Raw genomic sequence first — 57,671 nt, forward strand, 5'->3', positions numbered from 1 at the left:
CCTGAGGTCCTTGGTCGCCTTGGACTCCTTGAGGTCCTTGATCACCTTGGGCTCCTTGAACTCCTTGAGGTCCTTGAGGTCCTTGATCGCCTTGGGCTCCTTGAACTCCTTGAGGTCCTTGGTCGCCTTGGACTCCTTGAACTCCCTGTGGTCCTTGGTCGCCTTGAACTCCTTGAGGTCCTTGGTCGCCTTGGGCTCCCTGAACTCCCTGTGGTCCTTGGTCACCTTGGTCGCCTTGAACACCCTGTGGTCCTTGGTCGCCTTGGACGCCTTGAGGTCCTTGATCACCTTGGGCTCCTTGAACTCCTTGAACTCCTTGAGGTCCTTGATCGCCTTGGGCTCCTTGAACTCCTTGAGGTCCTTGGTCACCTTGCACGCCTTGAACTCCTTGAGGTCCTTGGTCGCCTTGCACGCCTTGAACACCCTGAGGTCCTTGGTCGCCTTGGACTCCTTGAGGTCCTTGATCACCTTGGGCTCCTTGAACTCCTTGAGGTCCTTGATCGCCTTGGGCTCCCTGAACACCCTGAGGTCCTTGGTCGCCTTGGGCTCCCTGAACACCCTGAGGTCCTTGGACGCCTTGATCGGTTCCTAAAAGTTCATCAGATACTAACCGATGCGCAGGTACTAATTGCCCCAATGCATCTTTACCCCAAACAGAAATTTGAGTTTCATTCACTGCTGGTCCGCTTGTGGTAAACACGAATTCAAATGCGTCTAAATTTGCAAAGAAATTCCTAGTTATAACCGCATTTGGTCCCACTACAACTAGTTGTTGTACATATACTGTTCTACTGCCGTTTAAAATAAAACCCTCGATCAAAACAGTAGAAGAATTTACAGAATCTCGGTTATCTATTTTTACTGTGACCAGTTGGGTGGGTCTGACTCCTAGAACAGGATCGTTTGCAATGGGTCCAGTAGATAATACTGCCATTTAGATATTCCCTCCTTTCTAGTAAAAGCAAGCTTTTCTTGTAAACAATGAGGTCTTTCTCAAGATCATGTTCCCTCTATTTTATTTCTAAAACATGTGATATGATTGTGGCTTTACCTCTGTGCATTTGTTGAGTTTTAAGACTCTAACTGCTCATCCGCAACAATACGCTGAGCACCAATGATTGTACCACTCCCGTTTTTTCCCCAAACAGAAATATCAGTACTTTCTTCTGCCAAACCGCTTGTGGTAAAAACGAATTCATATGCGTCGAAGTTCGCTAGATAATTTCTCGTAACAACTGCATTGGGGGCTAAAGCTATTTGTTCTAGTACATGTAATGTTCGTAAACCATTTAAAATGAATCCCTGAATTAATATTGTTGAAGAATTGACTAAGTCACGGTTTACCATTTTAACAGTGACCTGTTGGATCGGCCTGACCCCACCAACAGGACTGTTCTCAATAGGACCAGTTGTTAATATTGCCATTAAGTTAACGCCTCCTTTACTGGTTATTAACAATAACTCCATGCAATCAAGTAAAATACTAGGACGAAAATAGAAAAGGAACCTGGAGTTCCCATGTATTATATTAATAATTTGTTAGATATGATTGTTTGTTTACCCATTAAAAAACAAGATATTATTTATTCTGTCATTCGGTCCGATCGAGCCTCAAACTACTCGTTGTTCTCAAGTTTTGGAAATCTCCTAATCTCTCTCAAGGAAAGGAAATGAAAGATTTGCCCCTTCCTATATCATTCCAAACCATAAAAAAAGCACCCTAAGAGAAAGGGGTGCCCTCATCCTTGTTACAAATACCACTTGCGTCATGCTACAACACTCTTACAGATTTGTTTTTTAAATCCTCAAATCGTTCCTGCTTTTGTTTCTCATTCCATAAATAATGAAACCCCCATCGATTTGCGGTATCCCCTTCTCGCAGCTCTTGCTTCAAAGCTGAAAACCGTGAGTTAATATAGTCAAAACCCAAATATTTATAAATTACTTAAATATGTTAGCAAGCTTTGATTTCACTATTTGACTAGCATTAAATTTACTTTTTATCTTATTAGAACCATTTTTTCCAACAATCAACGCTTCTTCAAAGTGATCCTGGATCCAAAACAACCTCTCAGAAATTGCGTACCCGTTAGGTTCAACTTCAAAATAATCCTTTCCTTCCTCAAGAATAAATCTATCATTTCGGGGGTTTGTCGTAACAAGTACACATCCTGTCGATATCGCATCAACGGCAGCCGTAGTTGGAAAACCATCTAAAGCAAATCGATCCGGAACACTGCAATTTAGAAATATATGAGTTCTTTCGTACACTGACTTTAACTCTTCAGGGGAAAGTAGGCCATAGAATGTATAATTCTTATTTTTCAATAGAAGTAATTGATCTTCCCAATCACCAATTAGATTAAGATGAAAATCATCCGTAAGTCGATTAAATGCATCTGCCATAATGGGGAAACCTTTTCTAATGGCATTAAAAGCACAGAATGTTAACTGTATAGGCACTTCAACTTTCTTCTGTTTGAATGTATATAAGTCGGTATTAATCACAACGGGATAATAAATACTTCCAACAATCGATTCCATAACTTCATTGATGTTTGTAAATACGGTCGAACAATGCTGTCCTGCAATGGAAAGAAACTCTTTTTTTGTCCATGGATCCAGTCCGCCACCAGGGTACAAGGTAGCATGAAGATTAATATTTCGGTCATCTAAGAATGGCTTAATATTTAGATTAGGATTTGCTCCTGGCAAATAACTTCCATCCGGAAGAAAGCCATGCCCAAGCAAACTAAGTGTTAAATTTAAGAAAACACAATATACATCTGTAACCCCCTCAGACACTGCAACTTTCATAAAATCAGAAAAAGGATAAACTTTAGAAGGAAAATAATCATCATTAGGTTCAGTTGCAAAGAACAAAGTATCAGGCCTTTGCTCGAATATATTAAAGTTCTCCCAATATCGAAAACCACTTAGCTTCCATGGAAACTTCGTATCAATTACTGCAAGACGTCGGTTAGTATGCGATTGAATTTGCTGACTAAATATTTCCATACTTTCACCCTTTCTTAAGTTGCTGCTCCCTAAAGCTGTACACCACAGGCGTTTCCCGTATACATATGTGGCTACAATGGCCGATGTTCTAGTACAGGATAGCTGAATCATTCCTACGGTTAGAAAAGCTTCTTAAATTTGTAAGGCTTCCGCTGGTTCGCAAGCAGGTGATCCTGTGGCAGGAACGGCGGGTTCGTCAGGCTGGGAGTGTTTGGACTTCCGGCTGCCACTCTCACCATTCATCATATAATTCTTTAGCTCAATTCATCCCACCAAACTTTTGAACAATAATTTTTTGTGATGAACAACGGCAGCGAATACACGAATTCCAAGCACCGTCATATCCGCTGATTAGGTTGAGGTTTGATCGGACCGATTGACTGAATAAATGTCTAAATTTTGTGGGTAAACAAACAATCATATCTAACAAATTATTAACTCAACTTTCGCACCTAGAAAATCAGCCTAACCCCTTGAGTGAGTAAGGAAAAATCGAATAAATTTTTCCGTATTGACAAAAAACACCTTACTTGTTTGGTATCATGGAAGTGTCAAATCAACCATGCCAACAAGAAAGGTGCGTAACTTTATGTTACAACAACATTCCATGTCTGAATAGACTCGCTTTTCCAACATTTTCGCAACCCTCCAAATGGAGAAATTCTTACAAATTGTGGGGATTTCTAAGTCTTTTAGCTTACCTAGTCCCGCAGTTTTCCAAATCGTCTTCTCACTGGTTTTTGAAGGGTGGCTTTATAACATCCCTGCAGGTAAAGCAGTATGCCTCCCATCAGAATGGAGCGGACACGTTCTGAGAGTTGTACGATCCCCATAACAAAGCCTTTTCACCCTACGGCAGCTATCTAATCAACAGCTACTGTCACGCGTGGAGCTGGACCCCAACCTATTTGATTCGTAAATATAAGCTTTAAAATATAATAAGGCCATGCCAGATCAGGTTATGAGAACCTTTTTCAGCACGGCCTTATGGTTTGACCAACTAATCGTCTGTTCGCATTACTTTGGCTAGCAGCTCATACGAGCGCAGGCGCGCTTGATGGTCATATACCTGAGAGGTTGTAATCAGCTCATTGGCTCTAGTCTGGTCTATAATCCAATCTATCTTTTGCTTGACGGTGTCAGGACTGCCAATGGCTGAATACCCCAGCATATTACCACGAACCGCCTCCTTTTCCTGCTCACTCCAGAGTTTCTCCATGTCATCAACTGGTGGCTTCAGTCCTCCGCTGTGCCCGCGCAGCACATTTAGAAACTGTTGTTCTTGTGATGTAAAGAGCCTTTTCGCTTCCTCATCAGAATCTGCAACAAGCACATTAACACCGACCATCACATAGGGCTTATCCAGTGCTTTAGATGGTCGAAAATTGCGATGATACAACTCTAAAGCCTGTAGCAAATGAGCCGGGGCAAAGTGGCTGGCGAACGCGAACGGCAACCCAAGCTGACCTGCCAGCTGTGCGCTGAATCCGCTTGATCCCAGTAACCAGATGGGAATGTCCAGCCCTTCTCCAGGAACCGCTCTTACTCCCGGAACTGCTCCGCTTAGCGCTGGATTCAGGTAAGAACGCAGCTCATTCAATTGCTCGGGGAAATCTTCCCCAGTACTATGAAGCCCTCGCCGCAGTGCCCTCATCGCGGGTTGATCCGTGCCTGGAGCACGGCCAAGTCCCAGATCAATTCGTCCCGGATAGAGCGACTCTAATGTTCCAAACTGCTCCGCAATCATGAGTGGAGCATGGTTCGCCAGCATAATACCGCCTGAACCGACCCGAATCTTGTTTGTATGTGCAGCTACATGCCCGATGATCACGGACGTAGCTGCACTAGCAACTGCCTGCATGTTATGATGCTCCGTTAGCCAGTACCGATGGTACCCCCATTGTTCTGCATGCTGGGCAAGATCCACCGTGTCGCGGAAGGAATCGGCAGGAGTGCCGCCTTCAATGACAGGTGCAAGATCTAATATAGATAGTGCAACGTTCCGCGTAGTCATTATATATAAACCCCCTGTCAATATATTATTATACGTATTTCCCTCAACGCCTTAATTCTTTGACCTATCAATTGATACGTCAATTATAATAATGTGTCCCGTTATGAATTGCAAATGATTTAAATTTTTAGTTTTTATCAAAAATCAGTTTACTTTTATGATAAGCTCATCTATTATGCAAATATGTGGATAATGGTTATCCACATTAGCCTGGTTATAAATATTGAGGTGATTGCTAGTGCATATGAAAACAGGTGTCGAACAATCTGTCTACGCTCTTCTTCTACTCACGATGCTGCCGGACAAAGCTGTTTTACCTGGGGAGGCCATTAGCCAGCAGTTAGGTGCTTCACCTACTTATTTTCATAAACTGTTACGAAAATTGGTTAGCTCCGATTTGATTACTTCTGTACCTGGTGTCAAGGGCGGGTTCAAATTAAAGAAAAAACCTGAGGATATACGGGTATTTGATATTTACCTAGCGATTGAGGGACAACAAACCCTTTATTCTTCCAGTGGTATATACAACGAAATGCTTGAATTAAAGAAAGACGATCAGTGTTGTTTACTGACAAATTTGATGGAAGAAGCGGAAGCCTCCTGGAAGGCCGTTCTGAAAAGGGAAACCATCGCGTCACTATCCGCTGACTTTTTTAAAGAAGGATATGATGCCAAAATTACTTCTTTGGAGAACTGGATTCAGGAAAAAATGGTCTTGTAAAGAACACTAATTATCAGAGAGGAACATGAACATGAACGATTACTTAGTAAAAGCTCTTGCCTACAATAATCAGGTACGGGCTTATGCCGTGAGAACAACGGAAACGGTAAGTGAAGCCCAACGGCGTCATTATACCTGGCCCACAGCATCGGCTGCATTGGGACGTTCTATGACGGTCGGCGTCATGCTGGGAGCCATGCTTAAAGATGAGGATAAACTGACGATCAGAATCAACGGTGGCGGGCCTATCGGCACTATTCTTGTCGATACCAACTCCAAAGGTGAAGTTAGGGGTTATGTAAAAAATCCACAAACCCATTATGAGCTTAATCAGATAGGGAAATTAGATGTCGCCAGAGCTGTAGGAACAGATGGAGCGCTCATTGTATCCAAAGATATCGGCTTAAAACACCCGTTTGTTGGACAAATCCCTCTCATATCGGGTGAGTTGGGCGAGGATTTCACATCTTATCTCGTCCAATCCGAACAAATCCCCTCTTCTGTAGGAGCGGGAGTTATTGTTAACCCGGATAACTCTATTCAGGCGGCTGGAGGTTTCATTATTCAGCTGATGCCAGATACGCAGGAGGAAGTTATCAGTTTTATCGAGAGACGCATTGAGAGCATTCCAAGCATCTCCGCAATGGTCATGGAAGGTCTTACGCCAGAGCAGATTCTGGGTCAGATTTTGGGAGAAAGCAACCTGAACATACTGGAAACCATGCCTGTACAATTTCATTGTCCCTGCTCAGAAGAGCGTGTTACCAATGCCATTATCAGCTTAGGGAATAAGGAAATAGAAGATATGATCCATACCGATGGACAAGCTGAAGCTCATTGCCACTTTTGTAATGCACACTACCATCTCACCAAAGAAGATCTCGAAGGGATGCTGGAAACAAACATCATTTAAATATGGGTTGTTCCCAAAAAGTAGGTCTAGCTACTGGGGAACAGCTTTTTCTTTCCCAATGCTTCCGACGATTTCTTTATCCTAAATACGGTAGACTTGTTCATGATGTAAGTGATAATGTTATATTATTCCAATCACCTGAGATGAGGTGCGCTATGCTTGAAAATGATACGCATGAAATTCTGGCTTATTATGATGGCGGTGCAGAAATAGGCAGGTTAGAGCGAGGCATAGGAAAAATAGAACTGGAAAGATCAAAAGAAATCATTTCACGTTATCTCAGCGAGTCTACTCATGTTATTTACGATATCGGCGGCGGTGTAGGGGTCTATTCTTCGTGGCTGGCGGAGCTGGGATACGAAGTTCATCTATTTGATCTATCTTCCCAAGCCATTGAATTCGCTCGTCAGCAGCAACTGAATAACCCCATCATCAGTAAGCTGGAAACCGCGGATGCCAGAAATCTTCATCGTAAAGATGAAAGCGCGGACATCGTGCTATTGATGGGACCTTTATATCATTTAACGGAACAGAAGGAACGAGTAAAAGCACTACAAGAAGCGGCGCGTGTCTTAAAGAAGGGCGGAACGCTGATTACTTCAGCTATTTCCAGGTTTGGCTCGCTACTGTGGGGACTATCGGTGTACGACGAGCGCAATACCATTGTGGAGGAAGATGAGTTCATGAATATGGTTAGACAGGAGCTGACAGATGGTCAGCATGTACGACCGGCGGCCTATCCCTCTTTTATCACACGGTCCTACTTTCATACATCGGATGCCTTGCGTGCAGACTGGCAGGCGGCTGGATTGCCGAAGCCTCGTGTACTGGGCGTGGAAGGACCCGGCTGGATTGCACCCGGATTTGAAAAGAAGTGGGCGATCCCTTCCCATCGTAGCCGTTTGCTGGATATAGCACAGCAGGTTGAAGAGCAGGAATCTGTGATCGGTATGAGCCCGCATATGCTTGCAGTCGGTATCAAGCCTTGAAGCTCATCAACTCTACAACTATGGAGAGATATAGCCTATGAGAAGACGTAATCGTTACATCGTTAAGTCTGCAATCATTCTGATCGCAGCTATAATCGGAATGGTTTATATCGTAAATCTGGATACCTCTTTTAGAAAAGTCGTTTTGGATCGCATGGATACAGCCAAGATTAATACTATTCTCATTAGTAAATCGCCAGACTATACAGACCAATTGGTAAAAGACAAAAATGAAATTCAAAGTACCTCAATGCTCTTGCTGAAATGAAATTAAGAAAATCCAGTGTATTAGATAAAGGTCTTAATTCTGTATACATGCTCAGTATTTTCGTAGATCGCGAAAATGAAAGGGACTTATTTGGAATCACCCCTATATGACCAAAACTATATAGAAATATATGATGAAACCAAAACGAAAAATAAAGTTACTTCAGGGCCTTGGCAGTACAGTTGAGTAGCTTCTGTGTATAGGCTATTGTAAGTACAGGAGACTTTTTCCAGATAAACTGAACTACAGGAGGTCGTTTTTCTTGATGATCATTGAACTGGTGGCCATTATTTCTACTGCTGTCTTATCTACGTTTTTTTCCTTTCGATACCGCTTGTGGAGACAACTATAGTGAGAAGTGAACAAGAGATGCTGCATACCATTCTCCAATTTTCTCAAGAGGACGAACGGGTGCGTGCCGTGATTATGAATGGTTCACGCGCTAATCCACATGCTCCACGAGACGTTTTTCAGGATTTTGATATCGTCTTTCTCGTATCTTCCATGGACAGCTTTATTCAGGAACGTCGCTGGATCAACCATTTTGGTGAATTGATCATTATGCAGACGCCCGATGAGCATATGGAACCTACTTCGACGCCCCATGATCGCTTTGTTTTTCTCATGTTATTTACGGACGGCAATCGCATAGATCTTACACTCTACCCTGCGAATAACATCGCCAATTGGACCCGAGACAGCTTAAGTGTACTGCTGCTGGATAAAGATGGACTGGTGGAGCCTTTCCTACCGCCAAGTCTTCAAGATTATAAGACGATACCTCCAACTGCCCAAGTCTATGCGAATTCCTGCAACGAGTTCTGGTGGGTCAGTACTTATGTAGCTAAAGGATTATGGCGACAGGAGCTGCCCTATGCCAAATTTATGCTAGATCGGCCTGTAAGGGATGCGCTTCACTTGATGCTGGAATGGCATATTGGTATACGAACAGACTTCACTGCAGATCCGGGTAAACAGGGAAAATATTTCGAGAACCATCTTGAGCCTGAACTTTGGACGCTCTACATCCAAACGTTTGCGGATGCAGATTATGAACATATGTGGCAGTCTCTTTTGATCATGGGAAATTTATTTAGAGAAGTTGCCTTGGAAGTAGCGAACCATTATGGTTACGAATATCCGACTCTGGACGATCAACGTGTTACGAACTATCTCCATCGCGTAAAAGCTCTCCCAGCAGATGCTAAGGACATTTATTGATAAAAAACCAGTCGGCACTTAATTTATATGTGCTAGGCTGGTTTTATTTTTATACTCTAAGTTATTCGGTCAGAACCCGGTCACCTCTGCTCGCAGGCTGAGAGATAACCAAAAATTCAACATCCTCATTCGTTTCATTAAACATTTGATGAGGTACCATAGGAGGAACCTCACACCCTTCCTGAGATCCTAATTGGATTTGTTCACCATCCACTTCAAGTACCGCTGTACCTGATAAAATAAAGAAAAATTGGCGTGCATGATGATGATAATGTCTGACCTCATGAGTATTTCCGGGCATCCGCTCATGAATAATACTCAAATCCTTATTTTTCACTAAGCGCCAACCATCACATTGATCTCCCCATATATAATGTTCAGCATTATTTTTACTTATTTTCATATTGAACTCCTCCTTTTTGCAATTACAGTTTTATTTTAAATATGAATTCATAGAGCTACAATCTTATTTTTAAAAAAACGGCGGGACAAATGTAAAAAGCACTCCAACTTAGTCAGACTGTTTTTTATATATCCGCCTCGATAATTTCCTCCAACTTAATCCAGCTAAAATCCTCTTCCCCACGGGACAGCTTCACTTCTCGCCGACTTGTATTAATCACCGTGACCAGTCCACGCAGCTCCTCATCATCAAATGGATTGAACACTTTTAGCGTAATAGGCTTACGTTCGTTATAGGATACGATGATGGCCTGTTCAATCTGCTGCATTTCCTGATCGTCCAGTGTCGGTTTGCCGCGCCTTCCTTGCTCCTTCATCAGTCTTAAATATGCCTCCCGATGCTCAGGCAAAATCATGCGCGAGCTTTCCCATATGCCATTTCCTTCAAGCTTTTTCCCCATCGTAAGCCCCTCCTATGCTGTTCTGGTTACCGGATGCCATGCCAATACATGATCTAATCGAAAAACACGTGGCTGGCCTGTCTGTAAACAGGTGGCTCGTATCAAGCCATTCTGCACACGATGCACCTCGATACGCCGATGAGACAGTTTGCCCTTCCGATCCAAATACACGATTTCCACGATCTGCCCCACGTATTTTTCCAACATGATCCTTCACTCCTTATCAGAACGTTTGTTTGTATTATATGCGAACATGCGTTTGATTATCAATGTAAAAAAATCCCCTGAGGGATTTGACTCTCTCAAGGGAATTAAAATTCATAAGTGGATAGCTTAATATCTTCTTTATTCAAATCTTTCAGAGGATGGACAGGGCCATTCCAATAAGTGAGAATATCAAGCGGCTCATTAGTACCATGTTCTTTTAAAGAAAGAGATAATTCAAGTAATAAATGGGGAAGTTGATAAGAGCTTGTTAAAAACTGATATTCCTCTGGGCTTTCACAGTCTTCTGCTCGATAGAACACAAAGTATCCCTCGGTATGATCCCCAATGAGTACAATATAGCGAGCAAGAAACATAATTTCGCCATTGGCAAAAGGAATGGAATATGTCGAAGCAGAGATCAAATCTGTCTCTAATCCCTCAATTCGAAGGGTGAGTTCATTGTTAAGAGCATCCATTCTTTCTCTTTGTTCGCTGACGAGTTGTTCATAATTTACAGGGACAAGCCCTCCTTTCTTGATCGTAGCGATCAGTTCGTCTATAAATACTTTTTGAGACAACACTCGATTGCTCATTCTATTCATCTCCATATTCGTGAAAATAAGCATGGAATTCCTGCTTCTACATGTTCAATAATTATGTATTAAAAATCTTGATTCATTAACTATCAAGCAATTTTGTGACTGCATTCACGACCCTTTCCATCTCAAATGGCTTAACAATAAAGTCTTTTGCACCTGCCTGAAATGCTTTTATAATCGCTTCCTGCTGCCCCAAAGCAGAACACATCAAAATGTTGGCTTGGGGATCAAGTTCTATGATCTTTTTAACAGCCTCAAGCCCGTCCATCTTAGGCATATTAATATCCATGGTGATTAAATCGGGACGAAAGTGTGCGTATTTCAAAACAGCATCATACCCGTTTTCTGCTTCCGCAATAACAGCGTGACCTAAATCCAAAAGAATATCTTTAAGTACAGAACGCATAAACAAAGAATCATCCACTACTATAACTGCTGCCAAATTAATCTCTCCAATCCGTTGTCAAATGATATGCACGCCCAAACTTCAATATCGGTGAAAAAACTGGTAAAATTAATAGAAAGAATCTGTAAAAATAAAAACGCTACCAATGAATTATAAAAGAAATTTGAAACTAGCTACTACAGAATTAGTTTTCAAAAAAACGTTTCACAATGACGTAAATCATTTCTGAAAAGCAAATTACAAAGGACTATATATCTACTGTATCTTGAGCACTAGCCATAAAAGCACAATCTTCTTGGATAGTTATAAAAAAACTGACGTCGGTATCATTCCGACGTCAGTTTATAAACTTATTCGTTTAGCATTTCTTATTCATTCAGAGCTTTTTTCAAAGCCTCCAGATTGTTTTTCATCACACCAAGGTAATCCAGGTTCTTCTGTTTGTCTTCATCCGTCAATCCTTCGAGCGGATTCAGTACATCGGTTTTTGAACCGATTTCAGTAGCTACGGTCTCAGCGACCTTCGGATCAACAAGAGTTTCGAAGAAAATCGTTTTAACATTATTTTCTTTAGCGAATTTGATAATACCCGCCAGCTTGTCCGGTGTAGGCTCTTGCTCTGGAGATAATCCGGCAATGGGTACTTGGGTCAGACCATATTGCTTAGCTAAATAACCAAAAGCAGCATGCTGCGTAATAAAGTCTTTACGTTTTACATCTTTCAGACCTGTTTTGAACTCGGTATCCAGCTCTTTCAGCTTGGCGATATAAGCATCAGCGTTTTTCTCATAATCAGCTTTGTTTGCTGGATCGGCTGCTACAAGCCCTGCTTCAATGGACTCCACTTCTTTTTGGGCCAAGACTGGATTAAGCCATACATGAGGGTCCATCACATGATCGTGATCATGGCCTTCCTCTGCATGTGCTTCTTCTCCTTCTTCCTCCTCAGCGGTGCCTTCCATCAGGTTTAACCCTTTGCTCGCTTCAACTACAACACGCTTATCGTTGGACGCGCTACTCAAAGCCTGTTCTGCCCAGCCTTCGACGATACCGTTATAAACAAACACGTCAGCATCCTTTACCTGTGCCATATCTTTGGCGCTCGGTTCCCAGTCATGCGGCTCGGCACCAGCTGGAATCAACGCGGTTACGTTAGCATGGTCTCCAGCAACTTGCTTGGTAAATTCATACATTGGATAAAAAGTGGTGACCACATTCAGCTTGTCTGCTGTTTGTGCCGCATTCGGCTCGGTTTGGGAAGCGTTTGTAGCTGTATTATCAGATTTGGCTCCGCAGCCAGACAAAATAAGTGCTAGTCCCGCAGACAATACAAATGATTTTTTGAACCATGTATTCATATTCATTACTCCTTTATCCATTAGATTTTTTAGTTATTCTCACTGTAATTACACTCACTGACCTGCCGCATTCTGCCGTCGCGAAGCCTGTTGCTTGCCCAGCTTGCGGACCAGCTTTTGTATACCAGCTCCTACAATCAGGAATAATAACAGCACCATGGCAATTGTCCCCCCTGGGGGTGTACTAAGTTCATACGATGCCGTTAAACCCATAAATACGCCGATCAATGCAGTGACCATAGATATCCAGATGGCTGCCACGAAGCTCGGTGCAATTCGAATCGCCAGCGCTGCAGGGAGCACGATGAGTGAGGAGACAAGCAGCACACCGACAATCGGCATTGCAGCAGCTACAATCATCCCTGTTAAAATACTAAATGCAAATGAGATGGACTTGACAGGAAGACCGTTGGTCTTCGCCGTTTCTTCATCAAAAGTAATCTGATACAAAGGGCGCCGAAACACGAAAAAGAAAATACCTCCGATGACAGCCACAACGATCATCAACATCAGCTCTGTCTGATTGACAGCTACTACCGAACCAAATAAATAAGCGGAAAATCCTTTGTTGATGCTCTGATTCAGATTCATTAAAATAACGGCCGTCGAGAGGCCACCTACCATAATAATAGCCACAGATATCTCACTATATGTTTTATAAGACCTGCGGACGTACTCAACGATAATCGCGCCGATTACGGCAACAATAAATCCGGTTATCGTCGGGTTAATACCTAAATAGGCACCTGCTGCCACCCCTGCCAGCGATACATGTGATAGCATGTCCGCCATGAGAGCCTGACGCCGTAGCATCAGGTATACTCCAAGCACCGAGGCCAGCAGTGCAATTACCCCACCGGCACAAAATGCCCGCTGCATGAAGTCGTAGTGCAGCATTTCCATCCGCCATCTTCCTTCCTCTCAAGCTCAATAATTCGATCCAGATAATGTTGCACTTCCGATAGTCCATGGGTCACCATGACCACGGTTCTTCCATATTCCTTAACCTGTTGATTCATCAGATCGTAGAAGTGGTAGCGGCTTTCCTGATCCATTCCGGTCGTAGGCTCATCCAAAATGAGCAAATCCGATTCCTGAGCGAGCGCTCTTGCCACACAAATACGCTGCTTCTGTCCACCGGACAATTCGCCGATTTTACGGTGACGCAAATCCCACATGCCTACCTGACGTAGCGCCTGCTCCGTCAGATCATGATCCTCAGACCGCATACGGCGTAACCAAGAGCCATGAGTATATCTTCCTGAACGGACAAATTCCAAAATCGTACTTGGAAATCCGCCATTGAAGGCGGCAATTTGTTGGGATACAAATCCAACAACGAGCTTTTTGCCTTCACCTGTACGATTAGACATGAATACCTTGCCCTTCCAAGGCTGAAGCAAGCCGAGCAACAGTTTGAGCATGGTTGACTTGGAAGCACCATTCGGTCCGGTAATGGCTACAAATTCTCCCGAAAAAATTTCAACATTGGCATCCACCAAGTTAGGAACATCTCCGTAGCCAAATGTGACCTGTTCCAATGAGGCCAATAACATGACGCAAATCTCCTTTTCCTTTAAAAAGCCTGGAGCCATCTGAGCTATCATCCTTTGCGCAGATTCTCCAGGTCGTTTATGATCATTAAACCATCTATCGTAATTATTACGATTTGGTAATAAAAAAATAGGCGTTTGATAAACGTAACCTTTACGCATTAGCAAGTTTAACAGTTTAGGCAAGGTTCGTCAATGTTTTGGCAACTCTTTTGTTTGTTTACTTCACTTTGTCCGGGTACAAGCCTGCAGCCAAGGTTTTCAACGCGATCGGAGCGCGCACGCCTTCAGCCGCTGCGGATAATGGCAGGACTATAAACCGTTTGTTTTTGATCGCTTCCACACCAGCCAGCGCAGGCTTGTTCAGAAGCAGTTTCTCTTTATCCGCCAGTGAAGTATCTCCATAGTCGAGAATGACAATGACGTCAGGATTACGGTTCACAACCTCTTCCCAGCTTACCTCAGTAAAACTTTTGTCGATATCATCAAAAATATTTTTCGCCTTCACACTTTCAATCAAAGACGTTAGATAATTGTTGGCAACCGTAAAGGGCTTGTCTTCTCCGCTGTCATAAACAAACACCTTGGGTGCCTGTTCAACAACACCAATTTGAGTCTGAATGGACTGCACTTGTTCACGCATTTCATTTACCAGCTTTTCTGCACGCTCCTCAACCCTAAAAATACGCCCAATATTTAGTATATCCTGATATACATCTTCTAATGTGGGGCCCGACTTATTTGAGGACTCCTGTATATAGGTCAGCACCCCTTGTTTGGCTAGCTCCTCACGGGAACCCAGATTTTTATCATTAAAGGCACTCTTCCAGCCCGCATAGGCAAAATCCGGTGCAGCGGCCATAAACACCTCTTTGGACGGATATTGTTCGGCCAGTACCGGGATTTTGTCATATTGAGCCTTATATTTTGGCAAAATCTGATCATCCAAATACGCAGTTCCTACCATAGAGGATTCCAGTCCAAGAGCCAGCATAACCTCAGTCGCGTGCTGGTTCAGTGTAACCGCGCGTTTAGGCGCCTCGGGAAATGCCATTTTAACGCCCATGTTCTCAAGCTCTACCGACGTCTCCTTGGTTGCTGATTGGGATGCGGCAGGTTGCTGCCCGTTTGCGGATGGATCGCTTGTTTGGGCCGTGTTTCCTGCTGCACAGGCTGATAACAACAGCATCATTGCCAAAGCGAGCATAACCAGCGGTAACGCGGGCCTGCTATATCTTTTCATATGTACCGTCTCCTCTTTTATTTGTAGTTAATCTTACCTCATCGTATCGCCTTTTCTGTTAACATTATGGATGGCCTCCTCTCCTGAGAGAATCCGGTAAGAAGGTAATATTCGGCTTTCCGGTTTTTGGATGAATGCAGATTTCTGTCTCGACCCCGAATACACTCCACAGCAGGTCTGGCTGAAGCACATCCTCTGTTATGCCGGAGGCTACCACTTTGCCTTCTTTTAATACATACATTCGATCACAATAAAATGCCGCTAAATTCAAATCATGCAGTGCAGCTAGCGTAGTTATCCGAAGTGTTTTGACCAAATCCAGAATTTGCAGCTGATACCGGATGTCCAGATGATTCGTCGGCTCATCCAAAACAAGAAATTTCGCCTGCCCGGCCAAAGCTCTGGCGATCAATACCCGTTGCTTTTCGCCGCCAGACAAGGTGGCAAAGCCCTGATCTGCCTGAGCATTCATGCCTACCCGCTCCAGCGCCTGCTCGACCAGTTCATGATCGACGACAGTATCTGCTTCCAACAGTTTCTTATGCGGATGGCGACCCATCAGGACGATGTCTCGTACTGAGAAATCAAACGTTTGCGGCGAATCCTGACTCACCACTGCCATTTGTCGGGCCGTCTCTTTATACTTCATCCGCAGCATATCCTGGCCATCCAACGTAACTACACCACTGTCAGGCTTTAGCACACGATACATATTTTTGAGCAACGTTGATTTCCCGCTGCCATTCGGACCGATCAATCCGACTAGCTCCCCTGCTTTTACCTGGAGACAGATGCCGTCGATCAGCCGTTTGTCGTGAATACTGAAGGTCACGCATTCGACTTCTATATTCATTTTTCGCCTCCAAACGAGTAGGAACTACGACGCAGCAACCACACAAAAAAAGGTCCTCCGCACACAGCCGTCACAATACCAATCGGTAGCTCCTGTGGAGCCAGCACAAGCCGGGCACATACATCAGCCCACACGACAAAAATAGCTCCCGCCAACAGGCTGACGGGCAGTACACGCCGATGATCTGATCCCACTACCAGCCTAACGATGTGCGGAATCATTAGTCCGACAAAGCCAATCGAGCCACTAACGGATACGACTGCCCCGGTTAAAAGAGACGCCACCACAACCAGTAATACGCGGAACGCCTGTACGTTCACACCAAGCGTTACTGCGGTCTCTTCACCCGTTAGCAAAGCATTCAGCGACCGGTATCGGGTCAGAAGCACAGCCGTTCCAACGACTACAATAAGGCTTGGAATGAAAAGCGTGTCCCATTGAGCACCTGCCAGACTTCCCATCATCCAATACATCGCGTCACGAATGCCTTTTTCATTCGGGGCCGTCGTCACGATAAAGCTAGTCACAGCCGACAGCATCATAGACACCGCCACCCCTGCCAGCAATAAGCGGGTCGTCGATATGCTCCCAGCTACACGGGCTAACGCGAACACCATAAGCATTGCAGCTAACGATCCTATAAAAGCAGATAAAGGCAGCGCAAGTCGTCCTAAAAACCCGAAAGCTCCGAACACAATTACCAATGTGGCTGTCACCGAAGCCCCAGACGAGACACCTAAAATATAGGGATCCGCTAACGAATTACGAATTAATGCCTGTATAGTCGCCCCTGTAACAGCTAGTCCTGCTCCTACGATGACACCTAACAACACGCGTGGAAAGCGGATTTCCCAAACGATATATTGCTCAGGCTTGGTCCATGTCACGGGTATCCACTGGTCCAGCCAGGGAAGATGGGACAGTGCAATTCGCCATATCGTCCCCGGTGCGACAGCTACAGGGCCCAGCATGACCGCGAGTGTGACCGAAAGCAACAGCCCAGCAGTCAGCAGCAGAATTGTTGTAAATCCCCAAGTAGGCTTGCCCGCTAGGTGTGCACGAGAATGATGTTGTGATGGATTAGGTCTTGATGGATTAAGGTGACTCGTTCTCGAAGTCATGAATTACTCAATGGCTTTTCGGCCGCTTCCAGCTTTCTCAATTGTTCCTCGATCTCGGAAGCAGAGAAATTCTCACCCATGACAACCGCTACATCGTTCACTGGCTTTTGCGGGCGGATCGGAATGATTTCCAGCTCCCGATAGGCAAATTGAAACATCATCTGACCCTCTGATTCCAGAAACCGCACAATTCCTTTGGCCCGATAAATTTCAGCTGGCAAACTGCGGAACAACTGTTCAAACTCGTAGCGTGGCACAGGTTGTCCAAAAAAATGCGTGTGAACAACTACATGGTCGTAGGAATGATAATGCTCCCCATGTTCGTGTTCGTGGTCATGGTCATGAGACTGATGATCTGTATGGTCATCATGGTCATACGTGTGCAGATGATTTTCCAAATGAGGATGTTCACTCTCAATATCAACTGCGGATTCCTTATGTCGCGAAACATCCATACGCTCCTCTCCTTGAGTGGAGAAAAAAATTCCAGCGTCCACGTCACTTCGTTGCGTGCTCACAGTCAAAACATATGGATTTAACTCTTTTACGAGGGCCTGTACTTTCTGTAACTCGCCCGCAGCCAATAAATCGGTCTTGTTAATAATCAGTTTGGAAGCGCATCGAAGCTGATCCTGCATCAAACGAAGCGATTTGCTTCTCTCGTTCCCCGAGGCAAAATCCAAAAATTGACGCGCGTCTATGACCGTGATAACGGATTGTAATATCATAGTAGAATAAATTGAGGCGTCTGTCACTGCATCTACAATCTCCATCGGGTTAGCCACTCCGGTACATTCTACAATAATCACGTCCGGCTTATATTCCTCAGCAAGATTCATGAGCTCGACGCCCAAGTCCCCGCGAATGGTACAGCATATACAGCCACTGAGCATTTCCTTCATGGGTGCTTGTCCATTCACCAAACTACCGTCCAGATTAACATCACCCAACTCATTCATCAAAATGGCTGGCTTGAGACCCTTTTCCTTGTAGTAAGCCAGCGCATGCTGAAGAAGAGTGGTTTTACCGCTACCCAAAAAACCGGATAAAACAACAATCGGTATCATATAACCCCTCCTTGTCTTTGCAACATTTAATATGGATCGTACCTTAAAAATTTCCTTCTTGCAATCATTTATCGGATTTTAATCGTAATAATTACTATTAATGAGTATAAATATATATGAGCATGCTCAGATTTGTCAATATAGGGAGGTGATTCACACACAATCCGGCGGGCATGATTGTCCCCTTACAGGCATAGGCTGTAGATAAGAACCCTTATTCCCAAGGAGACGTGGAATGAAAAACAGTACGCTGTTGAAGATGCTGCCTTTTATGATTCCGTTTGCCTTTCTCATCCCTGTGCTTGTCACGCTATCTCCCCAGTGGCTTCGTTTGTTAGATGTGGGGCAGCTGCAGCCATTAAAAACGGTATTTATGGGTATTTTTCTGGAAGCTGTTCCGTTTCTCCTTATCGGTGTGCTCGTCTCATCCCTTTTGCAGTGGCTTGTACCGGAGACATGGATTCGCAAAATAGCGCCTGCACATCCTGTACCGGGTGTCCTGCTGGCCTCCTTACTAGGTATACTGTTTCCCATCTGTGAATGCGGCATGATCCCTGTCGTTCGCCAATTAATGCTCAAGGGAATGCCTGCCTATATGGGTATCACTTTTATTTTAAGCGGGCCCATTATCAATCCCGTGGTACTGGCTGCGACGATGATGGCTTTCCCTTCCCATCCCGAGGTCACTGCCGTTCGAACGGGTTTGGCTTTTACCGTTTCCGCGATCATCGGACTGATCGTGTATGCCTTTGTGCGAGTACATCCGCTCAAACGGTCGTTACTCTCTTTTAACCAGCAAAAGCAGAACAATCAGACTCATCGGCATAATCGCACATGGCGGGGATTTTTTGTACATGCTGGGGACGAGTTTTTGGACATGAGTAAATATCTCATTATCGGCGCATTATTGACAGCCTGCATCCAAACCTTCATCCCACGTAATGAGATGCTTTCGTTAAGTGAAGGAACGGTCGGATCGTACGCCTTTATGATGGGTTTTGCCTACATACTGTCGCTGTGTTCCACCTCTGATGCCTTTGTAGCCACTGCTTTTTCACATACCTTTACACTGGGTCCACTGGCGGCCTTTCTTGTACTTGGTCCGATGCTAGATTTCAAAGGCACGCTCATGCTACTAAGCACCTTCCGCACCAAATTTGTCGCCATCCTGGCCTTGCTCATTGTTTCACTTGTTCTAGTGGGTTCTATAGCTGCTGAATGGTTATTGGGGAGGTGAATACAAACGTGAATTCAACCTTTAGCATCCGCTGGCAATATGGCATTCGCTCCTTGCTCATGATCGGATTGGCTGTATACATCATCTCATTAAGCCGCACGAATGCACTTCATTACTACCTAGCTCCCCATATGCAAAAGCTACTCCTACTCTGTCCTGTACCCCTCTTGTTCATCGCATTGGCGATGGCATGGCACGGAATCGTTGGGGGGCGGGACGGTGAGGATGTATGTGATTGTGAGCACCCGTTGCCGCAAAGCTGGTTCAAAAAAACACTCGTATATGGAATGCTGCTCATTCCGCTCCTATTCGGTTCTTTGCTGCCCAATCAGGCACTTGGTAGTGATATGGCCGCCAAAAAAGGCATGTCCTTCACGTATCCCAACCCGGACATCCGACGGAAAACAGATACACAGACCACGAAAGCATCCACCTCCTCCCTTTTATCAACTGCATCTTCTGTCCCCACTTCGCCCCCTCCAGAGGGGAAATGGAGTCAGGAAACGCTGGATAAGCTGTTCGTTCCGCCTGATAAGTACAATGTGGAATTCGCCGAACTGGCGAAACGCCTGTATCAGCAACCTATCATACAGATCAAGCCAGAGATTTTTTCCGAAACTATTGGAGCCATTGAATTATATAAACAAGCTTTTGAAGGAAAAAAAGTACAGGTGACTGGCTTTGTGTATAAAGACGACAATCTGCCGGGTAAAGGGCTTTTTGCAGTAGGAAGATTCCTCGTCATGTGCTGTACTGCCGATGCCATGCCCTTCGGGATCATCGTCCAATCCCAGAAAGCCCCGTCCTTTGACAAGGATACCTGGGTGACCATTGAAGGAACACTGCATACCGCACAAAAGGGAAACGCTCCCGTACTTGAAATTCGATCCGAAAAAATAACCGCTGTCGAGCAGCCAGAATCCCCTTATGTCTATACCCAAGCAGACTCGGTAGCTACCTTTGATCGCTTGAACACAACACACTAACCCCGCCAAGGAGGAAAAATGATGAACAAAGTTCCTGTTATTTTAATCAGTGGTTTTCTTGGAAGCGGCAAAACAACACTGCTTTTGCGCCTGTTAGCCCATACCCGCCAAATTCCCCTTCGTGCTGTTGTTTTAATGAACGAAATGGGTGAATATAATGTAGACAGCGCTATAATTTCAGAGGAAATGCCTGACGTAACAGTAGAAGGATTGCTAGAAGGCTGCATTTGTTGCAGCAAAAGAAATGAACTGGCAGGGGCTTTGCATACCCTGCTCAGCCAGGAGCCAGATCTGATCTTCATGGAGACCACCGGGGTAGCCAACCCCGAACAAGTACTGGAGGAGCTTCGCTCCCCTCTACTGGCAGATCAGCTTTATCTGGTTCACAGCATCAGTGTTGTGGATGCTGAGCTGTTCCATGAATACAATAGCCGTTTTACGGCTGATAAAGAACTGGTTCGCACCCTGCACGGACAACTGCGCACCGCAAACTTCATTGTGGTGAACAAGACGGATGCAGCAAGCAGCCGTGAAGTGACGAGGGTCGTCAAAAGCATCCGCAAGCTCAACGATACGGCCAAGCTGCAAACTACTGAATATAGCCGGGTTGACCTTGAACCACTGCTAGAGCCTGTTCTGGCCTCCACATCCGTTGCCGCGAAACCTGTACAGACACCTCAACCAGCACCTGCACAGGTCCAGCCCACTGATGCAGATGCACTGTCTGTCCCCATTCCCGTCAAAAGTTCCGGACGACCCAGTATTACCTCTATAAGTACGCCGTTCAAAGTTATTTCTGCACACAGTCATAGCCACAGCCACGATCCCAACCAGACCCACTCGTTTTCCCATTTGGAGAGCTTAACGCTGCATCAATATTCTCCTCAGCCACTCGAAAAACAACGATTGGAGCGCTTTCTGACAGGGCTAGGCTCCTCTCTGCTTCGAGCGAAAGGTTATTGCGTGCTTCCTCAGGAAGGGACAATGCTTTTGCAATTTTCAGGAAATCACTTGGAGTGGCAGCCTACTGCACTTCCCGTGAGTCAGGGATATGTCACGCTCATTGGGGAGCAGCTCGACAAAGCATCCATTACCGACCAATGGGAACAGTGCTTCATTTCGCTATAAATAACAGGTCTAAATTAAGACAAAAAAACCTCCTGCAGATGCAGGAGGTTTTTTAAAAAGCGATGTTCACGGATTATAAGCATAATCCATGAACACAACGCTCGACTGTTCTTACTTAAGGTTATATTTTTTGTTAAAGCGATCCACACGGCCACCGATATCCACGTTTCTTTGTTTACCAGTGAAGAACGGGTGGGAAGCGGAGCTAGTATCTACACGGATAACTGGGTATGTGTTACCATCTTCCCATTCCATCGTTTCTTGCGAATATTTAGTGGAAGCACTCAGGAAAGTAAATCCACAGCTAGGGTCCAAAAAGATAACTTTGTTCAATGTTGGATGAATATCTTTTTTCATTAGTTTCACCTAATCTTTCATGTAGTTTTAGTTTCAACCTCAAACGTACTGGCGCAATACTCCATCAGTTGGCAAAAGGAACGGTTATGTCCCAGAAAAAAAGACGACAGACCTTAACGGTTGGCGCTCAAGCTCGTAAACGACAAGCAAACGATGCCGCATATATCGCATCGCCCATTGCACGAACGCTCCGGATCTTTCGTCAGCCTTCATCGTTATATAAGCATATAGTGAATGGTCCTCCGGCTCGTCCCAAATGCTGACACCAGCACAGGAGAAGTCGGTAGCCACGTGCTTTCGATTCAAAAGGCAAAGCGTGCCATGTAGCTTAGCATCTATCATACAGCCGTGAAAAAAAGCCGTTCTCTTAGATGCAAGCTTTAACTTTAGACGCTCTGTCCACTGGACTAATTCAAGTTTTCGCCGGTTCCATAACGCAGGCTTTTGCAAACTTAACAGGCTTCGCTCAGGAAGCAGGATAATTCAGGTTGCTATACAGCAGGCCTCAAATTATCTAGTTTCACGATGGATCGTGTACTTTTTCAGACGCGGAGAGTATTTTTTCATTTCAAGACGGTCCGGATGATTTCTTTTGTTCTTAGTTGTTGTATAGTTGCGGTCACCGGATTCGGTGCATGCCAAGGTAACAATTACGCGCATTTCTCTTCCTCCTTAATTGGAATACATGGTATACAATTACAATAGTAATTTTTACGATTAGTTTTATTCTATAATTCATGCTCCGCTTTGTCAACCTTAGAGTCACGGTTTATCGCTTCTTCTACCGTGTTCCAGCGATTACGGTACTGTGCAAGCTTCGGATGAAGTTGTAGTGGTTCGCTCGAAAGCACCAATCTGACATTTCTAATCCATTCTCCAAACGATGCATAGGAAGCGCACAAATTTGCCATTTCAGGACTCATGTACAAAAAAAGTGGGGTCGTATACTTTTCCGCCAAAAAACGAATAGCTGCTTCAATCGGCGTATACTTTTTACGCTTACCTTCCCAGCTCTCAATGACAACAGCACTCAAAGCCTGCTCCCGCTGCCACTCTCCCAGCTCGTCCACCCGCTTGTAATACGAACGTACCGGCTGCTTCCACATTCTTCTGACGGTTTCTTCATGCAGCGGATACAGCACCAGCTTTGTAAAAGATAATGCAGCCCCCGTTTCGGCAAAAAGCTCCAGCTCTCTGGCTGTAATCTGCTCGAACGTATCATAGTAGACCATGGTCCCTTTATGCGTCTCGATCGGAGGCTCATAACCATAGGGTACATATTGAAGGTTTCTTGTCATGCCGGACACTCCGTCCTTCCATAGATGAACTTTTCCTTCTATATTATACCCTTGTTTTGGCATGAGGTTACATCAAATGTTTATCCTTGTTCAACAGCAGGCGTATTACCGCGTGGACCCCTTCGGAATTGCAACGCATAAAGTCCCATCGTCACAAGCGCAATCAGTGCAAGCACCGTAAAAATATTGCTAAAGTTGAACACCTGCACATTAGATACGACAGGATTCAGATGAAAGGACGACGAACTATCTAGCGTTTTGCCCAAGATACTTGTCGTAATCGCTCCGGCAATGAAATTCAGCAGAGATAGCAGCCCCATTCCAACACCAATCTGGTCTTTCGACAAGGTACGAGAAATCGTGTTGGACATGGCAATTTGCATGAAGGTCTGACCTACGTTTCCGAAAATAAGCAAAAACAAAATCAGATACGGAGACGCACCCACAAACGTAGACAAGCTGATAAAACAAATAAACAAAAGCGATACAGCTGTATAGACGAGAAACGAATTTCCTTTGCTATCCGCCAAACGCCCCCCTCTTTTACCCAATAGAGCCGAAGCAATAGCAGCCGGAAACATAACCAGTCCAATTATTGCGGGCGTAAGCTGATTGAGACTGTTCAGAAACTGCGGTGCCAAGTACGGCAATCCAAAGCTAATCCCCGTCCCTAAAAAAGCGATAAGGAGCCCGTATGAATATTGTTTGTTACGGAACAGCTTCGGCTGGATGAATGGGTCATGTGCAGTGTTAATGCGCCATATAAACAGTGCAAACAGCACCATACCGACCAGAAAAAACATCATATTGGTTTGCGAAATCGAAAGTAATAAGAAGGCTACTGTTCCACCCAGCAATAATCCACCAAGAAAATCGAACTTCTGATCCTCTCCACGCTGATCGTCCAAATATTTACGAAAGAACGGCAATGCGATCAGTGGCAGCATGGAAATGACGAACAAAAAACGCCAGCTTGCAAAGCCTGTGATCAAACCGGAAATAATCGGAGCCAGTGCAGTACCTAACGCCAAGCCGATTGCTGTGACGCCCAAAGCACGTCCTCTTTTTTCAGCCGAGAAATAACGGACTGGGACGATCATAGCAGTGGCCGGAATAACAGCAGCCCCTGCAGCCTGAAGCAAACGAGCTACAATGAGCATCCAAAATTGATTGGCCAACAGTCCAATAAGCGAACCCAGTGCAAAAAAGATAATCCCAAACGTCAGCAAATCCTTAAGACGATATTTATCTGCCAATTTGCCGTAGGTCACCGAGCCAACCGCATACACGATCATATAGCCAGTCAGCAACCAACTTACATCGGAAGCACTAATATGAAACTCCTCTCGAATCACAGGCATAACGACATTAAACATAAAAGCGTTCATCACTGAAAAAACAAGTGTGAAAGCTAGCACACGCATAAGCTTATCCGCATTCGGATAAGTTTGTTCATTTATCATTTGGTTGTCTCCCTCTCCTGTAAACCTCTTATCTAAGATCGTAATTCACTGCTTTTGAATACCCCTATCCGGGTAAAATCTCTATATATTCGCTCATGCACGGACGACCGCAGGGTGGTAGTCGCGGAGAATTTTTTTAAGCAGACTACGCAGCGTCTCCGATTCTCCGACAGATAATGTTTGACCTACCGAGCTTTTAATTGCCTCAATAGTACGTTCAGCTACCTTGTGAATCTTCAAGCCTTCCTCAGTCAAATAGATTTGCTTCATGCGTGCATCTTCCGGGTGACTTTTGCGTACTGCCCAGTTTTTCTTAACGATCCCGTTAACCAGGCTAGTAACGCTTGATTTATCAATAAGCAATAGCTTTTCCAAATCCGTATTGGTGACTCCAGGCGACATCGCCAGTATATAGAGCGTCTGCGATTGTGGGGAGGTGAGCCCCAAAGGGCGCAGTGCTATTTCAATTTCGCGCCGGACGGTAGTGAAAATCCATTTAATTAAATACATCGTGCTCTCTTCCTCCCAAGGAAGACAAACGGGATACACCTCGCTTCCCATCTCACTACGAACCTCCATATCTATCTATTTTTAATAGTTTGAATTCCAACTAATTTTAATCAGCTGTCTACTTAGTGTCAATACTTTCGTAACATGATGCTTTATTAGATAGGGTTAATTTTGAATTACAAATTCATCCTTTATGGAAATATAGGCACAATAAAAGACGAGTCCTTTGAAGGAAACCCGTCTTTTACTTCATTCATCATTCATTTCTGTTTTATAGTTGCTTAGTCCGCAGTTTTCACTTGAACTAGCGGATATTCTTCTCCATCAACGGTAACCGTGCTAGCATCATTCAGTTCCAACCGCTGCCAAAGGGTCAATAGCGTACGATAAGGATACTTCTTCAGATCATACTCCGATGGTGTGTCAGTGTCTGTGTCTGTATTTGCTCCATTGCCACTACCCTCAGTAGTAATCTCCGAAGTCAAGCCTCCGTCCGTGTTGCCAGTCACTGCTCCAGATTGATCACCACTTTTTCCATTGGATGTACCCCCACGAGCTGTGGAACCATTGTCCGTGGATTGTCCATCTGCTGTCGTGCTTTTTGTAGTGGCGCTCCCAGTGTTTACATCACCGGATGGATCATTGTTCGCCTTACTGGCTGCTTCCTTGTCGTTCTGTTCAGCAAGTGTAAAATTTTCGTATAAGTGCTCCTGCTGATCCGCACCGACAATGACGAGCTTCTTCGGCTTAAATTCTGCCTGCTCTGTCGATGTCTGAAACGCAAACAACAGCTTGACCATTTTCGTAGTGGACTTGGTATTAGGCACATGTGTCACTATCGCCGTAGGCTCCTTTTTTACGGGCACTGTAGGCTCTACAGGCTGTTGTTGTACAGGCTTCGGAGTGGCAACAGGCGCAGGTGTGTCAGCAGATCCGATCACCCCGGTTGCTTTCAGGCCGCCTAGCGTACCTGCAATGACAATCAGCACGATCCCGGAAATCACCCCACCTTTACGGAAACGACGAAGCGTTTTGACCAGAGGCGTGTCCGTCTCACGCTTTGCTGCCAAATAGAAATTTTTAAAGGCAGGCTTCGCAGGTTCAAAATATTGACGCCACAGCGTTTTTTTATGCAGTCCCTCTCGTCCTTCCTTTTGGAAGAATAGAAGTAGCGCACGTCTGTAGGATGGTTCAAAACCGCCGCGTGGAGTAGCAAACTCAGGGTGTTCCTCCGACCATCGGATAAAGCGGTACATCGTATCGTTATCCTTTGCCCATTTGCGAATCGAACTGACCAGGCGAGCGAAATCCAATATTCCCTCTCCCGGCCCGTCAGAACGATAAAAGGCAGGCAACAGACGGGCAAAATGGCCTTCCGCAAGCTGCTGGGGCAGCCAGCTGTAAGCCCAATCCTGTACCTTTTCTACTTCGCCGGGCTCCAGACCGTCCAGCACCGACGGTTCCGGGTCCTCCGTGTTAAACCAATCATAAGCCGCAACTAATCGCACAGCTTGTCCCTTGAGAGGAGCAGGCAGCTTTCCAACCCACTGCACCAAATCGGGCCGTGTAAAAAATGGAATCTGTACGACCTGATCGGGTGATATTTCTTTTAGCTCTACTTCGGTAAGTAAATACCGATCCGATGCTTCCTGCAAGCGCTCTGTCAATCCAGATTGCTCCAGCGGGGACAGTTTACCTACGGCAGAGCTGCTGTCCCATTGACGCAAGCGTTGGTGAATGGCAGCCACAGCCTCTACTGGTTTTCTTTCCGCACGCAGTCGGCCCATCAGTGCAGATTCTGCCAAAAGCTGAAAATCGGCATTCGCCGACACTTCGATATACCTACTGCCCCATTCGTGCACAACAGCCAGCAGCCCCTTGGCATCCGGTGTTCTTTTCATCTGACTGTCCATGTAGGGAATGAACAGCATTTTTGTCAGTGCCGGATTACCCAACACTTTCGTAAAATATGCCTTGCCTAATGATGGATTCTCTTCAATTGTATGATAAATATACGTGACTGCTTCCGTATTTCTGGCAGTATAAGCATTGTTTAGCGAACGGATTAAATATTCCACCAACCGATTTTCGCTGCTGCGTGCATGAACTTTATAATATTCCTTGAAACTATCTACCAGGCCTACATCCGGAATATATCCATCCTTCACCCGATCAAATTCATGATCAAAGAACGACAGAAACAGATCATTCAGCCTCATTTTACGTGGCAGCGCATCGGGTGGCGATAAATAATCAGTCAGGCTTCGTAACACAGTGATTCGTTGTTCGTTGTATAATGCCCGCTCTCCCTGCTCAATTCTGTACAACGTAATTAGCTCATGATAGCTGGATGGCGTCAAATCACGCCCGGCCTCCATACCTGTCAGCATTTGCTCGGCAAATTTGAAGAAATCGTCCGGCGTCTCACCATTCAACAACGTACGGACGATCCAGTCAAAATACGGCTGTCTCACCTGCTCTGCATCCACATTAAGTATTCGACTATGATTAGACAGGTCAAATACAAAGTCCTTTTCTACATTCCGATCACCGGGACGCAGACTAAAAGGCTCAACAAACATCAAGTGAATACCTTTTCTGCTGTTCGGTTCCTGTGCATATGTAAGAAATCCGAGTCTGTTCCGAAATGCATAAGGCAGTGCCGCATACAACACACCCAGCAGCTGCTTGGCTGAAGATCCGACCGCTTCTACAGGAACATTCAGCGCTACGTATACCTTTTTGCGACCCGCTGCGGACATCATGACTGCGTATAAAAGCTGTTTGAACACTTCTTCGCTCAGCTGCAATTGAGCCAGCACTGTAGACGGGTCAACAGCCGGAAATACACTTCCACCTGGTAGGCGCTCCAATTCCGGCAAATCCGTTCCCTGCTCAATATCATAAGTATCAACAAAGGAGGTGTTCAGCCACTGCTTATAGTCAGACGGAGATTCACCATGTCCGGCTGGAATCACATAGTTGTGCGTGAAAAGGGCGCTTCGTAGCCCAGTAAAATCCGCAGCCTTATAAATACTGCGGCCAAGTACTACATCCCCGGACTCCGTCCGTACCAGATGTATGGCTTCCGGATAGACACTTTCCTGTTTCTCGCCGCGCGCCGTCAAAGCAGCAGGCGCATCATATACACATAAGGGATGCAGCACCTTTTTAATAAAAGAAGCATCCAATCCTTTGGAATTAGCCACTGTATCGAAGCCTTCCGTAGAACGGAAAATACCACGCCGTTCCCGTGTGTACATCTGCTGTTGTATCAAATGAGAGGTAGCATAACTCACTGTGATTCTCTCCCCTCAATGTACTTCAACTTATAAAGCAGCCAAATAAATGGCTCATCCACACGGATCGGACTAACCAACCCTTGCAGCTTTTGCTCAACCGGATTGCTACCCAGCGCGGAAACCGCGAAATAGGCCGTATCCGTAAAATATACATCCATCGTGCCCTTGAACGGTTTATCCACCTTTTCGATGAAGCGCCGAACTTCGCCATCAATGTTCGCAAACTCATCCAAATCCATATATTTGCGATGCTCCATCGGATTAAAAATATTGCTGTTCGTCTTAATGTATGTGCCTTCTTCATCTGCCAACGCAGTAAGCATATCACTTTTGGTCAGGACGACAGCGGTCGGAATGTCCGTTTTCCCTTTTTCCTGATAGGCGATAAAATCACCGAACATCGTAAGTACAACGTCACGCGGTTCATCATATTGTGAGACCCACTCACCCGGCTTATCGCCAAGGTTAATCTTAATGCGCTCCCGAATAGAGCGGATTTGTAGTGGATCGACCATAAAGAGAATACCTGCAGAATTCTTAATATGCTGTCCATGCAGTCCCAGATAGTCCTGATCTACCATTCCCTCACCGGCGACATCAAAAAACACTAGCGTCAGTGGCGGCTTTTCCTCATCCTTAAATACGAACTGGAAGATAAAAGGCTCCTGCATCTTTTCTTTTTGTGTCGATGTAAGCAGATCGCCTCTTTCAAATAAGGGTTCCTCATACATAGTGCGGAACTTTCGGCTGATCTCTGCATTGAGTGGCATGCAAGCCGCGTCAAAATGATCGGCCGTAACATGTTGCAGCGTGTGAATCAGGGAGGTCATATAAACAGATTTCCCTGCCTGCGAAGCTCCAATAATCGAAATGATATTGCTAGGCACCTTACCCGCAGTCACGGGCAACTCGTTATGGCAGTGCGGGCACAGTCGGTGACGCGTCAGCTCGCCATAACGGTCGGTCAGTCCTGTCAGTACATGATCAGAATACAATCGATGTTCCTCAGGAACATCAAGGGGATGTAAAATCGCCTCCATATCATGCACACTGTCCAAGCCAAAACGCTCCCGATATTTGTTCAACAGCTCATCTTCACCCAAAGCGTAGTCCTCGTCATCTTCACGGTGATGAGAAGCACGGAATACTACTTCCTCCGGGGAGAATTTACTAAAGCAATAAGGGCACACAATATCATAAAATAACGGCCTTGGCGCTGCCTGTGGCTTTCTTCTGAATAAATTGCTAAGAAAACTCATCGGTTGCGGCCTCCTTTCATTCAGGAACTAATTCATATACCGTGCCATATTTCTGGCCGTCCGTAAAAAACAGCCGCACATATTCATCTCCCCCCACTTCAACAGCGGGTAAAACATTCCGTCCCGCAACAAAAGGTGCTGTGAACGGATACAAGGTTCCATCGTCCCGATCTGCGGGATAGCCCCCACGCTTCTTCACGTAGCAAAGCGCCTCCTGCGGGACAGGAACTTCGGCTGTCACCTGAATTTGGACGGTTTTGCGGCTGCGAAACCAGCCTTTTTTATGGTGAACCGCATATCTGATTTTAGCCCTTCCGGTGCTCAACTCCAGTTGGTTGGCTCCGTCTTGCTGACGGATCACGTAAGTGTCTCCATCCTCCCGAACAGCCGGATACACGGTATACCGCACGCGTCCAATGCCTTCAATTCGGTCACGATAGCTGCCAGCAGCCTTATACTCCTCGCGTGTAAAAAGTTTTAGGCTTGAAAAAGGCGGTAAAACTTCACCTTCATTTTGCCCATTCACACCTGCATCGGCTGATTGTTTCGCAATATATACCACGGCTGCGCCCTCAGGCCACTGCCAGCGTAACACAACCCGGTTGTCATCAATTTTGTGGCTCAGCTCCGAAATAATAGGATCACCGGGCTGTGCTTCCCTATACTGCATAAGTTCCAGCCTCCCGTTCTAAAATCCACTGCTGCGTCGATTGAGCGTCGGGGCTTCCGCTGCCCCTCTCCGGCGTCCTGACGACTCACCCTGACTTCCTCCACCGGAAGATCGGCGAGTATTTTCCGCAATCGGCAGAACAAGCGAAAAGATAGCAATAAGGGCTGCCAGTACGAGCGCTGCCAACAAACGAATCATCAAGTCTCCTATAGGCGATCCAGATAATCCTTTTTCCAAAATAAAGCCAGCGAGCAAGCCTGCCGGGACTCCACCAATGGCGAAGTTCCGTGCAAGAAAACGGTTATCGAACATCAGCCCAAGAGCTAATCCCAATAGAGCGCCGATAATGACCAGAGCCGTTACACGATAAATGGCAAAATACAGACTGTCGGCATATTCACCTGTCCGCTCCGTTACTAGTGTGCGATCACCGATTTTGTTATATATTTTACCGAACGCCTGAGTAAGTCCTTGGGCATTGGCTACATTAGAATAAGTTCCGCCTGTCAGGTTAGCAATATTTTGCAATAAGGCTATACCATCCGACTCTGCCAGTTTCAGCCCAATTGTATTGACCGGAATCTGGCGCGCGATATAAGGAGCCAATGCTGTCTGGGTATCCAACTCGCTAAAGCCATCAGAGAGCATAATAACGAGAGAACCTTTTTCTGCATTGCCTTGGGTTTCAATCTCCTTGATCGTCTCGTCCAAAGCAAGTCTGATCTCCGTACCGCCTGACATTATAGTCTGCATACTATCGATTTTGGAATAAACCGCTTGCTTCTCTGCATCTGTGCGAATGGGAGTAAACGGCTGAACCAACTGTGCAGTAGAATCAAATGAAACAATGGCTACCCGCTTGTCTCCATCCATTTGACCAATCAGACTCTTGGCAGCCGTTAGGCGTTCATTATCAGGATCTGTTTGTTGCATACTTCCGGAATTATCAATCACAAGTACGAGGTCCTGTACGCTCTTGCGCCCTTCAGGGTTAACCTGATAGCCCAACTCCAATAGCAGACCTGCCACGAACAACATCACCAACGTAGCAGGCACCAGTAACTTCCAGGATAACCCGGAGTAGCGCTGCCGCCATGAATGTCCATTTAACTGTGGCGAAATCAGTTCGCCAATCAGACAGCCTAGGCCAATGCACAGGGCCATGATGCCAAAATACAGCCCGATCACGATGATATGCGGCCAATGCCCTATCAATTTGTGAAGAATAAGCTCTCCCAAGATGAAGCCTACTACAGCGCCCAGCAAGCCGAACAGTAATAGGAGAACGTTAAATTTACGCTGCTTCATAAGAATCGTTGCTTCCTTCCATCATTAAAGTAGGATGAATATGTGGCTACCGCAATTCCGGCAACCGGTCCACGTCGATTCCGTGAAACACGAAACCATTCGCAGTATATGTCTCATAATACGTTTTGCCGTTGCGGTAAACCATCAGATCCTCCAGATGGAAGCCGCCCATCAAATGCAGTTTTTCCACCCCGCTACTGCGGCGCTCATGCACAAAACCCAGTTTGTAAATACGCGAAGTAATGTCCACATCCATCGCATAAGGAAGAAATTCGCCTTCGTAGTCACCAAAGAAGTACTTTTCTTCATACCGATGCTCATGGGTATAGTCGAGCAAACGTACGTTAATTCCGCCATGTTCCTCTAACGTTTGATACAGTTTTCTAAACAGCTCATCCTTCGGAACGACCAGCCGATTTTCATATGCAGCAGCTACATTCGCACGCCGCAATAATTCTTCTTCGAAGGTCTGATTAAACGGCTGTGAACTGAGAATCAAGGTACGACAGGTCTGCGTAAGTCGATCCACCAATGCGGACAGACCCCCGTCCAGCAATCCGGATACAGGCCCCATATGCCGGGTATCAAAGAATATAGATTTTCCCCGCTTGCTTTCCAGCTCACGCATGACATCCTCTGTCACACGCTCGTAATACTCGAACAGGTTTTGACCTGTGTAACTGTCGGCCTGCCGAATACTGTCCGTTGCAGCTTGATGCAGTTCACGCTCCAGGCTGGCAAGCTGTACTGTAATATGCTTCGCTTGTGCATGCCATTTCTCTAGTGCCAGTTCATAGCGGCGAAGTAACTCCAAATCCGCTTGAATCCGCAGCATGTGCAGCTTGTGCCCGTAAACTGTCTCGGTCAGGTAACGGATCAAGCTGCGCACATTATGCTTATCCATGAGTGGTAGTCGTTGAAAAGGCTGGTCCTCCACCCGCCCGTTATACAGGGTATCCAGTTCAGCGGCACTAATCTGCAAGTCATTGGACGTATCACGAATCAGCCCCCGAACAGCCGTAAGCACATTCCCTGTTTTATTTTCATCCGTCCAGTCTGTCAGCTCGAAAAATCCGATTTCAGGATATTCCTTGGCAGCTGCATTCACAGCCAACTGCAGACCTGATTCCGCCTGAAAATCTCCCAACCGTTTGTGCACAATCCGTTCACAATTATCACGGAAAAAGGCTTCGCAGCCCTGACCAAACAAGGCCTCCTCCGCCTCACGTAATGTCATTCGCTTCAACGAGCCGTAGCTGGCTCCGCTGGTCATCAGTGCACTCATGTCCGTGATCGCTTCATTACCAGGAACTAGATCATTTCGCGTGCGACCGCGCTCAGCAGCATCTAAACCAAAATAATTCAGCTTATCGCGTATGTCCCACTCCTGCTCTGTTCTCATACGCTCTAACAGCTTCACATAAAAGTGATACAGCACCGTAAGTGCGATTGACTGGTTAGGGCGGTTGACTCGGGAAAATCCAGCCGACACATAACCCTGCCGCCCGGATTCCGTCATGATGTTGTTTTTAAACGATGTATTGTTGTATCCCCCATCCTGTGACCGATAGGAATCTCCTGCCTGATAACGGTTTTTAAGAAGCTGAATGTGGCAAATGATGTCACAGCTTTCTCGCAGACTATTCGGCACCGTTACGCCGCGTTCGTTCTTGTCGGACAGCACATAGACGAGATCGAACAACGGCGATGGAGCATGGGATACCGGAATGGTCAATTTGTCCTCGGTCATATGAAGCGGTGCCGTAAACGTATACTCCGGACTCTGGATATAGTCCAGCTCTCGCATGAAAGCAACGGACGTTGCACTACTGTAGCCAAATTGGGCAGTCTGATCGCTTTCATTCACCAACACATACAGATCCATTTGTACCGATTTAAAAGACTGTGCAAAAATATACTCCGCCAACAGCGTAACTTCAGGGATTAATACGTTCATGGGGTCATCCGCTGTCGTCAAGATCGACAAATGGACACGCTCGAACGAAGAATACAACCGACCGTAATCTGCCAGATGTCCACTAGCCCGGCGCAACGCGGTGTTAAGCTCAATTAGCTGCGATTCATGTGTATAAAAGGCTTGGTGTAAGTCACGGCGTATCGTTTGGTGGCCACTTTCCTCCGGTACCGCTATCGTATGAACAATAGCATCCACCGAACGATCTACAGCCGCATGTTCTTCCTGCGAGCGAATCTGAATATATGTTACTCCCGTGCTGTTATCCCACTTGGTTCGGTTGATATCTGCAATGGTGTTCATCACCGGGTTCATACGATCCCCGATAAAAAGAAACACAGACGGGAAATGGATGCTACTGCGTCCATCCCCGCTTCCGATTAATTGGTCCTCTGCGGCTGCATAGTCAGCCGCATAACGTAACAGCTGCTCTCTCATACTTTATTTCAACTTTCTGCGGATGTCGTTTAATTTTCCAGCCATTTGAGCATAGAATGCATAAAGTTCCGCTCCGTTAGCCAGCTCCACCTTTTCATATTCCAATTGATTGCGGGCCTCTGTGTAAGTTGCAGCCAGTTCATCCAGCTTTGCCAGCAATGGTGTAATATCCTCAGATGAAGTCAATACAACATCACGGCGATCCGCCTTGCGCATTAGAGCTGCAAATTTCTTTTCCTCTAAACCACGGAAGTTTGTAAACACTTCAAACTCCACATAATTGCGGCTCTTCATGACGTTCGCAAACGGCTCCCAAGCCTCTTCCTCTTCGTCACGATCATAGACGTACAAAGCACCTTTTTTCGTAATCGTGTCTGTATAGAGTGCCTGAATGAACTGATCCAGCCATTTTTCTTCATCCTGATATTTACCCAGCAAAGCTTCCAGTTCAGCGGCTTTTGCTTCAATTTGTGTATACTTCACCAGTTCTTCACGAACCACCTGTGTTAACTCTGGTGAACGGATCAGGTTTTCCTTCGCCATCTCTTCATTGATGCTGCCAAAGATGTCCTTGCTTCCGGCCTGCTCCAGCCCTTCAGCCAGCAGACGTTTCAACTCAGACCATGCTCTTTTCACCTCACCCAAATTCGGCTTGGATTCCTGCAAACGCATATCGTAGCCTGCCAGCATCGCATTCAGATCTAGCGCATGTGAACGGATTACAGTGAAGCGGCTGCTCGTATTCTGATCGACATCCTTTTCTCGAATCACGCCAAGTGACTTGGCACGGTCAAAATCATTACGAATGCGTGCATTGTATGCTTGCACACGCGAATTGACGTAAGTTTCGCCCCATGACTTTTCAGGAATCGGCGACGGCAGATTAGTCCAGTTGTTCTGGCCTGTTTGCACCAGATGGCGGCCAATACCTTCGCGGTCAAGAATCGTTTTTTCATAGCTTTCTTCATACACTTTGAGCGGCGTATATACAAACAGAGGAACACCATTACGCGTATTGAGCCAGAAAATCCGGTTACGAACTTCACTTTCTTTAATAGTAAAGTGTGATTTTCCAATTGCATTATTTTGATAATTGCGAACGCCTTTTAGGATATTAGGCGACTGTACAGGTACCGAAACGAATCCCCAAGACGGGAAGTACAAGTTGCCAGAGCTATTGCTCAGATGGAACACAGGTACAGCTTCCTCATCCAGTTTGCTCGCAATGTAGCGCTCCACAAATTTTTCAATGGCTTCATCTTGCCCGTATTTCATGACGAGGAAATCCTCCATGGAACGGGTAATGAGATCACCGAACTTATCAGTCAAGAAATTGGAGATTGAGCTGATGATGTCCATATCCTGATCCTTCACCCATTGATCTGAATTTTCGAGTAATTCTTGGGCAAAATCACGAATCAAATCGTCACCGTTGCGGTTATCCAGCAGCTTGGTCACAACTTCAGAAATATCCGGTACACTTACCAGATTCCAATAGTACGTTTTGTTACCTTTGTGATCGGACTGTTCCTCGCCGTTAATCAGCAGATCACCATTCTTCTCGAATATTGCGCTCAATGCGTTCAAAATTTCAGTAAATACATTATAAATGCGGTTATTTTCCTTATTCAACAGGTCATACAGGTCTTCATAAAATTCAATGAGCTGCTCTGTACGTTCCACATCAGCACGCAGCCAATATTCATTAATTTTCGCTTCAATGTACGCATTTTTCTTTTTATCCTTGGATACAAACGCGCTCTTGGCATCGCCCAACTTTTCGTTCGCCTGCTCACGCGCCCATTCAATGTCCGTCGGAATACGGTGCAGTGATTCACGCAACGTCTCCACATATGAAAGCAGCATTTTCAGCAAGCTAAATCCTTTTTCAGTATAAATCATGCGGGATACATAAAACGGTCCTTGCTCAGGATGCAGAAACATCCGGCGAATTTGATCCGTAAACTGTCCTGTAATTTCACCAGGAAGCTGCTTCTTCGCTTTGATATACTCTTCGCGGGCACGCGTCAGGAACGTTTGCTCCAGCTCGGTGTCCATATTGACAACTTGCATTTTAACGACATTGCTATAACTTAACCGTTCACTGTTTTCAAAGCCCGGAAGCGGCTCAGGTACACGGGATTCAAAGTTTTTGATCATGCTATCCAGATCCACTCCCAGCTTGCGGGCAAACTTCTCTACATCCTCTTGATTTGGCGATTGCTCGAACATTTTGGACATTTTGCCAAACATTCGATAAGCCAGATACGTCGTCATTTCCTCCATTGGCAGCACCGCCGAGGAAGCCCCGATAATATTGTAATCGTAGTTTGCTGGATACGCCTTATTCATTTGTGCGATGTTGGTACGGATATTGCTGATATAGTCATGAATGGCAAATTCTTCGCCGGATTGTTTTTCCTCACTCGCCATAAAGTTGGTGATGTTTTCGGCGGTGACATTCATACAGTAATCATAAGCATTTTCCAACAGCTTGCCTTCCGTATTCGTGGCCGAAATGAGATGGCACAGATTAAACGGCGGAAGCGGCGAGTTCACGGTCAAAATATTTCCGTACTGCTGCTTAAAGCGTTCACCACGGCTGTCTACATTCATCCAGTAGTCCAGCTCTTTCAGTGCAGCATAGCCGTTCTTTTTAATATATTCACGTGTATGCTCACTCAGGCTTTTGTTCGCCAAATTGATATCCGGTGTAAACAGATACCCTAATGTATTTACACGGTCTACACCTGCAGAGCCATAATCGCGCTCAATAATTCCTCGGACGATATATGAGATATCGAGGAAAGTACCGCTTCCTGTACCGCCGGACAAACCGGACAGCAGGAACACCATAAGCTTCTTATTGGTGCCCTCAGACAAGGTTTTGATTTTTTTGTCAATGCTTTGAACGACCTGATTAATTTTGGTGAACAGCAGTAATCGTCCTGCCTGACGTACCCCTGCCGCCCCGTTCATACCATCGGTAATGCTCAGCTCTGGAGACAGCCAATCGGTAATGTACGGCTCTAGAATGCTACGGTTTTGCAGCAATCCGCCGATTTCCGCATTGGACAGCAATACAAACTCATTGATGGGGTCCAAACCAATCCCCTTGTATTTTTTGTTGCGGTCTTGTTCATTCGTTTCAAAAGCGAGAAATTCCACATTGTCCGGTTTATCGCTCTTTTTCTTGGAGATCGGATCTGCTGGAAGCTTGAATCTGCGGTTAATTTGATATTTCAAGCGGAGAAGGGCATCAATTCCCGTACCTCCGAGTCCGATAATTAAAATAGGATTATCAATAGTATCCACTCTGATCTTATCGCTTACGATCCCCCCGCCGAGTGATACGTCTAATTGTTGGATATGCTCTCTAACTACTGGTTTCATAGATATGACCTCCTAAGGGTTCGTTTAGCTGTTTACTGAAATAAATTCCAGCAAAATGGTTTTGTCCACACTGGCTAACGGGATAGTCAGACGATCACCGTTTTTGAGTTCAAGACCGTTGCCTGTGTCTACAGCCCGCCCGGATTTTTCAATCGTAATCTCGGAGGTACTGCGCACAATGATACGATCCTGATTGGCTGGTGTGAACACAACCTTGTCGGTTCCAGCAAATTCCGGTGCCAGTTGCAGCAACTGGTGCAGATTAAATTTGCCCCGGAAGGTGTTCAGCTTCTTGTACTGCGGATACGTTTTTTCGCCAGTGTTCTCATCCCGGATTTCCAGTACGATTTGACCGACAAAGCCACGGTTGGCCTTTTTCATAGCCTTCCAGATGAAATATGCGGCAACCAGCAGAACGAGCAGTCCCAGCCCTAAAAGAATGAGTGGCATTAGCTTGGACTTTTCAGCAGGTGTTGTTGGCTGAGTCGTGCCCGTATTTGTACCGCTCGTCGCCCCTGCTTTAGCACTAATGGTTACAGGCTGTGTTTCACGGTAGAAGCTCTTCTCCTCTGCTCTAACGGTTAGTTCGTAGTCATGCTCATCTGGAATCGTATAGGAACCGGTAAAAGAATCCCCTGCGTTGGTTAACGGCACCTCATTCGTTGTACCGGAATCCAGATCCTTGACCTTCAGAACAGCATTCATATTCGCATACAATTCCTGATCCTGAAGATGCTGGCTATTGCTCGTCAGGTAGGAACGAATTTGAACTGCATCGCCTTTTTTGTATGATTTGGCGGGCGGTGCGTCCATTTTCAGCTCCAGATCATAGTTAAATACCAGATTAATATCAATCTGATCCTGCTGGACTCCCTTGACTTGGAGCTTCCAGTCACCAGCCGCAGGCTTGAGCAGTTTAATCAGTGAGTAGCTTTTGGACTTGGACAGCAGCACATCGCTCGAAGGAATCGGCTTGCTGTTGCCCGACGGGTCTATCAGTCTCGCATCCACCGGTTTCGAGGACATGATCGAAATGTTAGCCTCCAGCACACTATCGTTCGGTACGGTTACCGTTACGTCCTGATAGTCGCCGTTTGCCGTAATGGACTGCAAAGGCACCACTTTCAACTTCAAATTGCTGGCGAAAATTTCACTCAGAATGTTCGGCAGGTCATCCGCTGAGCTTGTAATAAAGGACTTGCCGCCCGTTTGCTGCGCTATGTCGGCAAGCTTGTTTTTATTCAGCTTCCCATCTGCATTCAAGCCGATGGTGTAGATCGGAACGCCGCTATTTTTAGCCTCGGCTACAGCCTGTGCCATATCCTGATCGGATTGGCTTTCGGTTCTACCTGTCGTCTTATTAAAATCGTTGTTACCGTCGGCCAGCATGACGAGCATAGGCGCATGTCCAGCTGTTTTACCATCTTGCAAAATGCGGATTGCTTCCTTGACACCCACGGAGGTGTCAGTATACGCCCCCCGGTTCAGTCCGTCAATAAACGTCTTCAGTTCCTGCTTATCCGCTTCGGATGTAATATTAAGCAAGGCTTTCTCACGCTGTACGACATCCGTATACGCTACAATCCCGACCTTGTCATTTTGCGTCGACAGCATATCAATGAACATTTTCATGGCTTCATTGCCAATTTTCCCAGGATCACTGGTGTTCATTGAATTACTTACATCGACGACCAGCACCGCATCCACCTTAGAAGCAGAGGGTGAAGCGGCATTCGCCATCTGTGGCTGCCATGCCAAAATCGAGGTCATGATCATTGTACATATGATTCCGATGACCAAAAACCATTTTCTGTCTCTACTAAACATCGCTTGTACCCCTTTGCCGGTTAATTCTCATTCTAAATTACAGTTGTACTCCCCTACTATTAAATTATAATGAGTTTTACATGAGCGCCAGCTGAAAATACTGCCCGAATGGTCTGAATCCAACCCAAAAGCCTGTTATACCGCGAGATTTTACCAATATCCTGCAGTAATGATATAATTATACCCCAACAAGGGCAATCGGGCACCAGCCTTCTCCTTTATACGACAAAAATAACAATAGCGAAACCCGCCCATGTAAAATATTGAACTAAAAATCCAAGTAGAAAGAGGAAATACACTATGATCTCATACGGATGTCTGGCGATTATGTTTCTTTTTGTCGCCATCAAATCACTAATTTACTATATACATAAAAAACGCGCCCCGTCGATTACACAAATCGACACCGAGCTTCTAGCGCTGCTGAACCGGAGAAGTGAGCACAATGAATAGTTCCAAACAAGCTGTACAATTTCGCCCATTTACCCGCACAGAGTACGCCTTCCAAAAGCTAAGAGTCTGCAAGCGTTGTGGACAATTTACCGCCCTTTGGGAAGAAGAGTGCACATCATGTGGTCGGGATACACTAGTTCCTGTAGAGCAATATGCCAGACTCAGAGCCAAACGTTATTTTCGTAAAGACCTTGCCGTTAGTGTCATATTGCTGGCTGCTACTGTCTTTTTCGGCCACTCGCCGCAACAAATGCTTCTGTGCGGTATCGTCGGTGCGCTTCTTCTGCTGCCCTTGGTGCTTCTACAGCGGGGTATTTATCCTTATGAACAGCGTAGGCAGCTTATACGTCTGTTCAGAGGTCGTATAGGGCAGATCCAGGAAGGACTAAACGTTAATCATAAAAACGCGGTTGCCCTGCGGCAGCTCAGTGAGCGTGTCTCCTATGAAATGCTGCGTGAGATGGCTGTACTCCTTCACAATGATCGGATAAGGCTCCAGCAGGTCGCTCTGCTGCAATCTTTTGTTCTCCGCAAAGACATGGAATTAACGCTTGATCCTCTCCTGATCAAGAGCTTTGAGCCGCTTATGGTCAGATATATCGGAGAGATTGCCAGACTCAATCGTGAGCTGATCAAGGACCGGACATTCCGATACGTAGTCTTTTATGAGCGCCGCATTCTGGAATTGGCAGGGGGCGAAGATATTCTCGTCCGCGTAGCCAGTGCAGCTGTCCGTAAAAAGCGCTACGTAGTCACCCATGCCGCTTTCATTTCCAGATATGTGCGCAAACTGCCAAAGGAACGAGTTCAGCGTTTATATCATATCATTCAAGAGAATCCGTTAGAACCCTTTGGAGATTTGGCCGATGAAGTAAAGATCATGTACCTGATGGAGCAATATAAAAGCTAAGCTGCCATAATGCCCTTCTTTATATGACGTCATCCCGATCACAAATCACTGCAATGAACCAGCAAAAAACCGTCAGGATCGCCAATGTGCCTCCAGACGGTTTTTTAAATTATGGATTATTATAACATTGTTACTTTTTATTGGCTATTGGCCTTGCAGTTTTTGCTGCGTATGTCTAATAGAAGTAAAGTTAAAAGCACGCACTCCCTGGCTATCATACACAATAATCTCTTTATTCAAATACGGGTGTAGACCATTAAAGTATCCGGGCATAATCAGTCTGCGCATAAATAGGTTTTTACCCAGCATACGGGGAGAATTGGTCGCTACGACAAGCATTTGCTGGGTTGCAGACCATGGGCTAGGTTGAATATATGACAGACAATACTCGCCTGCCGTAAAATCGCCGCCCAATGTATAACCTTCCTCCGTACATGTAATTTGCAGATCGGCTTGGTGCTTGTGAAGCAGCTCATGTCTGGACAAGCCCGAAGTGACACAAATCACGTTGCTATCAGCCAGTGCTTCCTCCGTAATATCAGTGGAAGACACCACCGGATAATGAACACCGATATACGGATTCCAAGTCGCTGTTCGTGGACTAGCCAAGGCGTTCGCCGTCCGTCTCACCGCCTGTTCTTCCTCCGGTGTAGCGTAGCTGGACGGAAGGACAATGTGAAGACGATCCATATAAACATCAAGCACACCCATACCATGGCTCAAAACGTTTCTTCCCACGCTTTTCGAATCCACAATTTTCTTTTTGGCATCCGATTCTTTTGTAAAGCATCCACTGCTTTCTTCCTCCCGTTCGGCAATCAAACGGTATTCAGGGGAGGGACGTTTATGTGACTGTGTCTTAACAAAGCGAAAGCGACTGTATTCCCGCAAATCCAACACGAAAATACGGGCTCCGATACGAACTTGAGCCAATTCCAAGGGCATGACCTCTTGAGAAAGATGAATGATAAATTCTTCGGCGTGAACTGCCTCGATATCCAACTCACCTGTGGCACTCATTTCACCGTACAACTCGGCATATTCCTCATTTACATCCATTCGCGTCAGTTCCAGCCAGTAAGCCCGGTTATGTCTGCCCCGTTCCGTCCGGTAGGCAATACGCTGAGGTACGACATCTCTTTTCCATTGCATAAGCCAGCCCAGTACACCGTCCAGAAGTCTCAGCTCATGCGTGTCCCAGTGATTAGAATGACGTTCTACGACACCTTTAAAATGATCAGATGGAAGCGCTGTTACAGGGGCTGTAAATGCTTGTGCAAATAAGTAATCCTGATCTCCACATACATTCAATATTGGCATATTCAACAGATTTATCAGATGCTTGGGATGTGGCGCTCCAGAGATAACCGCAATAGCCGCAAAACGAGAAGGATAAGCCTGTGCCATCGCCCAAGCAGCGTATGCACCGTTCGAATAACCCGTCAGATAGACCCGATCTTCGTCCACTCGATACGCTTGCAGTATGACATCCAGCCCCTCCAAAAAAGCAGCTTCTCCAATATAACTGCCCAACGTTACACCACGGCACGAAAAAGTAACGAATATAGCTTCCTCTTCCCAGCCTCGCCCAAAACCTCGATTCTGAAAATCCGGCAAACCCAGCTCATATCGCTTGCCTGGCATCAGAACGATCAGAGGATACTGTCGGTCAGCCGAATAGCTTCTGGGAAGCTGAATGGTATAGCGTTGCAAACTATTGTCCAAACGGGAGACAAAAAATCCTTCCCCAATTCCGTCATTACACAAAAAGATGTGTTCTTCTTGAAGTAAGGATGGGGAATGTGACTGCTCGGTATGTCCATTTGTGAAGATCTGTTTTAATAGCTTGATATATTCACGCACAATCCGGTAATCCCAGATTTCAAAAGGATCTTCCGGCAAATCCGTTAACCTTTTTAATTCTTCAAGCAGGCCCTCTATTTGTATTTTCTGCGCAGAATGAAGAATATCTATAGCGCGGGCTTGAATGTATTGGTCATACTCTTTCTGCAAGCCCTCCACGACGACTGACAAAGGCCGCACAAGTACCGAATACACAAAATGATGCTCCACAGCCTCATGATCCCGATATGTAACAGTGAAGTGCAGCATTCCCGTATTCCTGGCCTTTTCCTCATCCCAGTCATAGCTTTGCTCCTGCTCCCAATGTGCTGGAAAGCGATCCAGCTTCATGCCCTCATCATCCGTTACCTCGACCCATAACGTTTGATCTAAGGGAAGATCTATCCGATCCTTACGCAGTAAATAAAATAAGATCGGGCTGTCTTCGCCCTCCCTGCCAGCACTTTCTTCAACCTCTAGCCATGCCATATGAAAACGTATATTACGCTCTACAAATTCTCGATGCAGTTCTGTCACATCTGATTCGTCGCATACCTGATTTCCACTGATACGAATAGAGCGGGCCTCCTCGGGAATGAACGCAGCAATGATAACTACCGTGTGATCGCCTTCCTCCAGATACAAGCGAAAAGGACCGGATTCCGCATATACAAGTGTGCCATCTATCCATATTTGTCCCGTTCCTTCAAAGGGTCTGAAAATCACTTCCTGTGCAGCCATACAACGAAGATTTGAAACCAGCAAAAGCCTTTCTTGTTCGGCCAAAGGCGGAAAAACACCTAGATTCAGTTCCCCAGTCCGAGGGTCCAGCTCGGTCAATAATCGGCACGCTGCCTTTCCTCCGGCTGAAAGCTCTACTCCTTCTTCACCACAAGCCTTTTCCAAATTCCAATCCTCATGGGCAAAATAACTTGACCATTCCCTGCCCACACCGCAATTTTCCGGAAGCTCGACTGGACCGACTGCATAAGCAGACGCCAGACGTACCGGATGATCCGACAGCACAGTAGTTGCTTTTTCCAGATGTGTGAACCTCATAACATTCCCCCTCCAGGTTTTTGTTTCCTCAGAGACGTAGTCGCGGTTATATTCCGTTTAACATTCAATTGAACTATATAAAACTATTCGTTATTACCTCTACGTACTCCTCTGTGCTTTTCAAAAAAGAAGCTATTCTCACAACAAAAAAAGAGGCAGCTTCTGCCACCTCTCTTGAACATTACACTTATTTTCTTACAATGCTGCCTGCAAGTCTTCAATCAAATCTTCCAGATCTTCAATCCCAACCGAAATCCTCACCAAACCTTCGGTAATGCCTAACTCTGCACGACGTTCTACCGGAATAGAGGCGTGCGTCATACGTGCAGGAACGCTAATCAAACTTTCAACCGCTCCCAAGCTTTCAGCCAGTGTAAAATATTTCACCTTTTTCAGAAGTGCAACCGCGTTAGCGTCGCTACCTACATCAAAGGAAATGATGCCGCCAAAGCCTTGAGCCTGGATTTTGGACAGTTCGTGCTGCGCATGGCTTTCCAGTCCAGGATAATACACTTTTCTAACCTTCGGATGTTTTTCCAAAAAGGCTGCAATTTCCTTCGCATTTTGCTCAATCGCTTCCATACGCAGACCCAATGTTTTAATACCGCGGATCAATAACCAAGAATCCTGCGGGCCGAGAATAGCACCAATGGCGTTTTGCAGAAAATGGAGTTGTTCTCCCAGCTCGTCGCTGTTCACAACAGCCAGACCAGCTACAACATCGCTGTGGCCGCCCAAATATTTGGTAGCAGAGTGAATGACAATATCAGCCCCGAGTGTAATTGGCGTCTGCCAATAAGGGGTAGCAAATGTGTTGTCGACGATCAGTAAAAGATCATGTTTTTTTACAAGCTCCGAAACAGCGCGGATATCAGTAACTTTCAAAAGCGGGTTCGTTGGCGTTTCGACATACAATGCCTTCGTATTCGGACGAATTGCTTTGGAGATAGCTTCCAGGTCAGTCGTATCCACAAATGTGGACTCAATTCCGATACGGCTGAGCACTTTGCTTACAATGCGATAGGTGCCTCCGTATACATCATCGGTCAGCAAAATATGATCCCCTGCATTAAACAGTGAAAATACCGCATGAATTGCAGCCATACCCGAACCGAAAGCAAAACCACGCTTTCCTTCCTCCAGATCCTTGATCAGCTCCTCCAAAGCAAACCGGGTCGGATTGCCTGTACGCGAATACTCGTATCCCTTATGGACGCCAATTTCCTCTTGCTCATAAGTGCTTACCTGATAAATAGGAACGTTAACCGCGCCTGTATGGGGATCGGTAGGAAGCCCGCCGTGAATCAGTTTTGTTTTGCGTTTCATTTTATATCCCGCCTTCATATATTTTTTTACTCAGATAACGTTCGCTGCTATCCGGGAAAATGGTAACAATATGTGCACCATCCGGTGCATTTTCTGCTTCCAGTAAAGCGGCATGTAAAGCAGACCCTGAAGAACTGCCAACGAGAAGACCCTCACGTGCAGCCAGTTCCTTGACACGGCCAAAAGCATCGACATCACTAATGGTGTGGATGGCATTAAAATATCCTTTATCCACAAATTCAGGAATTAATTCCATGCCAATTCCTTCCGTTTTATGTGGACCTGACTCGCCGCCATTCAAAATGGACCCTTCCGGCTCCACGATGACTGTTTTAAGGGCTGCATTTTGTTCCTTAAGATAACGCGAGGTTCCCATAAACGTTCCCCCCGAGCCTGCACCTGCCACAAATACGTCCACTTTGCCGTCCAGATCGTTCCATATTTCAGGTCCCATTGTCGTATAGTATGCCTCGGGATTATCCGGATTACTGAATTGCCGCGGCAAGTATGCATCTTTTATTTCAGCAGCCAATTCTTTTGTTTTTTCGATAGCTCCTTTCATCCCCTTACTCGTCGGGGTATGAACGATGCGTGCTCCCAATGCCTTCATCAGGTCCTGTTTCTCTTGGCTGAACTTCTCAGGCACAGCAAAAATAACCGAGATATTATAATGAAGTGCTGCCATCGCAAGACCAATACCTGCGTTGCCTGCTGTTGCTTCAATTAATGTCCCACCTGGCTTCAGCTGACCTGTTTTTAATGCTTTTTCAATAAGAGCCTTACCCACCCGATCCTTTACGCTGCCGCCGGGATTCATAAACTCCAGCTTCGCAAACAGGCGAATTCCTCTCGGTAGAGAATAGCTGTTCAGCTCCACTAATGGCGTACGTCCGATGAGTTCAAGGGTATTTTGATATACATTCATAATTTCAAGCTCCTTTTAATGGCGAATCCAAAATAAACCAATGGTCAAAAATTAACGCCTACTGTCGGAGAAGTTCGCTATCATCTCCAAGAAAACATAGTAATGCGGTAAGTATTGATGCAATAAGATTTTATGTGTATTTGAAGCTTTTGTCAAATGGACCAGTCACAATACCCACACCCCCTGCCTGCTTGCTCGATAGGATAGAGAAGATGTCACAAAATATTCCCCGTGCAACATAAGGAGGAGTTCATATATGGGAAAGCAATTTCTAAAGGTAGCTGCCGTATATTTTGCCCTCAGTGTGCTGCTTAGTGCCATTATTGGCGTGTCGGGTGATTACAGTCTGTCCAACATTCAGTCTCATATCCATTTATTGGGTTGGACAACGCTTGGAATCATAGGTCTGATCTATGTGGCCTTTCCCGCACTTTCAGTTACTATTCTGGCACATACCCATTTTTGGATGCATAATATCGGTCTGCCCGTGTTGATATTGGCGCTTACAGGTCAAAATTACAAGGTTCCAGAGACTAAAGTTTGGATCGTCACAGGGTGGGTGTTACTCGCAGGGGGGACTATGCTGTTTATGGTGAATGTGTGGGACAGACTGCGCTAGAGCAGATAAGTTCTCTTCATTTGACCATAAAAAAAAGGAGCCTGATCATGTCAGGCCTCCTTGATATCTTCATCATATGTTAGCTATATACCAGCTGTACTAGCTAAGTGTCTTACTGTTACTTCACTATTTCATCCTGTACATGTTCTTTACAGAAGTTCTCAACAGCTTGCAGCTCATCCTCTTCAAGTTCAAGATCAATGTAATGATTCGTTACTTTTTCAATTAATTCATACTTCAGCAGTCCTGTCTTTTCTTCGTCTACTAAATAAAGACAACGGATATACAGTCCGTTTTCAGTGTATAGCTCGTCGTCCTCCTCTACCTCTACATCAATGATAAATTCATAACGCTGTCCAGTCAAAATACCAAAAGCATCTTTAATCTGATCTACGGTGTACGCTGTAAAGTTCAACATGTTTTTATTCCCTCCGGGTTTCCTTCAATTACGGTGCATTCTACGCCTGCAGGCAGTAGTTGTTCAACTTGTATACGTACTTCTTGACGACTCAAATCCTGGCCCATGATGGATATCCAGCCCCGATCATTGCGCGAACGAATTAAACGCCCTATGCCTTGTCTGAGTCTAAGTGCCATGTGAGGCATATCTATCTGAATAAACGGATCTGCTGCATCCTTGCGCAGAGCCGTAAAAACCGGATCATTCGGAGGAAATGGCAGTGACCAGATAATAACGTGCGACAGAGAAGGTCCAGGAATATCCAATCCTTCCCATAATGTGACAGCGCACAACACACTTTCCTCATCATTCTGAAAAGCTGAGATCAGATGGCTGATTTCAGCCGAACCTTCGTACAGAAAACGATAGGCAGACGCCTCCGGGTAAGCAACGAGACCCGTCTGGAATGCAGCCAATTCCTCCTGTGAAGGAAACAGGATAAGCGCTCTTCCCTGCGATTTCTCCAGCAGTGCCAGCGCTCTCTGGATTGGATCATCCCCCGCTTGCAACGGGTACAGTGCAGCTTGCATCTGATCGCTGTAGTCATAAGGTGAAGCAACAGAGAACGTTAGCGGATTTTCAATACCGAGACTCTGCGCCATATAGTCAAAAGAGCTTTCTACGGAAAGCGTAGCTGAAGAGAATACGATCGGTATATGCTGCGCAAATACTCGCTCTTTGAGAATCTCTTTTACCATCTTCGGCATAACCACAAGCGTTAATCCATCCTGATCCTCCATCACCCACGAAATGAGAAGTTCAGGACGCTTAAACAAAGCCAACGCGGTTTGAATCATTTCCAAATGTTCTTCCACAATTTTGACTTGATACTCATCCAAAGAGAATAGTCCGCTTTCAAATACAAGCTCTTCCTCGATCATGCCGATCAGTTCTCCAAAGCGGTTTACCTCTCGAGTCAGTGACTCATTCAGGATGAACTCCTTGCGATTAGAACCCTGGACAGGCTGACTGTTCTTATCTAGTGCAGCGAACAAAGCCTCACTTTGGGAGATTGCATCTTCAATCGTCATTGCCAGAGATTCTCGCACTTCTCCCTCCAGCAGTCGGGTAATTATAGACTCAAACTGAGCGTGCTTAAGCTTGTAAGTAAGCGCATTTTGTGCCGCTGTCTCCAGTAAATGCCCTTCGTCAAAAACAACAGAGCTGTGCTCCGGCAGCAACGGCAACTGACCCTCGCGCTTTCTCGCTTCGTAGGTCCATACATGCTCCATATAAAAATCATGAGAGCAGATGACCAGATCTGCCGCTTTGCGATAATGATCACGAGACAACGTCTGACCACAACGATGCCGCTGATGGCAAACGAGACAGTCTTGAAATACATCCCATCCGAGTCTGCTCCATTGTCCATCTGTTAGCTCAGGATATTCCTTTCGGTTCCCGTAAGGAGTGAAGGACTGTAACGTATCTGGAAAATGAACAAAATCCGGTAGATCCTGATAGATATCACGGAAAACATCTGCGTCCTCATCCAGTCCGCTTCGCACCTCATCCAGCTTATTCAGGCAAATATACTGATCTGGCGACTTCCCCAATCTGGCATCAATCGTCAGACTCAAATGCTGTGCCAGCTTGGCGATATCCCCTTCCGGCTTTACCAATTGTTCAATTAACGATTCATCTGCACAGGCGATAATCGCCGGTTTTCTCATGTATCGGGCATATGCAATAGCGTACAGCAGGTATACCAGCGTTTTACCAGTACCCACACCTGCTTCTGCAAAAATGGTCTTTTTTTCCTTATAGGCACGTTCTAGCTGGAATGCCATATAAATTTGTTCATCCCGAACCTCAAAGCCGACTTCAGGCAAAACTTCATAAAATACATCCGCAATCCAGTCACTTGCCTGCTCAATAAACGGCTTGGACGGATCAAAGGCAAAAGGGTAAGTAGTCAATCGGGCTGTGCCTCCAATTCGTTCATAATGTGCATCCTTTCATTATAACGCAAAACAAGCTAAAAAGAACATGAAAACTGTAAGAGCAGCTTATATTTTTTTTATGTCGGTATAAGATTCCCTTTAAAATAAAGGGGCATACTTTCGTCTCGGTGAGATGCTACGTTATATTAATATTTCATAAAGAAAGCTACATAGACATCTACGATGGAAATTTTTTGAGAAATGTCTGTTTCTTCCGTAATAGTAAATGAAGAAAATTATCATGACAAAATAAAAGAAACCAGCTAATGTATTACAAGCATTAGCTGGTTTCTTGTTGATTGATGAATATGCATTAAGCAGAAGCTCGTTCTCCTTAACTCATGTTTAAGATTCGCCAATTAGATCCAATTTTCCCCACGCTTATTAATACATGGTTTTGTTCTTCTCCATCTATATAAAGCTTAACTTCAAGCACCCTTATTTCTTGTATATTCATAGTCTGCTCTATAACATTTTTGTTCTTTTCACTATGACTCGATATTATTTGAGGCTTAGAGTACGTGCTACTCACCTTCATTTCCTTGATTTTCTTTAGGTCCCTAGCAGCATTCGCTTCTCCCATAACGATACGTTTGCCCACCATATCCGGATTTGAGTTTAGGAACAGTAACATATAAAATTTCTCCCAATACTGTTCATATTCGATAAAGCTTTTTAAAAAGTTATGGCTTTCAAAGGAAGGAATGGGAGCACCTGCTTGAAGCTCATAGGTATGGAGCAAATTGAAATGATTATCTACTGTATTCGCACGATACTTTTCCACAATAGGAAAACATTTTAACGCACTGTCGAAGTTATGATCATTTACAGCTTCAAAAAAGGCTTCTACCACCAATTCGGGCGTGGAAAATTGCGCCTCAGTGGGTTGTGGCAGATCTGCCTGCAAGTTCTCCAAATAAGTGCTTCCAGGCTGCTCTTTTCTAGCATCTTCAGAGCTGATCTCTCCAGAATGTCCTTTATTCGTACAACCCGCAACCACTACGAACAGCAGCAGGACTACAACTGAACAAAATATCCATTTTCGTTGTCGCATGAATTCATGTTCCCCCATTATTTTGAAAATCAAAGACTACTAAGCTTTCCTTAATAATCGGTGATCTCCTCCGTACTTACAGAAAAGACGATTGCTGATTGTATCGCTGCAACTCTTTTTTATGTACAACAAAGGTATTGGTACAAAGATCGTGGACTCCCTGTTTCTTCGCAGTAAAAGCGACCACAATATATATAAGACGTAAAATCACAAAAGAAACGGCTTTAATCCAATAACGTCCTGAGGCATGCAAGAATCCAAGACGCTTTCCTTCCTTGTCTACAACAATTAAAGAGAACACAAGCTTACCCGGTGTTGCTCTTACCTTCGATGATTCCCATAACACACAGTAAAGCCATGGTACTACGAGCCATAAGATCAGCGGCCAAACCATAAGCAGCACTTGTATGAAACCCGTCTCCTTTATACCCAGAAGATCTGGGATAATGTTAATTGCTCCCCCTACTAAAAGGACTATGCCAGTAAGGATGATCAAATCAATCAAAAACGCGGCTGTTCTTATCCAGAATCCTCCGTACATCCGTCTTTCAGTATCACTTGTTCCTGTCATGATATGTATAACTCCTTTTGAAACGATATTTAAAATCCAGTTTATTCCTTTACACAAGATGATATCATACGGTTACCTACCTATATTGTCAATTTACGAATAAATACTCTTAAACAAGTAAAAGGACCTATTTCCATGCATTAAAATGAAAATTTTTAGGAATTAAGATCTTATATACAATGATTTTTCTTTGATTGGGTACAAAATAAGCGCAGCTACAATCTCTTCCCCCTCTATAAGTAGTACTTTGGCATCGAATTAAATAAAGTCTTTTTTTGTGCATAAAAAAACAGCGTATATGTAAATGAGATTACATACACGCTGCCTCACTATTACTCTGTGGATTTGACAAGCAACAGCTCAGCTCGAATGAGCTTGTTCCGGATCATCTTACTCACTATATTTTTTTGCATTCAACACTAAACAAACCTTCTTCACCACGCAGCTTTGCCAATGCCTCGACAAAGAAATAATCGCCATAGATAATGGGAACGTTGATGTATTTTTGCTCAGGATAATGTACAGTCCCATTCATCAGCAATCCCTCATGCTCCTCGCCCCACGCCGTACACGTATGATGCAAGCCCTTGAGTATAGATTCTGCAGCTTCTGTAAAATGCTCCGCACGTGTCGAATATTTTGCCAGCTCTAGCAAACCACTGGCTGCAATCGCCGCAGCCGATGAATCCCATGCCCCTCGGTGCTCTTCTTCTGCTCTAAAATCCCACACAGGCAGGCAAGCATCGCCCAGTTGGGACAGGAAAAAATCAGCCGTGTTCTCGGCCACCTTCAAATAACGCGAATCGCGCGTGTACCCATACGAAAGCGTAAAACCATACAATGCCCAAGCCGTGCCACGTGCCCAGGCAGAACCGGGAGCAAATCCCTGTCCACCATGCTCGGCGACCTTTTTTCCAATCTCCGGATCGAATTCGACCACATGTGCGATAGAACCGTCCGAGCGGACAAATTCACGTGCTACGGTATCTGCATGCTGCATAGCGAGAGCGGCAAAACGCGGATCTCCGCTTTCCTCCGAAGCCCAATAAAGCAAGGGTAGATTCATCATACTATCTATAATCGCAATGCCCCGTGTATCCATGTCCTTCGAGGGGAAGTTCCATGCGCGAATAAAACGGCCATTCACGTTAAAACGGGCAGCCAGCAGATTGGCAGCCAACACCCCGCGTCTTCTGGACTCTAAATCTCCGGTCAGCCGATGGGCGGCTACACCGCTGAGCAGCCAAATAAAGCCAAGATCATGGTCTACAGCTTCGCTATTATAGAGTATTTTTTCCAAACGACCCTCGCACCGCTGTGCAATCCCGGCAGCCACACTGTCAGGACGCGCCCGATTGGTCAGCCACAGTAGCCCCGGATAAAAGCCTGCTGTCCACCACGCTTCTTCACGATTATCATAACGTCCACCCTCAGCAACATGTGGAAAAGCGTCCCCCAGTCTTGCCGCTAAGGCAAGGGTCTTATCCAAAGCCAGCTCCCACGATTGTTCCAGCCACGCTTCTGCTTTCGTCATTTCTTTTCCCTCTCCTTTTTCCACATGTTAAACCATATTCATGGCTCCAGCTCTAACTATTCAGGTAACCGAATGATAAAGGAAATGCGGTTGCCTTCATATTCCAGACGCGCTCCCTTAAGTAAACCATTCCGACAGGCTACTGAAGCTAATTCTTCCGGCCATACCACGTTCGTTCCATCCGTCGTCGGGATGACTTCAAGGCTTGCACCTGCGTATTCTACTCGAATGCTTTCCGTTTCTTTCCCGGCTGACATGACATGATGAATAACGCTGCGCTCTCGACCGTCATACGCCATTAAGGGAATAAGTGCCCCTACATTCTGAATATTACCTTGAAGCTCATATGTCACTTCAATTTTGCCGGGTACCTGCCGATAATGCGTTCGGATTTCCCTCACTCCCGGGAAGGGGCCTTCCCACAGGAGTGTAAAATTCGTTGCTCCGTCAAACACTGAGCTTTGTTCCATCTGTACGGTTCCTCCACCATCCTGCGGGTCAATCCCTCCATCCCGATCGAACTCCAACGTACCGGGAATACCTTCCGACAAACTGTGCCACTTTCCGTCCTCCGTTTGCCAGGCCGGGGTATAGCTCAGCGGGAAAATATCTCCCTCCGCGAAGCCTGTAAAGCCGCGGTCTGCATGACCTGCTGAGGACGGACCGATCAGCGACGGCAGCGCAGACTGCTGAATACGCACGATGCCCGGAACATTATACGGGTCGTTGACCGATGTTTGCACAAGCATTTGCTGCCCCTCTACGGCTGCAATGACAGTCTGGAACCAGCCATCCGTTGCCAACACCCGGCTGCCGATTTCCGCCGGGACGAAGGTTGGAGAAATGCGATCCATCTCCTCCCCATATAGAAGGGTGTGGGCCAGCACAGCCGCCGTCCACAGACTGTAGCAGGTATGATTCGAGTACACCTCAAAGCCATGCCGTGCCTCGGACGAATAATGGTTGCGGACGATGTGCAGCTTGCCGTCATCGGTCTGCCAACGGCTAATCGCTTGCCAGCATAAATCTGCTGCCCGTCGGAACGCACCTGCAAGCCCATGCTCTCCTGCCGTAATAGCCTGCTGAGCATGTGTTGTAAAGACAAAGGCAGCAGCCGCTTCGTTCCACTGATGCTGCGCGCTTCTTCCACGCGGCGGAATTTCCCCGTGCGGGGATAGCGCCAGTAATGTGCTGAGCGCCCCCCTGCGAAGGTGGTCACGCAGTTCGAGTGCGCAGCTGCCATCATATCCATTCTCCAGCATCACGCCCAAATGAAAACGTGTAACAATATCGTAGGCAAATGGGCTATTGGGCCGATCCAGCGGTCCATCCTGATACAGGCCCAAACCGGTAAAACGAGGCAAATGGTAGCTTCGGATATACTTCTCCATCCATTCCGAATCGGCTGCAATTCCTTCCGCTGCACGCAAAAACTCGCCGGAAATCATAATTGCATTCCAGTTGATCATCCGGTTCGGGTTTTTCATTTTGCTCATCGTAAAAATGTAGGTCTGCTCCGGCTGAATTCTGCTCAGTTGTTGCTTCCATGCCGTGGCTTGTTCTGGCAGCAAATTTTTAAGGAGCCGATACGCTCCCATCATCATAATTGGAAAAAAGTCTGGGTGGTGATCGGGCGCTTTTTCCTCCACTACACAAGCTATGCTATGCGTCAAGGCCGCAGCAGCAGATTCCAGTAAATCATGCCGGCCTTCTTTGACCAATACCGCCGCAGCGAACGCATAGGACGGGGTGGAGTAGTACCGTTCACTTTCAGAATGGAGGTCAATGATAGCTCCAGATTCATCCTGATGCAGGGCATATGCGCGAACCAGCTTTTCCAGCACGGCCAGCTTATGTTGGTGAGTCCATCCGTCATTCACTTGGTTCGGTGCGCTTTCCACCTGTTCTATAAATCTCTCCAGTTCCGTCTGCCAAGGGTACGCGCTGCCTGTCTGCAGCTTATTCATCCTGTCTGCCTCCCATTCAAAATGAAAATTAATGTATGGTAAAAAACAGATTGCAATCTACGCTTGCAGAACCGTTCCAGTGATTGGAGCCCAGCTGCAGCGATGTTTTATAAAACACAAAGGGAACTCCGTCATGATCTATGTGCTTCACAGCCTCCACCCCCGCCCGCAGCACGCTGGCATCATAATCTAGCCTGACGACCGCGCTCGTTCCCTTCCATTCCACGAAGTTTGCTCCCAGATTAGGCTGAATGCGGCTGATGAAAAGCTCCTCCACATCCCATGACTTCATGCTAACGCCAGACGTTTCAAACTCAAAATGATCTGTGACGGTAAGCCTTGCTCCCTTGCTTCCCTCCAGCACAGTCCATGTGGAGGAGCGGGTGAAGACTGCCAATTCTTCTACGGGATAAGCAGATGTCAAATCAAGCTTAAGTCTTGTGCCTGGCTGTACCTCCTCCTGCTCATCCAAAGCAATATCCAGTACAACCGCCTTTGCCTTTGCGCCCGATTGCTGCATAGTCCCATTGATGACAGGCACGGAGTGACCTCCGGAGGAGATATTGATAATCGACTCTCTTCCCGGTGAAAAATAGGCCTTCGTGTATAAGCCTGCTCCCAGATCACACAATAGATTTTCGCCACCACCATGAAGGATGAAGTGTCCAAGATCGTTATGATTGTGCGGTTCATTGTTATGCCCAGCCTTCGCTGAAAATGCAAGCATGATACCTGATTCACCCTTTTGGCTTCCATATCCACTATGGCTGGAACTGCGGCTGCGGCACATCAGCCAACCAAGTTGCGGCAAATAATTGGCAACGGTCTCACCGCTCCCAAATGCCAAAGGATTCGTCCAGACCAGATTACGCAATACATGAGCCCAGCGGCGACAGGGGTCTTCCAACAGACCAGGTACGCGGAAAGGGAGTGTAGATGGTCGTTCTTGCAATGAATTCAAATGAGAGATGAGTCCGGAAGGCAAACGTTCCGTTTCACTACTGTCCGAATAATTAGCAAAAATGCCATCCGACAGATGAACCCGCTCTGCAAAGGCTGCGATTTGCCTAATCTTTTCCGAGTTCAGAATATCCACTGCTCCTTCGGTAAACTCACGCAGCATATCGGCAAAATAAATGAAATAACCAAAGCCGTACACCCAGTATCCTACGCCTTCGGGGCATCCCCCGTCCTCACTGTAGCCTGCCAAAAAACAATCCAGTGCGCCCAGCATGCTCTCGATGGCTACCGCTCTGGAAAAGTCATCTTCTACCAGCAGCAATGCTGCAATTCCACAACCCGAAGCACATACTGCCGACCAGTTATGATCTGCGGTTTCCCATCCAAAATGACGAGGCTGCCAAAAAACGGGTTCCAGTACACGACGTTCGATCTCTTCGTGCACCTGAGCGACCACATGGCTAGCCAGTTGTTCTCCTAGCAGCAATAAAATTTCAACCAGCATTTGTGCTGTTTCGGACGTGAATAAATCCACCTGCTGCCAAGGCGGTGTTACTGTGTCCTCTTCATTGACATGTGCAGGAAGCGCCCAGGTGTACTCGCTGCATATGTCCAGCAGACCGCTTTCCACCGCTTTTATCTTTCGAGGCTCCGGCTTGACAACCGCTTCCAGCACTATAGCAACCAGTCGTCCACGCCGTCCAAAGTACACATCCTCATACGGTTTGCGCTCCCCTGTATTAGCAAATTCCCGAAACAGAGACAACGGCAGTTCAGGCCATGATGTTTCCCGATTATCTTTACAGGCACGCTCAATATCCTTCCAAAACTCGGCGTATATCGGCTCAGAGACAGTCGTCCGCAGCCTTTTTGTCCAATTACTCCTTAACCGTTGCCTTGCTGAATCCTGCATACTACCAGCCAGCGCCTTAACGAGCCGCGAAGCAGGCCAAGCCTCCCTCAGAAGACTCATTTGCCTTTCCTCCCCATGAGAAGCATTCGTTTCACCCTCTTTTTTGTTAACGCTTTCATTGTATCTAACAATCATCCTAAATTCAAAGGGGTAGAAAAACAATACCGCAAAACACAAAAGAACCTCCACGCCACGTTGCTGTAGTCATGGAAGTTCTTGTTCTACTCTTTTGCCAGACTGAGTCCAGATTGGCCTGGATTTATCGTTTCTAGACCTTTGGCTTTTCTGGTTTCCAGTTTTTAATTCCGTCATCCTCCAGAATACCCAGTGCTGCATCTGAGATATTAGGATCACGTAGCAAAGCGTCCTCGACTCTAAATTTAATATCGTCAGCATCTGCCAGCGTCATGCCCGGTGTAAGCTCAATCAACCCTTCCACGTGATAGTAGCGTCCTTCCTGCAAAATACGCATTTGATAAATATCCGTAACATGTGTGTCTGCTAGAATAATGGAAGCCACACGTTCTTCGATATCAGGAGGAGCAGATACACCGATCAAACCTACCATGTTGTCGTAACCGACCCGGAAAGCAACACCGACCATCAGACAACCGATGAGAATACTTGAAATACCGTCCAACAGTTTAAAATCGGTCAGCGATGTGACCACCACTGCTAGCAGGGCGAGTACTCCCCCCGTTGTTGCTACCAAATCTTCATAAAATACCAGACGGGTTGGCGGTGCAGCACGCCCCACGTGGCGGAACGCAGTGGTGAAAATGCTTAGCCCCTTCGCTTCTACTCTGGATTCATGCAGCACTTCTTTCATCGCTTTGCTCCATACAAATCCGTCCACCACTAGTGACAAAATCAGCACTACTACATTAATCCAAAATCCATGTGTAGATTCAGCCGGATGCTGAAGCAAATGAATGCCTTCCAATGCGGTTTCATAGGCCATGATCGTTACGACAATAACAGCAACCATACAGAACAGGTTAATCACCCGTCCAAAGCCGGTAGGAAAGCGTTTTGTCGGTTTTTTCTCTGCTAGTACACTGCCCGCGAACACAAACATTTGATTCACTGCATCCGCAATGGAATGCATCATCGTAGCAAACATAGAACCACTACCTGTCAAGGCAAAAGCAATCCCCTTAATCAAGGCAATGCCAGTATTACCTAACGCCGCCGAGCCCGAAGATTTGTTTCCTTTTTTGACCATACTCCAAAAGGAGTCCTCTTTCTGTTTCACTTCCATCTTGTAGCTCCTCCTGAGGTATACATAATCTGTTATATCATCGTTTGTTATGTATTATTTTTAACCCGTCCATATTCTACCTAACCAGCTGAGGAGAATCAATACAAACGATAATATTTTCCATGGAAAAGGAATGCCCCATGTCACCCTACGACATGAAGCATTCCCGTTACAGCCTTCTATCAGACATACCCTCAAGTTAACAACACAGATAATCTACATGCGCTGGCGATCAACATAAGTGCCTGTTTACCAGCTTGATTTCGTAATGCCTGGAATTTGGCCTTGATGTGCCAACTCGCGGAACGC

51 protein-coding genes and 1 pseudogene (1 of these 52 running past the window's edge) are annotated in these 57,671 nt (G+C 45.9%); 11 read left to right on the forward strand and 41 right to left on the reverse strand.

Annotated elements, in window-relative coordinates; all coding sequences use genetic code 11:
* From G9G53_RS26425 to G9G53_RS09795, 4 genes and pseudogenes are all read right to left on the reverse strand, one after another.
* Positions 1 to 558 (reverse strand): annotated as a pseudogene (locus G9G53_RS26425) (hypothetical protein); the annotation flags it as partial.
* Between the two features lie 513 nt (positions 559 to 1,071).
* On the reverse strand, positions 1,072 to 1,425 hold the full coding sequence (locus tag G9G53_RS09785; protein WP_029519178.1) for a hypothetical protein: 354 nt from the start codon (positions 1,423 to 1,425) through the stop codon (positions 1,072 to 1,074).
* Positions 1,426 to 1,941: 516 nt separating this feature from the next.
* Positions 1,942 to 3,018, reverse strand: a complete 1,077-nt coding sequence (locus tag G9G53_RS09790; protein WP_165147204.1) for a glycosyltransferase family 4 protein — start codon at positions 3,016 to 3,018, stop codon at positions 1,942 to 1,944.
* A 1,000-nt stretch (positions 3,019 to 4,018) separates the two neighbouring features.
* Complete coding sequence (locus G9G53_RS09795) at positions 4,019 to 5,032, reverse strand: LLM class flavin-dependent oxidoreductase (RefSeq protein WP_029519174.1); 1,014 nt, start codon at positions 5,030 to 5,032, stop codon at positions 4,019 to 4,021.
* 244 nt (positions 5,033 to 5,276) lie between these two features.
* Here G9G53_RS09795 and G9G53_RS09800 point away from each other — a divergent pair, with 244 nt between their 5' ends.
* The 5 genes from G9G53_RS09800 (at position 5,277) to G9G53_RS09820 (ending at position 9,144) form a co-directional block, all read left to right on the forward strand.
* Positions 5,277 to 5,753: an Rrf2 family transcriptional regulator gene (locus tag G9G53_RS09800; RefSeq protein ID WP_080658677.1), complete on the forward strand. Its 477-nt coding sequence runs from the start codon at positions 5,277 to 5,279 to the stop codon at positions 5,751 to 5,753.
* 31 nt (positions 5,754 to 5,784) lie between these two features.
* Positions 5,785 to 6,666 carry an Hsp33 family molecular chaperone HslO gene (hslO, locus tag G9G53_RS09805; RefSeq protein ID WP_165147207.1) on the forward strand — a complete coding sequence of 294 codons (882 nt, stop codon included), beginning with the start codon at positions 5,785 to 5,787 and terminating at the stop codon, positions 6,664 to 6,666.
* Positions 6,667 to 6,821: 155 nt separating this feature from the next.
* Positions 6,822 to 7,655 carry a class I SAM-dependent methyltransferase gene (locus tag G9G53_RS09810; RefSeq protein WP_165147210.1) on the forward strand — a complete coding sequence of 278 codons (834 nt, stop codon included), beginning with the start codon at positions 6,822 to 6,824 and terminating at the stop codon, positions 7,653 to 7,655.
* A gap of 37 nt (positions 7,656 to 7,692) precedes the next feature.
* Positions 7,693 to 7,923: a hypothetical protein gene (locus G9G53_RS09815; protein WP_029519170.1), complete on the forward strand. Its 231-nt coding sequence runs from the start codon at positions 7,693 to 7,695 to the stop codon at positions 7,921 to 7,923.
* 351 nt (positions 7,924 to 8,274) lie between these two features.
* Entirely contained in the window at positions 8,275 to 9,144 is an 870-nt protein-coding gene (locus G9G53_RS09820; RefSeq protein WP_165147213.1) for an aminoglycoside 6-adenylyltransferase, read from the forward strand.
* A gap of 61 nt (positions 9,145 to 9,205) precedes the next feature.
* Here G9G53_RS09820 and G9G53_RS09825 read toward each other — a convergent pair whose 3' ends face one another.
* The 12 genes from G9G53_RS09825 to G9G53_RS09880 all read right to left on the reverse strand — a co-directional run bounded on the left by G9G53_RS09825 (position 9,206) and on the right by G9G53_RS09880 (position 18,414).
* Complete coding sequence (locus G9G53_RS09825; RefSeq protein WP_069010190.1) at positions 9,206 to 9,547, reverse strand: cupin domain-containing protein; 342 nt, start codon at positions 9,545 to 9,547, stop codon at positions 9,206 to 9,208.
* A 124-nt stretch (positions 9,548 to 9,671) separates the two neighbouring features.
* On the reverse strand, positions 9,672 to 10,007 hold the full coding sequence (locus G9G53_RS09830; RefSeq protein ID WP_029519167.1) for a YolD-like family protein: 336 nt from the start codon (positions 10,005 to 10,007) through the stop codon (positions 9,672 to 9,674).
* Positions 10,008 to 10,019: 12 nt separating this feature from the next.
* The gene (locus G9G53_RS09835; RefSeq protein WP_013310131.1) at positions 10,020 to 10,214 is read right to left on the reverse strand and encodes a hypothetical protein; all 195 of its coding nucleotides are present in this window, start codon (positions 10,212 to 10,214) and stop codon (positions 10,020 to 10,022) included.
* Positions 10,215 to 10,318: 104 nt separating this feature from the next.
* Complete coding sequence (locus G9G53_RS09840; RefSeq protein ID WP_029519166.1) at positions 10,319 to 10,807, reverse strand: hypothetical protein; 489 nt, start codon at positions 10,805 to 10,807, stop codon at positions 10,319 to 10,321.
* Positions 10,808 to 10,892: 85 nt separating this feature from the next.
* Positions 10,893 to 11,255, reverse strand: coding sequence for a response regulator (locus G9G53_RS09845; RefSeq protein WP_029519165.1), 363 nt, complete (start codon positions 11,253 to 11,255; stop codon positions 10,893 to 10,895).
* Positions 11,256 to 11,587: 332 nt separating this feature from the next.
* Positions 11,588 to 12,577, reverse strand: coding sequence for a metal ABC transporter substrate-binding protein (locus G9G53_RS09850; protein WP_029519164.1), 990 nt, complete (start codon positions 12,575 to 12,577; stop codon positions 11,588 to 11,590).
* Positions 12,578 to 12,631: 54 nt separating this feature from the next.
* Positions 12,632 to 13,480 (reverse strand): metal ABC transporter permease, encoded by an 849-nt coding sequence (locus G9G53_RS09855; RefSeq protein ID WP_165147216.1) that lies wholly within the window; start codon positions 13,478 to 13,480, stop codon positions 12,632 to 12,634.
* The gene (locus G9G53_RS09860; RefSeq protein ID WP_039273487.1) at positions 13,426 to 14,133 is read right to left on the reverse strand and encodes a metal ABC transporter ATP-binding protein; all 708 of its coding nucleotides are present in this window, start codon (positions 14,131 to 14,133) and stop codon (positions 13,426 to 13,428) included. The genes G9G53_RS09855 and G9G53_RS09860 overlap by 55 nt, the downstream gene beginning before the upstream one ends.
* A gap of 217 nt (positions 14,134 to 14,350) precedes the next feature.
* Positions 14,351 to 15,373 (reverse strand): ABC transporter substrate-binding protein, encoded by a 1,023-nt coding sequence (locus tag G9G53_RS09865; protein ID WP_165147219.1) that lies wholly within the window; start codon positions 15,371 to 15,373, stop codon positions 14,351 to 14,353.
* Positions 15,374 to 15,437: 64 nt separating this feature from the next.
* Positions 15,438 to 16,226, reverse strand: coding sequence for an ABC transporter ATP-binding protein (locus G9G53_RS09870; protein ID WP_165147222.1), 789 nt, complete (start codon positions 16,224 to 16,226; stop codon positions 15,438 to 15,440).
* Positions 16,223 to 17,347: a FecCD family ABC transporter permease gene (locus tag G9G53_RS09875; RefSeq protein WP_165147225.1), complete on the reverse strand. Its 1,125-nt coding sequence runs from the start codon at positions 17,345 to 17,347 to the stop codon at positions 16,223 to 16,225. Before G9G53_RS09875 ends, G9G53_RS09870 begins: the two co-directional genes overlap by 4 nt.
* The gene (locus G9G53_RS09880; RefSeq protein WP_029519158.1) at positions 17,344 to 18,414 is read right to left on the reverse strand and encodes a CobW family GTP-binding protein; all 1,071 of its coding nucleotides are present in this window, start codon (positions 18,412 to 18,414) and stop codon (positions 17,344 to 17,346) included. Before G9G53_RS09880 ends, G9G53_RS09875 begins: the two co-directional genes overlap by 4 nt.
* Before the next feature lie 235 nt (positions 18,415 to 18,649).
* On the opposite strand from G9G53_RS09880, the gene G9G53_RS09885 reads away from it, so the two are divergent.
* From G9G53_RS09885 to G9G53_RS09895, 3 genes are read left to right on the forward strand one after another with little or no spacing between them, the layout of a single operon-like run.
* Positions 18,650 to 19,651: a permease gene (locus G9G53_RS09885; RefSeq protein WP_029519157.1), complete on the forward strand. Its 1,002-nt coding sequence runs from the start codon at positions 18,650 to 18,652 to the stop codon at positions 19,649 to 19,651.
* Positions 19,652 to 19,659: 8 nt separating this feature from the next.
* Positions 19,660 to 20,637 (forward strand): TIGR03943 family putative permease subunit, encoded by a 978-nt coding sequence (locus G9G53_RS09890; RefSeq protein ID WP_029519156.1) that lies wholly within the window; start codon positions 19,660 to 19,662, stop codon positions 20,635 to 20,637.
* 18 nt (positions 20,638 to 20,655) lie between these two features.
* Entirely contained in the window at positions 20,656 to 21,765 is a 1,110-nt protein-coding gene (locus G9G53_RS09895; protein WP_165147228.1) for a CobW family GTP-binding protein, read from the forward strand.
* Positions 21,766 to 21,876: 111 nt separating this feature from the next.
* Here the strand turns inward: G9G53_RS09895 and G9G53_RS09900 are convergent, their stop codons facing one another.
* The 13 genes from G9G53_RS09900 to G9G53_RS09960 all read right to left on the reverse strand — a co-directional run bounded on the left by G9G53_RS09900 (position 21,877) and on the right by G9G53_RS09960 (position 39,565).
* A complete protein-coding gene (locus tag G9G53_RS09900; RefSeq protein WP_013310118.1) occupies positions 21,877 to 22,122 on the reverse strand; it encodes a type B 50S ribosomal protein L31 in 246 nt (81 codons plus the stop codon).
* An 84-nt stretch (positions 22,123 to 22,206) separates the two neighbouring features.
* Complete coding sequence (locus G9G53_RS26430) at positions 22,207 to 22,428, reverse strand: hypothetical protein (RefSeq protein WP_238437774.1); 222 nt, start codon at positions 22,426 to 22,428, stop codon at positions 22,207 to 22,209.
* 204 nt (positions 22,429 to 22,632) lie between these two features.
* Positions 22,633 to 22,782: a 50S ribosomal protein L33 gene (gene rpmG / locus G9G53_RS09910; RefSeq protein ID WP_013310116.1), complete on the reverse strand. Its 150-nt coding sequence runs from the start codon at positions 22,780 to 22,782 to the stop codon at positions 22,633 to 22,635.
* 68 nt (positions 22,783 to 22,850) lie between these two features.
* Positions 22,851 to 23,420: a hypothetical protein gene (locus G9G53_RS09915; RefSeq protein WP_029519154.1), complete on the reverse strand. Its 570-nt coding sequence runs from the start codon at positions 23,418 to 23,420 to the stop codon at positions 22,851 to 22,853.
* 80 nt (positions 23,421 to 23,500) lie between these two features.
* Positions 23,501 to 24,883: an MFS transporter gene (locus tag G9G53_RS09920; RefSeq protein WP_069010194.1), complete on the reverse strand. Its 1,383-nt coding sequence runs from the start codon at positions 24,881 to 24,883 to the stop codon at positions 23,501 to 23,503.
* Between the two features lie 93 nt (positions 24,884 to 24,976).
* Positions 24,977 to 25,444 (reverse strand): MarR family winged helix-turn-helix transcriptional regulator, encoded by a 468-nt coding sequence (locus G9G53_RS09925; RefSeq protein WP_165147231.1) that lies wholly within the window; start codon positions 25,442 to 25,444, stop codon positions 24,977 to 24,979.
* A gap of 230 nt (positions 25,445 to 25,674) precedes the next feature.
* Positions 25,675 to 28,692 carry a GAP1-N2 domain-containing protein gene (locus G9G53_RS09930; RefSeq protein ID WP_165147234.1) on the reverse strand — a complete coding sequence of 1,006 codons (3,018 nt, stop codon included), beginning with the start codon at positions 28,690 to 28,692 and terminating at the stop codon, positions 25,675 to 25,677.
* Complete coding sequence (locus tag G9G53_RS09935) at positions 28,689 to 29,954, reverse strand: TRAFAC clade GTPase domain-containing protein (protein WP_029519150.1); 1,266 nt, start codon at positions 29,952 to 29,954, stop codon at positions 28,689 to 28,691. The genes G9G53_RS09930 and G9G53_RS09935 overlap by 4 nt, the downstream gene beginning before the upstream one ends.
* A gap of 16 nt (positions 29,955 to 29,970) precedes the next feature.
* Positions 29,971 to 30,624, reverse strand: coding sequence for a hypothetical protein (locus tag G9G53_RS09940; RefSeq protein ID WP_029519149.1), 654 nt, complete (start codon positions 30,622 to 30,624; stop codon positions 29,971 to 29,973).
* Between the two features lie 18 nt (positions 30,625 to 30,642).
* Positions 30,643 to 31,932, reverse strand: a complete 1,290-nt coding sequence (locus G9G53_RS09945; RefSeq protein WP_165147237.1) for a vWA domain-containing protein — start codon at positions 31,930 to 31,932, stop codon at positions 30,643 to 30,645.
* Between the two features lie 46 nt (positions 31,933 to 31,978).
* The gene (locus G9G53_RS09950) at positions 31,979 to 34,345 is read right to left on the reverse strand and encodes a transcription initiation factor TFIID (RefSeq protein WP_069010197.1); all 2,367 of its coding nucleotides are present in this window, start codon (positions 34,343 to 34,345) and stop codon (positions 31,979 to 31,981) included.
* 3 nt (positions 34,346 to 34,348) lie between these two features.
* Positions 34,349 to 37,738, reverse strand: a complete 3,390-nt coding sequence (locus G9G53_RS09955) for a tubulin-like doman-containing protein (protein ID WP_165147240.1) — start codon at positions 37,736 to 37,738, stop codon at positions 34,349 to 34,351.
* A 24-nt stretch (positions 37,739 to 37,762) separates the two neighbouring features.
* The gene (locus G9G53_RS09960; RefSeq protein ID WP_165147243.1) at positions 37,763 to 39,565 is read right to left on the reverse strand and encodes a vWA domain-containing protein; all 1,803 of its coding nucleotides are present in this window, start codon (positions 39,563 to 39,565) and stop codon (positions 37,763 to 37,765) included.
* A 300-nt stretch (positions 39,566 to 39,865) separates the two neighbouring features.
* Here G9G53_RS09960 and G9G53_RS09965 point away from each other — a divergent pair, with 300 nt between their 5' ends.
* Together G9G53_RS09965 and G9G53_RS09970 are read left to right on the forward strand one after the other, a co-directional pair.
* Positions 39,866 to 40,018: a hypothetical protein gene (locus G9G53_RS09965; protein WP_165147246.1), complete on the forward strand. Its 153-nt coding sequence runs from the start codon at positions 39,866 to 39,868 to the stop codon at positions 40,016 to 40,018.
* On the forward strand, positions 40,011 to 40,928 hold the full coding sequence (locus tag G9G53_RS09970) for a hypothetical protein (RefSeq protein ID WP_165147249.1): 918 nt from the start codon (positions 40,011 to 40,013) through the stop codon (positions 40,926 to 40,928). The genes G9G53_RS09965 and G9G53_RS09970 overlap by 8 nt, the downstream gene beginning before the upstream one ends.
* 144 nt (positions 40,929 to 41,072) lie before the next feature.
* Here G9G53_RS09970 and G9G53_RS09975 read toward each other — a convergent pair whose 3' ends face one another.
* The 3 genes from G9G53_RS09975 to G9G53_RS09985 form a co-directional block, all read right to left on the reverse strand.
* On the reverse strand, positions 41,073 to 43,829 hold the full coding sequence (locus G9G53_RS09975) for a PHB depolymerase family esterase (protein WP_165147252.1): 2,757 nt from the start codon (positions 43,827 to 43,829) through the stop codon (positions 41,073 to 41,075).
* Positions 43,830 to 44,024: 195 nt separating this feature from the next.
* Complete coding sequence (locus tag G9G53_RS09980; protein ID WP_029519142.1) at positions 44,025 to 45,155, reverse strand: bifunctional cystathionine gamma-lyase/homocysteine desulfhydrase; 1,131 nt, start codon at positions 45,153 to 45,155, stop codon at positions 44,025 to 44,027.
* A gap of 1 nt (position 45,156) precedes the next feature.
* The gene (locus tag G9G53_RS09985) at positions 45,157 to 46,080 is read right to left on the reverse strand and encodes a PLP-dependent cysteine synthase family protein (protein WP_029519141.1); all 924 of its coding nucleotides are present in this window, start codon (positions 46,078 to 46,080) and stop codon (positions 45,157 to 45,159) included.
* A gap of 256 nt (positions 46,081 to 46,336) precedes the next feature.
* Here G9G53_RS09985 and G9G53_RS09990 point away from each other — a divergent pair, with 256 nt between their 5' ends.
* Positions 46,337 to 46,699, forward strand: coding sequence for a hypothetical protein (locus G9G53_RS09990; RefSeq protein ID WP_165147255.1), 363 nt, complete (start codon positions 46,337 to 46,339; stop codon positions 46,697 to 46,699).
* 118 nt (positions 46,700 to 46,817) lie between these two features.
* Here G9G53_RS09990 and G9G53_RS09995 read toward each other — a convergent pair whose 3' ends face one another.
* From G9G53_RS09995 to rpsN, 9 genes are all read right to left on the reverse strand, one after another.
* Complete coding sequence (locus tag G9G53_RS09995) at positions 46,818 to 47,117, reverse strand: DUF6509 family protein (protein ID WP_029519139.1); 300 nt, start codon at positions 47,115 to 47,117, stop codon at positions 46,818 to 46,820.
* A complete protein-coding gene (locus G9G53_RS10000) occupies positions 47,111 to 49,078 on the reverse strand; it encodes an ATP-dependent DNA helicase (protein WP_029519138.1) in 1,968 nt (655 codons plus the stop codon). Before G9G53_RS10000 ends, G9G53_RS09995 begins: the two co-directional genes overlap by 7 nt.
* Positions 49,079 to 49,436: 358 nt before the next feature.
* Positions 49,437 to 50,156 (reverse strand): hypothetical protein, encoded by a 720-nt coding sequence (locus G9G53_RS10005; RefSeq protein WP_165147258.1) that lies wholly within the window; start codon positions 50,154 to 50,156, stop codon positions 49,437 to 49,439.
* Positions 50,157 to 50,232: 76 nt separating this feature from the next.
* Positions 50,233 to 50,727 carry an RDD family protein gene (locus G9G53_RS10010; RefSeq protein ID WP_029519136.1) on the reverse strand — a complete coding sequence of 165 codons (495 nt, stop codon included), beginning with the start codon at positions 50,725 to 50,727 and terminating at the stop codon, positions 50,233 to 50,235.
* 397 nt (positions 50,728 to 51,124) lie between these two features.
* A complete protein-coding gene (locus G9G53_RS10015) occupies positions 51,125 to 52,261 on the reverse strand; it encodes a glycoside hydrolase family 88 protein (protein WP_165147261.1) in 1,137 nt (378 codons plus the stop codon).
* A gap of 56 nt (positions 52,262 to 52,317) precedes the next feature.
* Complete coding sequence (locus tag G9G53_RS10020; RefSeq protein ID WP_165147264.1) at positions 52,318 to 54,228, reverse strand: glycosyl hydrolase; 1,911 nt, start codon at positions 54,226 to 54,228, stop codon at positions 52,318 to 52,320.
* Positions 54,229 to 54,256: 28 nt separating this feature from the next.
* Positions 54,257 to 56,161, reverse strand: a complete 1,905-nt coding sequence (locus tag G9G53_RS10025) for a heparinase II/III family protein (protein ID WP_165147267.1) — start codon at positions 56,159 to 56,161, stop codon at positions 54,257 to 54,259.
* Between the two features lie 208 nt (positions 56,162 to 56,369).
* Positions 56,370 to 57,362: a cation diffusion facilitator family transporter gene (locus tag G9G53_RS10030; protein WP_029519132.1), complete on the reverse strand. Its 993-nt coding sequence runs from the start codon at positions 57,360 to 57,362 to the stop codon at positions 56,370 to 56,372.
* Between the two features lie 249 nt (positions 57,363 to 57,611).
* Positions 57,612 to 57,671, reverse strand: the end of a protein-coding gene (gene rpsN, locus G9G53_RS10035) for a 30S ribosomal protein S14 (protein WP_029519131.1). The gene runs 210 nt beyond the window's last position; 60 of the gene's 270 nt are visible here — the last part of the coding sequence; its start codon lies off the right edge, out of view; its stop codon occupies positions 57,612 to 57,614.

The organism is Paenibacillus sp. EKM206P, assembly GCF_011066155.1.
GTDB classification, from domain to species: Bacteria; Bacillota; Bacilli; order Paenibacillales; family Paenibacillaceae; genus Paenibacillus; species Paenibacillus polymyxa_D.

Bases quoted from the DNA above. Each gene is read 5' to 3' on its own strand.
- G9G53_RS09920 (WP_069010194.1), bottom strand. From the start codon at position 24,883: ATGATAAATGAACAAACTTATCCGAATGCGGATAAGCTTATGCGTGTG.
- G9G53_RS09795 (WP_029519174.1), bottom strand. From the start codon at position 5,032: ATGACTACGCGGAACGTTGCACTATCTATATTAGATCTTGCACCTGTC.
- G9G53_RS09865 (WP_165147219.1), bottom strand. From the start codon at position 15,373: ATGAAAAGATATAGCAGGCCCGCGTTACCGCTGGTTATGCTCGCTTTG.
- rpmG (WP_013310116.1), bottom strand. From the start codon at position 22,782: ATGCGCGTAATTGTTACCTTGGCATGCACCGAATCCGGTGACCGCAAC.
- G9G53_RS09835 (WP_013310131.1), bottom strand. From the start codon at position 10,214: ATGTTGGAAAAATACGTGGGGCAGATCGTGGAAATCGTGTATTTGGAT.
- G9G53_RS09880 (WP_029519158.1), bottom strand. From the start codon at position 18,414: ATGATACCGATTGTTGTTTTATCCGGTTTTTTGGGTAGCGGTAAAACC.
- G9G53_RS09885 (WP_029519157.1), top strand. From the start codon at position 18,650: ATGAAAAACAGTACGCTGTTGAAGATGCTGCCTTTTATGATTCCGTTT.
- G9G53_RS09985 (WP_029519141.1), bottom strand. From the start codon at position 46,080: ATGAATGTATATCAAAATACCCTTGAACTCATCGGACGTACGCCATTA.
- G9G53_RS09935 (WP_029519150.1), bottom strand. From the start codon at position 29,954: ATGAGTTTTCTTAGCAATTTATTCAGAAGAAAGCCACAGGCAGCGCCA.
- G9G53_RS10020 (WP_165147264.1), bottom strand. From the start codon at position 54,228: ATGAATAAGCTGCAGACAGGCAGCGCGTACCCTTGGCAGACGGAACTG.
- G9G53_RS09850 (WP_029519164.1), bottom strand. From the start codon at position 12,577: ATGAATACATGGTTCAAAAAATCATTTGTATTGTCTGCGGGACTAGCA.
- G9G53_RS09945 (WP_165147237.1), bottom strand. From the start codon at position 31,932: ATGAAGCAGCGTAAATTTAACGTTCTCCTATTACTGTTCGGCTTGCTG.
- G9G53_RS09995 (WP_029519139.1), bottom strand. From the start codon at position 47,117: ATGTTGAACTTTACAGCGTACACCGTAGATCAGATTAAAGATGCTTTT.
- G9G53_RS09860 (WP_039273487.1), bottom strand. From the start codon at position 14,133: ATGTTATTGGCCTCATTGGAACAGGTCACATTTGGCTACGGAGATGTT.
- G9G53_RS09950 (WP_069010197.1), bottom strand. From the start codon at position 34,345: ATGAGAGAGCAGCTGTTACGTTATGCGGCTGACTATGCAGCCGCAGAG.
- G9G53_RS09940 (WP_029519149.1), bottom strand. From the start codon at position 30,624: ATGCAGTATAGGGAAGCACAGCCCGGTGATCCTATTATTTCGGAGCTG.
- G9G53_RS09825 (WP_069010190.1), bottom strand. From the start codon at position 9,547: ATGAAAATAAGTAAAAATAATGCTGAACATTATATATGGGGAGATCAA.
- G9G53_RS10025 (WP_165147267.1), bottom strand. From the start codon at position 56,161: ATGAGTCTTCTGAGGGAGGCTTGGCCTGCTTCGCGGCTCGTTAAGGCG.
- G9G53_RS09870 (WP_165147222.1), bottom strand. From the start codon at position 16,226: ATGAATATAGAAGTCGAATGCGTGACCTTCAGTATTCACGACAAACGG.
- G9G53_RS09970 (WP_165147249.1), top strand. From the start codon at position 40,011: ATGAATAGTTCCAAACAAGCTGTACAATTTCGCCCATTTACCCGCACA.
- G9G53_RS09895 (WP_165147228.1), top strand. From the start codon at position 20,656: ATGATGAACAAAGTTCCTGTTATTTTAATCAGTGGTTTTCTTGGAAGC.
- G9G53_RS09830 (WP_029519167.1), bottom strand. From the start codon at position 10,007: ATGGGGAAAAAGCTTGAAGGAAATGGCATATGGGAAAGCTCGCGCATG.
- G9G53_RS09965 (WP_165147246.1), top strand. From the start codon at position 39,866: ATGATCTCATACGGATGTCTGGCGATTATGTTTCTTTTTGTCGCCATC.
- G9G53_RS09990 (WP_165147255.1), top strand. From the start codon at position 46,337: ATGGGAAAGCAATTTCTAAAGGTAGCTGCCGTATATTTTGCCCTCAGT.
- G9G53_RS10005 (WP_165147258.1), bottom strand. From the start codon at position 50,156: ATGCGACAACGAAAATGGATATTTTGTTCAGTTGTAGTCCTGCTGCTG.
- G9G53_RS10030 (WP_029519132.1), bottom strand. From the start codon at position 57,362: ATGGAAGTGAAACAGAAAGAGGACTCCTTTTGGAGTATGGTCAAAAAA.
- G9G53_RS09955 (WP_165147240.1), bottom strand. From the start codon at position 37,738: ATGAAACCAGTAGTTAGAGAGCATATCCAACAATTAGACGTATCACTC.
- hslO (WP_165147207.1), top strand. From the start codon at position 5,785: ATGAACGATTACTTAGTAAAAGCTCTTGCCTACAATAATCAGGTACGG.
- G9G53_RS09810 (WP_165147210.1), top strand. From the start codon at position 6,822: ATGCTTGAAAATGATACGCATGAAATTCTGGCTTATTATGATGGCGGT.
- G9G53_RS09790 (WP_165147204.1), bottom strand. From the start codon at position 3,018: ATGGAAATATTTAGTCAGCAAATTCAATCGCATACTAACCGACGTCTT.
- G9G53_RS09960 (WP_165147243.1), bottom strand. From the start codon at position 39,565: ATGTTTAGTAGAGACAGAAAATGGTTTTTGGTCATCGGAATCATATGT.
- G9G53_RS09980 (WP_029519142.1), bottom strand. From the start codon at position 45,155: ATGAAACGCAAAACAAAACTGATTCACGGCGGGCTTCCTACCGATCCC.
- G9G53_RS09900 (WP_013310118.1), bottom strand. From the start codon at position 22,122: ATGAAAAAAGATATTCATCCAACATTGAACAAAGTTATCTTTTTGGAC.
- G9G53_RS09840 (WP_029519166.1), bottom strand. From the start codon at position 10,807: ATGAGCAATCGAGTGTTGTCTCAAAAAGTATTTATAGACGAACTGATC.
- G9G53_RS09800 (WP_080658677.1), top strand. From the start codon at position 5,277: ATGAAAACAGGTGTCGAACAATCTGTCTACGCTCTTCTTCTACTCACG.
- G9G53_RS10010 (WP_029519136.1), bottom strand. From the start codon at position 50,727: ATGACAGGAACAAGTGATACTGAAAGACGGATGTACGGAGGATTCTGG.
- G9G53_RS09855 (WP_165147216.1), bottom strand. From the start codon at position 13,480: ATGGAAATGCTGCACTACGACTTCATGCAGCGGGCATTTTGTGCCGGT.
- G9G53_RS09925 (WP_165147231.1), bottom strand. From the start codon at position 25,444: ATGGGAAGCGAGGTGTATCCCGTTTGTCTTCCTTGGGAGGAAGAGAGC.
- G9G53_RS09785 (WP_029519178.1), bottom strand. From the start codon at position 1,425: ATGGCAATATTAACAACTGGTCCTATTGAGAACAGTCCTGTTGGTGGG.
- G9G53_RS09915 (WP_029519154.1), bottom strand. From the start codon at position 23,420: ATGACAAGAAACCTTCAATATGTACCCTATGGTTATGAGCCTCCGATC.
- G9G53_RS09815 (WP_029519170.1), top strand. From the start codon at position 7,693: ATGAGAAGACGTAATCGTTACATCGTTAAGTCTGCAATCATTCTGATC.
- G9G53_RS10015 (WP_165147261.1), bottom strand. From the start codon at position 52,261: ATGACGAAAGCAGAAGCGTGGCTGGAACAATCGTGGGAGCTGGCTTTG.
- G9G53_RS09875 (WP_165147225.1), bottom strand. From the start codon at position 17,347: ATGACTTCGAGAACGAGTCACCTTAATCCATCAAGACCTAATCCATCA.
- G9G53_RS09975 (WP_165147252.1), bottom strand. From the start codon at position 43,829: ATGAGGTTCACACATCTGGAAAAAGCAACTACTGTGCTGTCGGATCAT.